A 45,266-nucleotide genomic window follows, 5' to 3' on the forward strand; every position below is an offset into this window, starting at 1 on the left:
GTTTCTACAACAGTGTGCGGCGGCACTCCGCTATCGGGATGCTCAGCCCCGACAACTTCGAGCAGGCACTCCGAACGGCTGCCTGAACCCCTCGTAAGCCCCTGTCCACCATTCGGGGTGAACCTCATCCCACCCCCGTACCCGATGCCGACCGAATCGTCGCCGCGATCACGCAGGTCCTGGAACGGGCGCGGGCCGCGGGCGCGCAGGTGGTGCACATCCGGAACAACGGCACCGGCGACGATCCCGACGTGCCTGGGACCTCCGGCTGGGAACTAGTGCACGAGGTCCGCCCCGGCGAGCACGTAGTCGACAAACAGACACCCGACTCCTTCGCTGACACACAGTTGGGCTCCCTGCTGCCGGAGTCGACCCCGCTGGTCGTGGTCGGAATGCAGAGCGACTTCTGCGTCCGAGCCACCGCCTTGGCCGCCCTCAACCGAGGTCATGAAGTCACGCTGGTCCAGGATGCCCACGCCAGTAAGACGACGAACTCTCCGCCGCCGAGGAGAGCGCCCGCGTGAACGAGGAACTGTCCACGGCAGGCGTGAAGCTGGTCGGAAGCGAGGAGGTGGTCTTTGCCTGACCCGGGTGCCGTCGAGCCGACGGCGACTGTCACGTCGATCAGCCTCCGAGCGGGCGATCGATTTCATCGCTGAATCGCAGCGAAAACAGGTGTTGGACTGGGAGGTCGACACACGCCAATACTCAGCGCATGACGTCTGTGCCTGACGATCCCGCCGAGAACTCCGGCCGAAACGACGACCGGCACCTCGACGGCGACGTGTCGACGGACCGGTCCGCCGACACCGAAACCGGCCTAACCGGTGGGGGAGACGTGGACGTCCGCGGGATCGCACCGGACGACGCTGCCCTCGGCGCGAGAGACGAGCGTAGGTGCGCACCTGAGGACGCCACCCTCGCGGCGGCGGGCGATTGCGTGGCGGCCAGCATCAATGAGGTGGCGCGCGACGAGTCTGCAGTCGGTGTCGGCCCGGTGACGAGCCCCGAGTCCAGGGCTCACCTCGAGTCGGTGGCTGGTGCCGGGCTCGCGGCCGAGGTTGGGTCGGTGGCTGGCGCCGGGTCTGCAGTCGAGATTGAGTCGGCGGCTAGAGCCGGGCTCAGGGCCGAGATCGAATCGGCGGCTGGCCTCGAGCCTGCGGCCGGTGCCGAATCGGTACCTAGCGGCGGGCTTGCAGCCGACGTCGACTTGGTGGCTAGTGCCGAGCCTGCGTCCGACGGCGACTTGGTGGCCAACGTCGACCCGTCGGCTTGCGGTGAGCCGGTGGCGAGCGACCGCCGGGTGCCCAGCGCCAATCCGATGGTCGGCGTCGAGGCGGCGGTTAGCGCCGGGTCTGCGACTGACGTCGGCTCGGCGGCCAGCATCAACCTGGCAGTCGAGGTCGAGCAGGTCGACGGAGCTACTCGGGATGTTGTCCGGTTGCTGCGGCGGTTTGGCGGGAGGGCGTTCGCGTTGGCGTTCGTTGCCGGGATTACCGGGTTGACGACCGTCGCTCTGGTGTTGGGGTTGGTTGGGTTCGCGTTGGTGCTCGCGCCGGTGCGCGGGGTCAGGCGAGGAGGTGGGCCAGCAGCGCCCGTGCCGCCGGGTTGGTGAGGTTTGCCGAGCGGCCGGTCAGGTAGATCGTGCGGGACAGCGTTGGCTGGGTGAGGTGGGCGAACGGCAGCCCGGACCGGGCGGCGACCTGCTCTGGGACCACGGTGACGCCTAGGCCGGCCGCGACCAGGTCGATCAGCAGGGGGACGTTTGTCGCCTCGCAGACCTGATCGCGGCGGACACCGGCCTCGGTGAAGGCTCGGTCGACCAAGACTTGCAGGCCGCTGCCGGTGAAATCTACGAAAGGTTCGCCGTCCAGTTCCGCGAGCCGGACTCGGCGGCGCGGCGACAGGCGGTGTCCGGGGTGGGTGAGCAGGACCAGGTTCTGCTGCCAGCTGGCGAATTCGGCCAGCTCCTCCGGCAGTGGACCGCCCACATAGGACAGATCCAGTTCGCCGTCGGACACCGCGGCGGTCAGCCCGGGGATGGTGCCTTCCCGGACGCGCAGCCGGATTCCCGGGTAGCGGGCGCGGAATTCGCCCAGCTTCGCGGGCAGGTCGATGACGGTCAGGGTCTGAATGGTCCCGATCGACACCCGGCCGCGCGCAAGGCCGGTCACGGCGGCTACCTCGCCTCGGGCGGAGTCGACGTCCGCGGCGATCTGGCGCGCCAGCGGCAGCAGCGCCTCGCCCGCGGGGGTGAGGGTGACCCGGCGCGTGGTGCGGTCGAACAATTCCGCGCCGAGGTCGGCTTCGAGCTTCCGGATGGACGCGCTGAGCGCGGACTGCACGACGTGCACGTCTTGGGCGGCGCGGGTGAAGTTGCCGTGCCGGACTACCGCCAGGAAGTGTTCGACCTGCCTCAGTTCCACCGGCTTCGCCTCCGTCTCGCCACCCCGGGGGTGGTCCGGTGAACGTACCGCGCGGGCCGGTCGGTGACGGTCGGTTGAGGCAGAGGCGGGGATCACGGCAGCGGATGTCGATGGCGGACAGGGGTGGTGTGAAGGGCTCGGCTGGAGGAACTGGCGCGAGGCGGAGGAAGGGCGGGAGGCGTTGCGGGAGGCGGAGGAGGTGACGCGAGGCGGAGGGGCGGTGGGACGAGTTGGCGTGAGGCCGGACCGGGGGGCGATCAGCCACTGGGATCGGCGCGAGGCGGAACGGCCGGAAGGCACCTGAGCACCGGTTGGGCGAGGAGCAAACGGTGGCTAATGGCGGATGAGGGAAGCCCACGCCGAATGAGGATCGGCGACGGTCGGTGGGCTGGGAGGCCCGAGCGCCGGAGGGGCAAGCGGTGGCCAATGGCGGATGAGGGAAGCCCAAGCCGAAACAGGAGTCGGTGCGAGACAGCAGCTAGGCGGCGGCACGAGGGCACCTTCACAGCGCTGGGACTCCCGCCGACTCCGCAGGAGCCCCAGCGTCCAAAAACCGCCTACTGGGCCGTGTAACCCCCGTCGGCCAGGATTTCCACTCCGGTTACATACGAGGATTCCGCCGAGGCCAGGAATAGGATCACGTCAGCGACCTCCTGTACCTCCCCAGTCCGTCCCATCGGCACGCCCTCGACCTGCTTCGCTCGCCACACCGGGTCGGTCGAGCCGCGGGACGTTCGCATTGGGGGCAGCAGACCGGGGGCTACCGCGTTGACTCGGATGCCCTCGGCCGCATAGTGGACGGCTGCGGTGGTGGTCATCGACTTGATCGCGCCTTTCGAGGCGGCGTATCCCAGATGCACGCCGACTTGTCCGATGGACGCCGAGATCGAGGTCAGGTTCACGATTGAACCTCCGCCTCGGCCGGACATCGCCGCGGCGCCGTGTTTGATGCCCAGGAACACTCCGCGGGCGTTGACTTGCAGCAGGCGGTCGTAGAACGCCGTGCTGGTCAGGTCGGGGTCGAAGGTGCCGCTGATGCCGGCGTTGTTGACCAGCACGTCGAGGCGTCCGTGCTGGGCCAGGACGGCGGCGATGGCGGTGGTCCAGGAAGTTTCGTCGGTGACGTCCAGGCGGCGGTATTCGGCCTGGCCGCCGTTGGCGCGGATCTCTTCGGCCACGGCGGTGCCGTCAGCGTCTTCGACGTCGGTGACGACGACCGTCGCGCCTTCGCGGGCGAAGGTCAGGGCTGCTGCCTTGCCCATGCCGCTCGAAGCGCCGGTGATCAGGGCGATCTTGTCCGCCAATCGCATGTGGGGTGCCTTTCGCTGGTGGGGACCCCAGTCTGCCGCCGGGTCGCGGGGCGGGCGGGATCAGGCCAGTTCGGCGGAGACGACCGACGAGAGGGCCCGCAGCGCGTCCAGCAGGGCGTCGAGTGCGTCGGGGCTGACCAGGACCGTGCTGACCATGCTGCTTTCCCGGACTCCCTCGCGGACGTCGACGGACAGCTCGTGGATCAGCTTCCCGTGCTGGGTCAGCGTCGCGACCAAGGCGGGGATCTGGTCGATGCCGCCGACGAAGTACGTCGCGATCCGGCGGCGGACCAACATCGCCGGGGCCGAGGTGTACGGGGCGGAGGAAAAGGTGCTCAAGGACATGGCGTACTCCGGGAGGAAGTTCTGGCGAGGGAAAGAAGGGCCAGGTCCCGAAGCAAAAACCGCATACCGGCATCGCGCGCAGGCAGCCTGGTTCAGCCGGCGCGCCGGGTTACGAGTCGCTCGGACGTCATGAGGCGCAGCACGGCGACAGGCTAACACGGCGCCGCGCGAAGGCAAAAGAATCCACAATGGACTGACGGCTCAGCCGGGCTCGTTCCACGGCAGCCGCTTGCGCAGCGAAGTGGCCGCACGCAGGGCGACTTCCACTTCCAGCCGATGCTCGGCGAGCGGTCGTCCGCACAGTTCCTCGGCCTTGCGGACGCGATAGTGAACGGTGTTCTTGTGCAGGTGCAGCCGGGCGGCGGCGTGCGTGTAGCTGCCGTCGGTGTCGAGGAAGACTCGCAGCGTCTCGCGCAGTTGCTCGGTGCCGGGATCGTCGGCGACGAGGTCTCCCAGGACGCGCGCGATCCAGCGGTAGACGTCGTCGGACTGTTCGGTGAGCAGGGCGGCGATCGCGACGTCGTCGAACAGCACCACGTTCTGGCTCTGGTCCTCGTCGGTCTCCGCGACCGCCCGTGCCCGGACCGCCTCGCGCAGGGAGCCGCGGAATCCGGCCAGTCCGTAGCCGGGCGCGCCCAGGGCCAGTCGCAGGCCGCCGCCGATGGTTGTCACGCCGGAGCGGAGGCGTTCGACCTCGACGTCGTCACGCTCCGTGCTGACCGTCCAGCTCCACAGTGTGCGGTCGTCGGCCAGCATGGTCAGGGCTGGACCTCGTCCGCATACCTCCTGGAGCAATCGCGCCGCAGCCTGCAGTTCGCCCGCGCCCTCGGCGGGCAGCCACGCGACGGCCGCGCAGTGCCACTGCCGCATCGGGAAGGCGAGCAGCTGCTGTGCGGCGTCTTCGGTCAGCGTGTCCGAATCGAGCACCAGGCGGATCTGCGCCGCCCGCGCGGCTCCGGTGCGGCTGCTCCAGCGCCGGCGTTCGGTTTCGAAGATGTCGATCAGGCCCTCGATGACCTGGTCGATGTAGCGGTTGGTGCGCCGCGACAGTTCGGCGAGGACCGCGAGCGCCAGCTGGGTGTCGATGTTCGGCTGCCGTTCCAGCGCCTCGATCGCCCATTGCTCGAACCGGTGCTCGCCGAGCCGGTACGCGCGCAGCAGCGCCTCCAGCGACAGCTCGTGCTGGGCGAACCGGCGCGCGTACTCGGCCGCGGCGGGCGGGACGGTGATCCGGTCGAGCGGGATGGAATGCGACAGCATGTCGAGGATCGCGACCAGATTCGCCGACGTGCTGGCGATCATGAGCTTGCGGACCGTCTCGTCGTGCCGGAATTCCGGGATCATCTCGACGAACCAGTCGGTGAGTTCGGTGGTGCGGGCGGCGAGGTCGGCGTCGATGGCGTGCGCGATCTCGGCCACGACGGCGTCGACGGCGTCGGACATGGCGGTCAGGGTAACCACCGGACCGCCTCAGCGACAGGCGAGCGGCGTCGTTCACCCCCTCGGTGCAGGCGGTTGTGACCCCGGCACAACGACCGGCGGACCCTTCGGTTCTGCGGCCTATGGCCTGGGTCACGGCCCGTCCTTACCGTCATTTCCCACCTGAGCCGCACTGGGAAAGGACTTCGACGATGCACCTCGCGGCGCTGCCTGAGGAACGGGCCCGGCGAAACCCGAACCGGCCGTGTCTCGCTGACGAACACGGCGAACTCGGCAACGCCGGTTTCGCGGTGCGGGTGCGCAGCGCGGCGGCCGCGTTGCGGGCCCGCGGGGTCGGCGCTGGCGACGTCGTCGCGGTGCTGCTGCCGAATCGCGTCGAGTTCGCGGTGGTGTTGTTCGCTGCCTGGCGGCTCGGTGCCGCGGTCACGCCGGTGAACCCGGAGCTGACCGACGGCGAAGCCTCGTTCCAGATCGCCGACGCGCGGGCGAAAGTCGTGGTGGGACACGGTGATTCGGACCTGGTGACGATGCGGGTCGAGGAACTGGCGACCGCCGCTCCCGACGACGGTCCGGTGGCCGACGACGACCACGCGGTCGCGCTGCTCATCTACACCAGCGGCACCACGGGACAGCCGAAAGGCGTGGTGCTCGACCACCGCAACGTGCGAGTGATGACCGAAATGATCGTCGACGCGCTCGAACTCGGCCCAGCAGACCACAGTTTGCTGATTCTGCCGCTGTTCCATGTCAACGGAATCGTGGTCAGCGTGCTCGCGCCGCTGCTCGCTGGTGGCCGCTCGACGATCACTGCGAGATTCCGCGCCGACGACTTCTTCGACACAATCGAACGCGTCCGTCCGACGTATTTCTCTGCCGTGCCAGCGATTTACGCCCGGTTGGCAGGTCTGCCGGACACCGTGCGGCCGGACACTTCGTCGCTGCGGCTGGCGGTTTGCGGTGCCGCGCCGATGCCCGCCGAGCTGATCCAGCGCGTCGAGGAACGGTTCGACGTGGTGGTCGTCGAGGGCTACGGACTGTCCGAGGGAAGTTGTGCTTCCACGCTGAATCCGCTGGCTGGGCCGCGTAAACCGGGCACCGTCGGGCTTCCGCTGCCCGGGCAGGAAGTCGCGCTGATGGACCCACGAGGACAGCTGGTGACCGATGGTCCCGGCGAGGTCGTGGTCCGCGGTCCGAACGTGATGCGCGGCTACCTCAACCGGCCCGATGCGACCGCCGCCACGATCGTCGACGGCTGGCTGCACACCGGCGACGTCGGGCGGTTCGACGAGGACGGCTACCTCGTCCTCGTCGACCGCATCAAGGACATGATCATCCGGGGCGGGGAGAACCTCTACCCCAAGGAGATCGAGAACGCATTGCACGCACACCCGGCGGTGCTGGAAGCCGCGGTGGTCGGCGCGCCGCATCCGGTGCTCGGCGAACTGCCGGTGGCGACCGTGACGCTGTACCCGTCCAGGACAGCGAGCGAGGCCGAACTGCTTGCACACTGCCGGGAACGGCTGACCAGGGTCAAGGTGCCGGTGCGGATCGACATCGTGCCCGCGCTGCCGCGGAACCCAGTCGGCAAAATCGACAAACCCGCGCTGCGCCGGGTACTCGCCGCGGCCAGCTGATCCGAATCTGAAAGAAAAATCCGTGCCCGCAGTGACGGGCCCGGTCGATGCTGCCCGGAGAAAGGCGGAGAACAATGGGGTTCAAGACAGGGGACTTTCCCCCGGTCGATCCGGAAACCTTCCTGCGGAAGCCACTGTTCGAACGAACCAAGGCACTCGCACTGCACTGGGTCCAGTTCGGATTCGGCTCGCCCAAGATGATTCCGGCCACGTACGTGGTGAAGCTGGTTTTCCTCTACGTGCTGGCCGGGGTCGCGTTGGCGACCGCGACGTCCGGTGTCGGCCCGTTCTGGGACGTCGCCGCGTGGTGGCACGAACCAGTGGTTTACCAAAAGCTCGTGCTGTGGACGGTATTCCTGGAAACGGTCGGCGTCGCCGGCTCCTGGGGTCCGATCGCGGGCAAGTTCAAGCCGATGACCGGCGGGATCCTGTTCTGGGCGCGGCCCGGAACGATCCGGTTGCGGCCGTGGAAGCGTGTGCCGTTCACCGCGGGCGACCGGCGGAACGGCTTCGATGTGCTGCTGTACCTGGCTTTCCTCGCCACACTGCTGACCGCGGTCGTGCTTCCCGGTGTCCCGGACGCCGCGTTGTCGGCCGCATTGCCCGGCAACACCTCCGGACTCGTGCGTCCGGCATTGCTGATCGCGCCGATCGTGCTGTACGTGCTGAATGGATTGCGGGACAAGACAATTTTCCTCGCCGCTCGCGGTGAACAGTATCTGCCCGCGTTGGTGTTCTTCGCCTTCCTGCCGTTCGTGAACATGATCATCGCCGCGAAACTGCTGATCTGCACTGTCTGGATCGGCGCGGGCGTCTCGAAGTTCGGCAAGCACTTCACGAATGTGGTGCCGCCGATGGTGTCCAACAGTCCGTGTGTTCCGTTCAAGTGGTTGAAGCGCGCGCATTACCGGAATTTCCCGAACGACATCCGTCCGTCGAAGCTCGCGTCGTTCATGGCGCACGTCGGCGGGACGACGGTGGAAATCATCACGCCGCTGGTTTTGCTGTTCTCCACCAATCACTGGGTCACGCTCGCCGGGGTCGCGCTGATGGTGGCGTTCCACCTCTTCATCACGTCCACGTTCCCGCTGGCGGTGCCGCTGGAGTGGAACATTCTCTTCGGCTACCTCGCGATCTTCCTGTTCCTCGGCTTCCCGGCGAGCGCCGGATACGGCGTCGGCGACATGACGCCGGGCTGGCTCGCCGTCGTGATCGCGGCCGCGCTGCTGTTCTTCCCGATCCTGGGCAATCTGCGGCCGGACCTGGTGTCGTTCCTGCCGTCGATGCGGCAGTACGCGGGCAACTGGGCGTCGGCGCTGTGGGCGTTCGCGCCGGGGGCCGAGGCGAAGCTGAACACGCTGCCGCACCGGCCGACGAAGAACCAGGTCGACCAGTTGCAGGCGATGGGTTATCCGGCGGAGATCGCCGAGATCACCATGCAGCAGACCATCGCCTGGCGGTCGATGCACAGCCAGGGCCGCGGCCTGTTCTCGGTGCTGGCGAAGAACCTGCCGGACCTCGAGACGCGGACCGTGCGCGAGGCCGAGTTCGGCTGCAACTCGATCATCGGGTTCAACTTCGGCGACGGGCACCTGCACGACCTCAGCTTCGTCAACGCGGTGCAGAAGCGGGTCGGCTTCGCGCCCGGCGAGTGGATCGTGGTGTGGGTCGAGTCGCAGGCCATCCACTCGAAGGTGCAGCATTACCAGGTGATTGACGCGGCGCTGGGCGTGATCGAACGCGGCCACTGGACGGTGGCCGACGCGGTCAACGAACAGCCGTGGCTGCCGAACGGCCCGATTCCGCTCACCGTCACCTGGACCGCGAGCCCGGCGACGACGAGCAGCGTGCCGGCATGACTACGGCAGTGGTGGTCGGCAGCGGACCCAACGGGCTCGCCGCGGCGGCGGTGCTGGCTCGCGCCGGGGTCGACGTGACGGTGCTGGAGGCCGCCGACGAGATTGGCGGCGGCACCCGCACCTACGAGGCGATCGTCCCCGGCCTGCGCCACGACCACTGCTCCGCGACGCATCCGATGGCGGTCGGCTCGCCGGTGCTGACCGACCTCGGGCTCGACCGGTACGGCCTGCGCTGGCGGCTGCCGGAAATCGACTGCGTGCATCCGCTCGACGACGGCACCGCCGGTGTCCTGCGACGCTCGGTCTCCGGCACCGCCGCCGGGCTCGGCGCGGACGAACGTCGCTGGTCAGCGCTGTTCTCCTCGCCCGCGCAGAACTACGACGCGCTGAGCGAGGACATTCTCGGCCCGCTGTTGCGAGTGCCGAAACATCCGTTGCTGCTGTGCCGGTTCGGTCTGCCGACGGTCGCGCCGGCGACCGTGCTGGCCCGGTACTTTCGCACTCCGCAGGCTCGTGCGCTGTGGCTCGGGGTGGCGGCGCACGCGTTCCGGCCGCTTGACCGTCCGCTGTCGTCGGCGATCGGGCTCGGCATCCTCACCGCTGGTCACCGGCACGGCTGGGCGGTCGCCGAGGGCGGGTCGCGGGCGATCAGCGACGCCTTGGCCGCATTGATCGCCGACTTCGGCGGGAAGATCGAGACTGGCGTGCGGGTGGAGTCGGTTTCGCAGCTGCCGCGGGCGGACGTGGTGGTGTGGGACGTCGGCCCGAGCACTCTCGCGCACGTGCTCGGTGACCGGTTGCCGCCGCGGATTCGACGGGCGTACGAGAAGTTTCGCTACGGTCCCGGCGCGTTCAAAGTGGACTTCGCGGTGCAGGGCGGGATTCCGTGGCGTTCGCCGGAAGCGCGGGCGGCCGGGACTGTCCACTTGGGAGGTTCAGCGGCGGAGGTTGTTGCTGGCGAACGGGACGTACACAATGGACGGATGCCGGAGCGACCGTTCGTGTTGCTGGGACAGCAGTATCTGGCTGATCCGACGCGTTCGGTCGGGGATGTGCATCCGGTGTGGGCGTACGCGCATGTGCCGCATGGATACACCGGTGACGCTACTGAGGCGATCACTGCGCAGATCGAACGGTTCGCGCCGGGTTTCCGGGAGCGGGTCATTGGTTCGGTGACGACGTCGTCGGCGGAATTCGCTGCGGAGAACCCGAATTTCGTCGGCGGCAACATCCTCACCGGCGCGAAAGACCTGCGGCAGCTGGTTTTCGGCCCGCGGACGACGTTGCAGCCGTATGACGTGGGTGTTCCCGGGCATTTCGTTTGTTCCGCGGCCACGCCGCCGGGGCCGGGTGCGCACGGGATGTGCGGCAGCCACGCGGCGGCGCGGGCGTTGCGGTATCTGCGGCGGTGACGGGTCAGCGGAGAAGGACGCCCGGGTTCAGGATCCCGGCTGGGTCCAGGGCGTCCTTCGCCGCGGAGAGGGCTGCGGCGAACGGGTCCGGGCGCTGCCGGTCGTACCACGGGCGGTGGTCGCGGCCGACCGAATGGTGGTGGGTAATCGTGCCGCCGTTGGCCAGGATCGCTTCGGACACCGCGGTTTTCAGCTCGTCCCACTGTGCGACGGTGCTGCCCCAGCGGCCGGTCGCGTAGATGCCGTAGTACGGCGCGGGGCCGTCCGGGTACACGTGGGTGAACCGGCAGGTCACCACGCCCGCGCCGCAGATCTCGGCGATCGCCGCGTTCGCGGCCGTCGTGACCGCTTCGTGCAGGGAGTCGAACGCGTCCCAGGTGCAGGCGGTCTCGAAGGTCTCCACCACCATCGACCGGCGGGCGAGGGCGTCGCGCTGGTACGGCATGCGCAGGAACGCCGAACGCCACGTCGAACCCGACTCGCCGCGGCGGGCGGTGACGGTGCCGCCGTGGTCGGCGGTGAGTTCGAGGGCACGGTCCAGCCAGGCGTCCACCGGATGGTCGGCGGACTCGAACGCGAGCAGAAGCAAACCGTCCGTCTGGACGCCGGTGTTGAGGAACGCTTCGGCGGCGTCGAGGAGACGGCAGTTCGCCGGGTACAGGCCGGACTGGGCGATCGCCCGGGTCGCTTGCACCGCGTCGGAGTACCGGCCGAAGCTGACTGACGCTTTCGCTTGCCAGCGAGGGCGTTCTTGCAGCCGCATCCAGGCTTCGGTGATCACGCCGAGGGTGCCTTCCGAGCCGAGGAACAACCGATCCGGCGACGGTCCGGCCCCCGATCCGGGCAGCCGCCGCGACTCGCTGACCCCGGCCGGGGTCACGACGCGCAGCGACTCGGCGAGGTCGTCGATGTGCGTGGCCAGCGTGGCGAAGTGGCCGCCGGCGCGGGTCGCGAGCCAGCCGCCGAGCGTGGAGTGCGTGAACGACTGGGGGTAGTGCCGCAGCGTCAGCCCGTGCGGGCGGAGCTGGTCCTCGAGCGCCGGTCCGTACACCCCGGCCTGGATCCGCGCGGCGCGGCTCGTCCGGTCGATCTCCACGACTTGGTCTAGGCGGCCGAGGTCCAGCGACACCGCGGGCGCGGGGAACCGCGGTTCGATGCCGCCGACGACGGAACTGCCGCCGCCGTACGGGATTAGCGGCGTGCCGTCGGTGGAGCACCAGTCCAAGAGATCGAGTACGTCCTGCTCGGATTCCGGACGCGCGACGACGTCCGGCACCGCTTCGACCCGCCCTTCCAGGTTCCGGACGACGTCGCGGAACGCCTTGCCGCGCGCGTGCGACAGCCGGTCGGTCTGGTCGGTCGAGCACAACCGGGCCAGTGCGGTGGGCGGGCGGAGCCAGGACGGCGGCACCGGCAGGTCGTCCGGCGGGGGCGGGGCGTGGTCGGTGAAGTCGTGGGCGGGCAGGAAGGCGGCCGTGCGCGCGACCAGCGCCTCCGCTTCTTCGGCGGTCAGTGCTTCCTCGACGTCGCCCCAACCCCACCAGGACCGTGTCATCCGTCTGCTCCCTTCCGAATTGACCCTTGAGTAACTTACTCTAGGGTAATAGGCATTGAGGAGGAAAGATGAGCGTGCTGACCGCTGCCGCGCCGTTCGTGGTGAACAAGGTGCTTCCTCGCTTCGACCAGCGGATCGAGGAGTCCGCGAAGCCGTTCGACCGGCCCGGTCTGCTGCGGCCGCATCCGGGCTCGCGGACCTGGGCGTGGACGCATTACGGCATTTTCGTGCCGGAGCTGCCGCGGCCGCACCGCTACCTCAACACCATGACTCTGATCGGCAGCACCGGCGCGGTTTGTTTCGACAACGACTACCTCGCGACCTCCGACGCCCGTCGCACCACGACCGTTCTCTCGTCCACCGCCGCGCCTGGGCATCACCACTACCGGGCTTACGACTCGCGCACCGAATGCCGGTTCGCCGAGGACGGTTCGCGGCTGGAGTGGGATTCGGAGCTGGCTATCGAAGCGGCGCATCCGTCGTATCAGGTGCACGCGCGGTACGACGGGTTCTCGGCGGACCTGGAGATCACCGCGACGCCGCAGGTCTCGTGGTTCGTGCGCAATCCGGCTTACGACCACTTGAGTCTGCTCGCCACCTTCACCGGGATGATCACTGACGACACCGGTGAGACGGAAATCGGCGGTCTCTGCACTGTGGAGTACGCACGATCTCTTTCACCGCAAGCACTTCGGCGTTCGCCGTTGCCGCAGCGGTTCAAGCTGCCGATTGACTTCTTCACCTATCAGATCATCAATCTCGATGACCGGACGCAGCTTCTGCTCACCGATGTCCGCGCGGCCGGGGCGACGGCTTGCCGGCTGGCGCATCTGCGCACGCTTGACGGTGGCGCGGCGGTGTTTCGGGATGTGCGGGTCGAGGTGGAGCATCGGGCTGAGCCGGAGGTTGATCCGCGGGGGCGGGAGATGCAGGTTCCGGAGCGGTTCCGGTGGACGGTGCGGGACGGCGCGGAGGAGGTCGTGGCGGTGGAGGCGGTGGTGGACAGTCCGCTGCGGTACGGCCATGGGCGCGGTTATGTCGGTGCGTACACGTATTCCGGTGCGTTTCGGGGGCGGCCGGTTTCGGGGAGCGGGTACTTCGAGTGGGTGGATTGCGAGGTCAGCCGCGCAGGGAGGTGAGGATGCGGGCGCAGCGCTGAGTGGTGGTTTCGGCGGGTTCCTCGGGGTGCTCGAGCCACCAGTTGACGGTGGCGGCGACCGCGCCGTACCAGATGCGGGCGAACAGCGAGGCGTCGGCGGGGTCAGCGAAACCGGCTGAGGCCAAGGCTTCCTGGGTGCCTTCCGCGCCGAGCGTGGAGAGTTTGCGGCGGTAAGAGCGGGCTGCTTCGTCCACTGCGGAGCCTGGGGGCAGCGTCGGGTCCCAGAGGACGGCCCAGTCCAGGCGGCGGGGTTCCAGGGTGCGGAAGATCGCTTCCAAGGTGCCTAGGGCGCGGGTGAGGCCGGTGCCGGTTTGGGCTTCGGTGACGGCGTCGACCAGCGGGGCTGCGCCTCGGTGGAGGCAGGCCAGGTAGAGGCCGTCTTTGGATTCGAAGTAGCCGTATACCAGGGGTTTGGAGATTTCCGCTCGGCGTGCGATGGCGGCTACTGAGGCGTGGGCGTAGCCCTGGGTGCCGAACTCGTGGACGGCGGCGTCGAGGATCAGCCGCTCCCGTTCGGGGCGCGGCATTCCTTTGCTGCCTGCTGGGGTTGGCACGTTGTTGAGCATAGCTGATGGAGGCTTGGTCTATTGTGGACGGTTGGTTCGCCGGGGGGTCGGCTCGTCGCCTGGCGGCGACATTGCGCTCGTTAGGGGGGCCGCCACCCCGAAGTTTTATTGTGCTGACGGTCGGTGGGTGCTTGTCAAGGCGGGAAAGATGCCTTGACAAGCACCCACCGACCGCAGTTGGGCTTCGGATCGGGGTTGGGGGCGGTGTGGGTGCCTCGACGTTGGGTGCATCGGTGCGGTTTCGTTGGTGGCGGGGCTTGCGCCCCAATGTGGCATTGGGTGCATGTGACGCACCCAATGTGGCGTTCGGTGCGTTGAGCGCACCCAATGCCGCATTGGGGCGCATCCCGGTGGGTGCGGGGCGGGCGAGTGGGTCGTGAAGGGGTCCTTGAGGGAATCTGGGTCCGTGAAGGGGTCCCTCACGTACCGGCCGCTGGTCGTGAGGGGGGCCCTGAGGGAATCAGCGGCTGTGAGGGTGGCCCCACGAACCTCCCCGGAGTGGGGGGTGCGCGGATTGGCAAGACCTCTGCCTGCGATGACAAGGCCCTCAGCCTCTAGCAAGCGACACTGGGTCGCTGCGGGGCAAATGGGCGCCTTGTAGCGGATCGGGAGGCCTGGATGGCACAGCAGTCGACACCGGAGGCTGTCGGAGGGCAGCTGCGCGCTAATGCGCTCGGCACTGGCGGGATTGCGTTTCTCGTGCTCGCTGCGGTCGCGCCGTTGACCGGGATGGTGGTGATCGCGGGGCTCGGGATCGCGCTCGGCAATGGCGGCGGGATGCCTGCATCATTCCTGATCGCGGGGATTGTGTTGCTGTTGTTCGGTGTTGGCTACGCGCGGATGAGCCGGTACGTGTCCAACGCTGGTGGGTTCTACGCGTATCTTACTGCGGCCTTAGGGCGTCCGGCGGGGTTGTCCGGGGCGTTTGTGGCGTTGGCTGGATACGACTGTTTCGTCGCGGGGGCGGTGGGGACCTCTGGTGCGTTGACGGGCGGGGTCGTCAACCGGGTCTTTCATTTGGACTTGCCGTGGGAGTTTTGGGCTGCGTTGTCCGTCGTCGCGGTGTTTTTGCTGAGTCGTCGTGGGGTGGACGTTTCGGCGAAGGTGCTTGCGGTGTCGCTGATTCTTGAGGTCAGCATTCTGGTTGTCTTCGACGTTGCGGTGCTCGTGAAGTCTGGGTATTCGCTCAGTGCGTTGTCGCCTGCGGTCGTCACGTCTGGGTCTATCGGGCTTGGGTTGTTGTTTGCTGCCACGTGTTTCATCGGGTTCGAGGCGACTGCGTTGTTCAGCGAGGAAGCGCGCGACCCGAACAAGTCAGTGCCGCGTGCTACTTATATCGCGGTGATCGCTATTGGGGTTTTCGCTGCGATTACCTCGCTTGCGCTGGTCAGCGCGATCGGCGTGGGGAACGCGAAAGCCGTGGCGCAGGATCATCTCGCGGCGGGGGACCTGCTCTTGGCTACCTCGCAGGATGTGCTCGGGACCGTGCTTACCGATGTCATGCAGTTGTTGCTTGTGGTGAGTCTGTTCGCCGCGTTGCTGGCGTTGCACAACTCCGCTAGTCGGTACATTTACGCGCTTGCCCGGGACGGCGTGTTGCCGAAGGTGTTGGGGCGTACGGTTTCTGGTACGCCGCGTAACGCCAGTGCGGCGCAGATCGGGTTCGCGACGGTTGTAGCGGCGATCTTCGCGGTGCTGGGGCTTGATCCGGTCGCGTTCTTGACGTCGTCGATGACTGGGTTCGGGACGTTGGCGATCCTCGTGTTGCAGGCGATGGCGTCGATCGCGGTGGTGGTGTTCTTCCGGCAACGGCGGGATCCGCATTGGTGGAGCACGTTTGTCGCGCCGGGGCTTGGCGGGGCTGGGCTGATCGGCGTGATCGTGCTGGCGGTGCTGAATTTTCCGACGATGGCCGGGTCCGACGCGGCGTGGATCGGGTTGTTGCCGTGGCTGCTGCCGATCCTGATCGTCGCAGGGCTGGCGATGGCGGAGTATCTGCGACGCAAGCGTCCGGAGACGTATGCGGCGCTCGGGCCGGAGGTGCATTGAGTCCGCAGTGGACTCAGCTTTTCTCCTTGGTGCGGTCGTGCGCCCAGCCGGCGAGGACTACCCCGGCGAGGGTAAGCACTACCAGTGCGGCTAATTGTCCGCCCCAGCCGCCGGGGACCCAATCAAGAACGCCCCACAATTGGCGCGCGTCGTGGTCGAAGAAACTGCGGATCGCGGCCTGTGCGGATACGACGGTGAGCACCATGCCGACGATCTGCACTGCTGAGTAGCCGCCCTTGCTCATGTGTTCTCCTTGAGTCGTGGTGCTCCCAGTGTGTCGGCGGCGGTTACGGTGCGCATCGGACCTGCGGAGCGAACCGGGGCCGACCAAAGTCGAGGGTTACTACTTTGGTCTAGGGCGCGGGGTGTGCCGAGGGCGGCTGCACGGCGCGGGCGGATCGGCGAAGATGGGCTGGTGATCGTTTCGCAGGTCAAGCTCAAGCCGTGGCAGCAGGGGTGGCGGCTGGCCGTGGCCGCGCTGCTCGGCGTGGTTGCCTGGGTGGCGGTCGCGTCTCATCTGCCCGCGGGGTCCGACGACCCGCGGATCGGGTGGCTGATTTTCGGCGACCCGATCGTCGGGCTCGGCTGTCTGGTCGCGTCGCTGTGGCGGCGGAAGTACCCGCTCTCGATCGCGACCGGGGTGATCATCGTCTCGGCGGTGTCGACGTCCGCCGGGGGAGCCGCGCTGCTGGTGCTCGGGTCGCTCGCCACTCGGCGCCGGCTGTTCGAGACCACCTTCATCGGGCTGGCGTGCGTCGCTACCGCGGCGGTCACCGAAGGGCTCTACCCTCGCGGTTCCGACCCGGATCCGTGGTGGTGGTCCATTTCGTTCATCGTGCTGGTCACCGGCATCGTCGTGGCGGTCGGAGCGGCGATCGGGGCGCGGCGCGAGGAGTTGCAGTCGCTGCGGGAACGCGCGGAGAGCGCCGAACGCGAGCAGGTCGCGCGGGCGGCCGAGGCGCGCATTGTCGAGCGGCACCGGATCGCGCGCGAGATGCACGACGTCCTCGCGCACCGGGTGTCGCTGGTCGCGATGCAGGCCGGCGTGCTGGGGCATCGCGCCGATCTGCCGCCTGACCAGGTGTCGCTGCTGGCCAGGGGGATCGCCGACGGTGCGCATCAGGCGCTGGAGGAGCTGCGGGAGGTGCTCGGGGTCCTGCGGGCCAGTCCGGGCGGGCTTGAGCCGCCGCAGCCCTCGCTCGCGAATCTGCCCGCGCTGGTCGCTGACGCGCGGGCGCTCGGGGTGCAGGTCAGCTATACCCCGGAGACGGTCGGGAATCCGCCGGATCTGCTGGCGCGCACGGTGTACCGGATCGTCCAAGAAGGACTGACCAATGCCGGGAAACACGCGCCTGGCGCCGACGTGTGTGTCACCGTGGAGGGCGGGGAGGGCGAGGGGCTGCGCGTGACGGTGCGGGATTCCGGAGCGACCGAGAACGTGGCGCCGCCGCCGTCCGCCGGGTTCGGGTTGCTGGGGCTTGCCGAGCGGGTCGAGCTCGCCGGTGGCGACCTTGACCATCACGCGGACCCGGACGGCGGGTTCGTGCTGACCGCGTGGCTGCCGTGGCCTGCCCGCGGCGAAGGGAGCGAGTGAGTGGACCGGGTGCGGGTCGTGATCGTCGACGACGATCAGCTGGTGCGGATGTCGTTGCGGCTCATGCTCGACGGCGAGGCCGACCTGGAGGTCGCCGGCGAGGCCGCGGACGGCGACGCCGCGATCGCCGAGGTCCGCCGGCTCCGGCCGGACGTCGTGCTGATGGACGTGCGGATGCCCGGCCGCGACGGGCTGAGCGCGACCGAAGCCATCCTCAGCTGGCCGGACCCACCGCGGATCCTCGTGCTGACCACCTTCGACTCCGACGAGATGGTGCTCGGCGCGCTGCGTGCCGGGGCGCTCGGGTTCGTGCTCAAGGACACCCCGCCGCCGGACATCCTGGCCGCGGTGCGCGCGGTCGCCGACGGGAACCCCGCGCTGTCCCCGGCCGCCACCAGCCGGTTGATCACCGCGGCGATGGGGCCGCAGTCGTCGGGGAGCCGGCGTGCCGCGCGCGAGGCGGCGCGGGCGCGGCTGGCCGCGTTGACCGAACGCGAACGGGACACCGCACGGGCGATCGCGGAAGGGCTGTCGAACGCCGAGGTGGGCGCACGGCTGCACATCAGCGTGGCGACGGTGAAGGCGCACACGAGCAGCCTGTTCGCGAAGCTCGGCGTGGTGAACCGGGTGCAGATCGCGCTCGTCGTGCGCGACAGCGAGGAATAACCGGAAATTCGCAGTGCCGGGCACGTATTCCGAAATGAATGCGCAGGATGCGAAGCTATTCTCGTAATGAGGAATATTCCTCCGGCAATTTACGCTGTTTGTCGCAGTGAATCACCTTCGCGCTTCGGTACCATCTTGGCGGCAAAGTCCTTTTTCGCGGAAGAATGCAACGAAAGAGGAGCGATGACTTTCGCTGACAACACCGACCCGTTGACCACCGCGGCGGGCGCGCCGGTCACCGACAACCAGAACAGCCTCACCGCGGGCGCCCGCGGTCCGGTTCTGCTCCAGGACCTCTGGCTGGTGGAAAAGCTCGCGCACTTCGACCGCGAGGTGATCCCGGAGCGGCGGATGCACGCCAAGGGGTCCGGTGCGTTCGGCAAGTTCACCGTCACCCACGACATCAGCCGCTACACCAGGGCCGCGCTGTTCGGCAAGGTCGGCAACGAGGTCGAGACGTTCGTGCGGTTCTCCACCGTCGCCGGGGAACGCGGCGCCGCCGACGCGGAACGCGACATCCGCGGGTTCGCCGTCCGGTTTTACACCTCGCAAGGAAACTGGGACCTGGTCGGCAACAACACGCCGGTCTTCTTCCACCGCGACCCGCTGAAGTTCCCCGACCTGAACCACGCGGTGAAGCGCGATCCGCGGACGAACCTGCGCAACGCGGAGAACAAGTGGGGCTTCTGGACGAATCTTCCCGAGGCGCTGCACCAGATCACCATCGTGATGAGCGACCGCGGCATCCCGAAGACCTACCGGCACATGCACGGGTTCGGCTCGCACACGTTCAGCCTGATCAACGACGCGGGCGAGCGGCACTGGGTGAAGTTCCACTTGCGCACCCAGCAGGGCATCGAAAACCTGACCGACGCGGCGGCGGACGCGCTCATCGGCGAGGACCGCGAATCGCACCAGCGCGACCTGTACGACGCGATCGAACGCGGCGGCTATCCTAAGTGGACGCTGTATGTGCAGCTCATGCCGGAGGCGGACGCGGCGACCTACCGGTTCCACCCGTTCGACCTCACGAAGGTCTGGAGCAAGAAGGACTATCCGCTCGTCGAGGTCGGCGAGCTGGAGCTGAACCGCAATCCGGAGAACTACTTCGCCGACGTCGAGCAGGCCGCGTTCACCCCGGCCAACCTGGTGCCGGGGATCTCGGTCAGCCCGGACAAGATGTTGCAGGGCAGGCTGTTCTCCTACGGCGACGCCACCCGCTACCGGCTCGGCGTGAACCACCACCAGATCCCGGTCAACTGCCCGCGCGCGGCGGCGCTGGTCAACACCTACCACCGCGACGGCGCGATGCGCGTAGACGGCAACCAGGGCGGAGTGCCGGGCGTGCAGCCGAATTCCTTCGGGCGGTGGGCGGAGCAGCCGCAGTACGCCGAGCCCGCGGGACCGGGCGGCGAGGTCGCGGACCGGTTCGACTATCGCGAGGACGACGACAACTACTACGAGCAGCCTGGAAACCTGTTCCGGCTGCTGGACGAGGGTGCGCGGCAGCGGCTGTTCGAGAACACGGCGCGAGGGATCAAGGGCGCGCGCAGGGAGACGGTGGAGCGGCATATCGACAATTGCGCCAAGGCGGATCCGGCTTACGGCGCTGGGGTGCGGAAGGCGTGCGAGGAGATCGGGGCGTTGTGACCGGTTGGCACGGCTGAGGCGGCGCAGTTGTCAGGCCGTTGCCTGCTCGCGTCGGCCAAGCGCCGGTCGAGGCCGGGTTCATGCGCGGGCATGCTCGCCGCCTCGCGGTGAGGGCTCCTTGTCACCAGGATAAGAGACAGCACGGAAGGAGGCCGGGACCAGACGGTCCCGGCCTCCTCCCTCGCCAGTTGGCTCAGACGAGTTTCTGCGCTTCGAGCAGCGTGTCTCGCAGGATCTGTTCGATCTCGTCGAACTCCGCCTGCCCGGCGATCAGCGGCGGAGCGAACTGGACGACGACGTCGCCCCGGTCGTCCGGGCGGCAGTAGAGGCCGCGGTCGAACAGCGCGCCCGGCAGGAAACCGCGGACGAGGCGTTCCCGTTCGTCGGCGTTGAACGTCTCGCGGGTCGCCTTGTCCTTGACCAGTTCGACGGCCCAGAAGTACCCGTCGCCGCGGACGTCGCCGACGATCGGCAGGTCCAGGAGCTTGTCGAGCGTCGAACGGAACGCGTCCTGGTTGTCCAGTACGCGCTGGTTGAGGCCCTCGCGTTCCATCAGGTCGAGGTTCGCGAGCGCGACCGCGGCCGACACCGGGTGCCCGCCGAAGGTGTACCCGTGCGGGAAGGCGACCTTCGAGGCGAGGAACGGCTCCATCACCCGGTCCGACGCGATCAGCGCGGCGATCGGGCTGTACCCGGAGCTGAGGCCCTTGGCGCAGGTCAGCAGGTCCGGCTGGAGGCCGAACTTCTCGCTGGCGAACGTCGCGCCGTGCCTGCCGAACGCGCAGATCACCTCGTCTGCGACCAGCAGGACGTCGTGCCGGTCGCAGATTTCCCGCACGCGCTCGAAGTACCCGGGCGGCGGCGTGAGGCAGCCGCCGGAGTTCTGCACCGGTTCGAGCACGACCGCGGCGACCGTGTCCGCGCCCTCGAACAGGATCGCTTCCTCGATCCGGTCCGCGGCCCAGCGGCCGAACGCTTCGAGGTCGTCGGCGAACTCCGGATGCCGGTACAGGTTGGTGTTCGGCACGCGGAAACCGCCCGGCGCGAGCGGTTCGAAGTCCTTCTTCATCGCGGGCAGCCCGGTGATCGCGAGCGCGCCGTGCGGGGTGCCGTGGTAGGCCACCGCGCGGCTGATCACCTTGTGCTTGCCGGGTTTTCCGGTCAGCTTGAAGTACTGCTTCGCGACCTTCCACGCGGACTCGACCGCTTCGCCGCCGCCGGTGGTGAAGAAGACGCGGTTGAGGTCGCCCGGCGCGAGGTGCGCGAGCCGTTCGGCCAGTTCCGCCGCGGGTTTCGTGGCATAGCCCCAAATCGGGAAGTACGCCAGCTCGTTCGCCTGCTGCGCGGCGACCTCGACGAGTTCGCGACGGCCGTGTCCGGCCTGCACGACGAAGAGTCCGGCCAGGCCGTCGAGGATCTTGCGGCCGCGGTCGTCCCACACGTGCACGCCCTCGCCGCGGGTGATCACCGGGACCGGCGAGTCCGGGTAATTTCCCATGCGGGAGAAGTGCATCCACAGGTGCCGGGCTGCTGCCGACTGAGTGTCCATTGCAGATCCCTCTCAGACGTTCTGCGGGAAACCGAGGTTGAGCCCGCCCTGCTCCGGGCCGGGCCAGCGGGTGGTGACGACCTTGGCGCGGGTGAAGAAGTGCACGCCCTCGCCGCCGTGCGCGTGGGTGTCGCCGAACAGCGAGTTTTTGCGGCCGCCGAACGAGTGGTAGGCCACTGGGACCGGCACCGGCACGTTCACGCCGACCATGCCCGCCTCGACGTCGGCGGAGAACCGGCGGGCCGCGCCGCCGTCGTTGGTGAAGATCGCCGCGCCGTTGCCGTACGGGCCGGCGTTGATGAGCTCGATCGCGTCGGCGAACGTTTCCACCCGGACGACCGAAAGCACCGGGCCGAAGATTTCGTCGGTGTAGATCGGCATGTCCGGGCGGACGTGGTCGAACACCGTGGGGCCGACGAAGAATCCCTCGCCGTCCGCGTCGAATTCACCTTCGCGGCCGTCCAGGACCAGCGTCGCGCCGGCTTCCGCACCGGCGGCGATGTAGCCGGAGACCCGGTCCTTCGCGGCGGCGGTGACCAGCGGGCCCATGTCGCAGGAGCGGGTGCCGTCGCCGGTCACCAGCGTCTTCGCGCGGTCGGCGATCCGCGGCACCAGCGCGTCGGCGACGTCGCCCACCGCGACCACGACCGAGACCGCCATGCAGCGTTCGCCCGCGGACCCGAAACCGGCGCTGACCGCCTGGTCGGCGACCAGGTCGAGGTCGGCGTCGGGCAGCACCACCATGTGGTTCTTCGCGCCGCCGAGCGCCTGGACGCGCTTGCCGTTCGCGGTGCCGGTCTCGTAGACGTACTGCGCGATCGGCGTCGATCCGACGAACGAAACCGCCTCGATGTCCGGGCTGTGCAGCAGCGCGTCGACGGCGGCTTTGTTGCCGTGCAACACGTTGAACACGCCTTCGGGCAGACCGGCTTCGCGCCACAGTTCGGCGATCCAGTTCGCGGCGGTCGGCACCTTCTCCGACGGCTTCAGCACCACGGTGTTCCCGGCCGCGATCGCGATCGGGAAGAACCACATCGGGACCATGGCGGGGAAGTTGAACGGCGAGATGATCGCGACCGGGCCGAGCGGTTCGCGCAGCGACGTGACGTCGATGTCGGTCGACGCGTTGGCCGTCGCCGCGCCCTTGAGCAGTTGCGGGATCCCGCAGGCGAACTCGACGACCTCCAGGCCGCGCGCGACCTCGCCCGCCGCGTCGGACAGCACCTTGCCGTGCTCGGCGGTGATGATCTCGGCGAGTTCTCCCGACCGCGCGTCGAGCAGTTCGCGGAACCGGAACAGCACCCGGCTGCGCTTGGCCAGCGACGTCTTGCGCCAGGCGGGGAACGCGGCCTTCGCGGCGGCGATCGCGGCCTCGGCGTCCGCGGCCGAGCCGAGCGGCACGCGCGCGGTGACCTTCCCGGTCGCCGGGTTCGTGACGTCCCCGTAGCCGTCCGGCGAGCCTGCTGCCTCGCCGCCGGCGATCCACTGGGACAGCGTCGGCACGGAATCGCTCATCGAGCCACCTTTCTTCCTGGTATTCGCCCTCTGAGGGTCCCTCCCGGACGGGTCTGGGGTAACCGACGGATCGTCACGTTGTTGACCCATGGCTTTACATTTCGTCGGGTTATGCTGCGCGGGTGGACCTGACCCTGCGAGACGTTCTCGAGCTGCCCGTGATGGCCGCCGGGGCGCCGGTCGTGCGCTCGGCCGCGGACGCGGTCGACGTGCCGGTGCGGTCGGTGCACGTGAGCGAGCTGAGCGACGTCGCCGGGACGCTGACCAGCGACGTTCTGGTGCTCTCGATCGGGCGCGCGTTCGCCGAGCCGGGCTTCGACCCGGTGGCGTACGTGCGTTCGCTGCGCGACGCCGGCGCGATCGGGCTGGTCGTGGACCCGTGGGAGCGGCCGAAGGCGCTGCCGAGCGGATTGGTGCAGGCCGCGCGGGCGGCCCGGTTCCCGCTGGTGGAACTGCGGAGCACGATCCGCTTCATCGAGGTGACCGAGATCGTGCACGCGAGGATCGTCAACGCGCACTATGAGAGGTTGCGGCTGGCCGAGCGTGCGCACGAGGCGTTCAGCACGGTCGGTTCGGCGTCGCAGGCGCCGGACGCGGTCCTCGCGCACGCGGCGGACCTGATCGGGCTGCCAGTGGTGCTGGAGGACCGGACGCATCGGGCGCTCGCGTTCGCCGGGGCCGGTTCGGCGGAATCGCTGCTGCGCGACTGGCCAGCCCGGTCGCGCAGGGTGCCGTTTTCCGCGGCGACCGCGGTCGGCGGTCCGGAGGGCTGGATGTGCACGCCGGTGGGGCCGCCGCGCGAACGCTGGGGCCGGCTGGTCGTGCCCGCGCACTCGGCGGAGCAGCCGTCGGCGTGGATGGTGCTCGAACGCGCGGCGGAGGCGCTGACCGTCGGGAAGCTGCTGGAACACTCGCCGCTGTCGGTGGAAATCGAGGCGCAGGGCGATTTGCTGCGGGACCTGCTGCACGGTGCGGACGAGGGTTCGGTCCGCGCGCGGGCCAGGGCGTTGGGGCTGGCCGCGGCGGCGTACTACACGGTGCTGGTGTGCCGTCCGGCTCGGGCCGGGCAGGAGCGGGCGCTGCTGGACGCGGTGCTGACCAGCGACGGGATCGGCGGGGTACTGGCGGAAGGCCGGGTGGCGGCGGTGTTCCCGTGTTCCTCGGTGGCTGCGGAGAAAGCGTTGCTGGAGCGCGTGGTCGCCGGGGTTCCGGCTGGCTTGGCGGCGGCGTTCGGGGCGGCCGGACCGGTGCGCCGACTCGGCGAGCTACCGGCGGCGCTGCAGGAAGCGGTGCACGTCGCGGATGTCGAATCGCCTGGTACGCCTGGACTTCGGCGGGCTGGCGACCTGGGTGTGCGCGGGTTGTTGTGGTGGCTGCGGGAGCATCCGCGGTTGCACGAGTTCACCGAGGCGCAGCTGCGGCCGTTGCTGACGTTGCCGGAACCGCGGGCCAGCCGGGCGTTTGCGACGTTGCGGGCGTTTGTCGAGTCGGGGTATTCGATGACGGAGTTCGCGAAGGCGTTGAATCTGAGTCGTCCGGCGGCGTATTCGCGGTTGGCGACGATTGAGCGGTTGCTGGGTGTGGATCTGTCTGATTCGGATACTCGGCTTTCGTTGCATCTGGCGGTTTTGGCGCATGGGCGCCGGGGTTCAGCTTCCGGCGCCCCAGCGCAGTGAGAGGCGGTCGGCGGCGCGTTCGGTGCTGATGTGCATCATGCTGCCGAGGATGGTCGCGCGGTCGATGACGACGATCGTGCCGTCCGGGGTGCTTGTGGTGCGCTCGCTGACCAGGACCGGGGTGGTGACCGGTTCGTCGAGAAGGCGGGCGAGCTTGTCGTCGAGCGCGTCCGGGCGGATGGTTTCGGCGGCCCGGTCCACCACGACGTCCAGTTCGGACAGTGCGGTGTAGAGCGACACAGCGGTGAAATCGGTGTCCCGCAAGCGTTCCCCGTGCGGGGGAGCGATCCACGACACCTGGTGGATCGCTCTCCGGCCGCCGAACTCGCGTACTCGTTCCAGCCGCAGGCCGGAATCGGTCGCTCGGGCCTGCAGCCGCGCGGCGATGCGAGTGGGCAACCGGCGTACTGCCTGGCTGACGACCTCGGTGCGCACGACGTAACCCTGATCGCGCAAGTCCTCGGTGAAGCTGCGCAAGGAGCCCAGCTGGTACGAGGCCGGCGTCGGCGCCACGAAGGTGCCTCGGCCGGGTTGTTGCACGATCAGGGCTTCGTCGCTGAGTTCGCGCAGCGCCTGCCGCAGCGTCATGAGCGTGACGCCGTAGGACGCGCTGAGCTCCCGCTGCGGCGGCAGGGCCTCGCCGGGCGCGTACTCCCCGGCGCGGATCTTCGCGGCGAGATCCGCGGCGATCGCTCGGTATCGGGCCATGCGCGTCCGTTCTGGTCCGGTTCTGCGGGGACCAGCGGATTCTAGTCCAGCGCGGCCCGCATGGTCGCGACGTACTCGCCGACCTCCGCCGGACCGGCGCCGTCGAGCACCCGTCGCATGATCGCCGCGCCCACGATCACGCCGTCGGCCACGCGGGCGGCCTCGGCGGCGTGCGCTGGCTGGGAGATGCCGAAGCCGACCAGGATCGGCAGGTCGGTGGCGTTCTTCAGCCGGGTCGCCAGGTCGATCGCGGAAGCGGGGAGGTGGTCTCGTTCGCCGGTGGTGCTCATCGACGAGACGGCGTAGACGAAACCTCGGCTGCGCGCGGCGATCTCGTGTGCGCGGTCGGCTGGCGTCGCGGGGGAGACCAGGAGCGCCAGGTCGATTTCCTCCTCGATCGCGGGTACTTCCTCCAGCGGAAGATCCGGCACGATCAAACCGTCGACTCCGGCTTCTTTCAGTTCGGCGCAGAAACCCTTGCGGACGGCCAAGTTGGCGTAGGTGCTCACGATGACCGGAACGTCCACTGTGGTCTCGGACAGTGCATTGAGGACGCTGCGCGGAGTCGTTCCGTTGGCGAGAGCGACGTTGGACGCCTCCTGAATGGTCACGCCGTCCAAAGTCGGATCGGAGAAGGGGATGCCGACCTCGATCGCGTCCGCACCGGCTTCGACCAGCGCCGGAAGGTATTCTGTCCACTGTGGAGCAACGCCGCCGGTGATGTACGGCATCAGAATCTTGCGGTCGGTTTTCATGCGCGGGACTCCTCGGCGCGGGCAATGAGCGTGGTGATGTCCTTGTCGCCACGACCGGACAGGGTGAGCAGCACTGTGGAACCCGCCGGAAGATCCGGCGTGCCAGCGGCTTCGGCCACCCAGGCGAGCGCGTGCGCGGATTCCAAGGCCGGGATGATTCCCTCGGTGCGAGCCAATTGCGCGGCCGCGGCAACAGCTGCTTCGTCGTTGACCGCGAAGTACTGCGCCCGGCCGAGGTCGCGCAGGTGCGCGTGTTCGGGTCCGACACCGGGATAGTCCAGCCCGGCCGCGATCGAATGGGCTTCGAGAATCTGCCCGTGCTCGTCCTGGAGGAACAGCGACCGTGAACCGTGCAGCACCCCGGCCTGGCCGGACGTTGCGCCCGATCCGCCGATCGCTTCCACTCCGACCAGCCGTGCGCTGGTGTCTGCGAATCCGGCGAACGTGCCCGCCGCGTTGGATCCGCCGCCGACGCACGCGACGACGAAATCCGGCACGGTCCCGTGCTGTTCGCGGGCTTCGTCGCCGATCACGCGCTGGAATTCCCGCACCATCCACGGATACGGATGCGGTCCGACGACCGAGCCGAGGCAGTAGTGCGCCTCCTCGGTCGAGCTGACCCAGTGCCGCATCGCCTCGCTGGTCGCGTCCTTGAGCGTGCGGCTGCCCGAGCGGACCGGGACGACCTCCGCGCCGAGGTAGCGCATGCGGAACACGTTGTGCGACTGGCGTTCGACGTCCTGTTCGCCCATGAACACCGTGACCGGCAGGTCGAGCAGCGCACCCGCGGTGGCCGTCGCGACGCCGTGCATCCCGGCGCCGGTCTCGGCGATCAGCCGCTGTTTGCCCATCCGCTTGGCGAGCAGCGCCTGGCCGACCGCGTTGTTGATCTTGTGCGACCCGGTGTGCGTGAGGTCTTCCCGCTTGAGTGCGACGGTCACGCCGAGTTCCGCGGACAACCGTTCGGCGGGCGTCACCGGCGTGGGCCTGCCGACGTGCCGGGCGAGCATCGTCTGGAGCTGCTCGCGGAAACCGGGGTCGACCCAGGCCTTCTCGAACGCGTCGGCGACTTCGAGGCAGGCGGGCACCAGTGATTCCGGCACCCAGCGCCCGCCGTACTCCCCGAAGCGTCCTTCCTGGGGTGGGGTGCGCATGAGCGGCTCCTTAGAGTTCTATAACTGTCTCCACTGTTATAGAACGCTTGACGATGGAGCGCAAGCCCGTCAGCGCTGCCGCAGCACCTCGACCCCGTCGCCGTCCAGGTCGTCGAGGAACCGGGAACGGCCGGTCATGGCCATGATCAGGGCGAGTGTCGGGCCCGACACGAGGGGTCCCGAGCCGCCGGAAAAGTCACTGTCGGTTGCTTCGAGGCGGAGGCCGCGGACGCGTCCTTTGGCGAGCACGACGAGGTCGGAGCCGAGGTAGTAGCGGGCCACCGCGGTGAGCGTGTCGATCGGATACTCGTGGCGGATGCCGAGCGGACGGCGGATGTCCTCGCCGTGCACGACTGTCTCGCCGAGCATCGCCACGACCGGCAGCGGCGGTTTCGTCGTGCTGGTGACGACCCGGCGGAAGCGGGCCAACGTGTCGGCCGGGCTGTCGCCGAGGTGCTCGGCCAATCGCATCGCGACCTGCCGATCGAAGTCGAACCGGCAGCGGAGCACGCCCGCCATCCAGCGCAGCGGCGTGAGCGACGCGCCGGCAGTGAGGTGGGCCAGCACCTCGCGGACGGAGAGCCCCTCGCACAGCGAAGGCGTGCTCCATGCGGCGTCGGACAGATCGTCGGCCAGTGCGGCGCGTTCGGCGTGGATCTGCGGCCAAGTGGCGGTCATTCCAGGTCTCCTCGGTAGTCGTTGCCAGGTGAGACCGGCCGGATGCGGCAGAATCGTCGGTCGTGGGGGAATTTTCTTCGGAAGCCGCGTTCACCCGGGCGGTGGCCCCGTTGCGGGTGGAATTGCGTTCGCACTGTTACCGCATGCTCGGCTTGATCCACGATGCCGACGACGCCGTGCAGGAGGCGTTGCTGCGAGCGTGGCGCGGCCTGCTCGGGTTCGAGGGCCGCAGTGCGCTGCGCACCTGGCTGTACACAGTCGCCACGCGCACCTGCTTGGATCTCATCGAGCAGCGCGGCCGCCGCGCACTGCCGGTCGACCTGGGCCCGGCGAGTGACCAGGTCATCTTCGACTCCGCCCCGCGTACCGACGTGGCTTGGCTGGGCCCCTGCCCCGATTTCCCCGCGGCCAGCTACGAACAACGCGAGGCGGTCGAGCTGGCTTTCGTCGCCGCGTGCCACCATCTGCCGGGCAACCAGCGGGCGGCGCTGCTGCTGTTCGACGTCCTCGGCTTCTCCGCCGCCGAGATCGCCACGATGATGCAAACGTCCGTGACCTCGGTGAACTCCGCCCTGGTCCGCGCCCGCCGGACCATCGCGGCGCACGTTCCGGCCCGGACTCAGCAGCAGATCCTCGGCGACTCCCGCCTTCAAGAGCTGGCGACCGGGTTCGCGACCGCTCTTGCCGAAGGCGACGTCGACGGTCTGGTGAGCCTGCTGACCGAGGACGTCACCTGGTCGATGCCGCCGCTGCCGCACTGGTACCGCGGCCGCGCCGCCGTAACGGAGTTCGCCTTCCAGGTCCCGATGACGCGCTGCCCGAGCTGGCGCTTCCGGCTGACCAGCGCGAACGCCCAACCGGCCGTCGCGTTCTATCTCGGCGGTTCGGCGACTGTTCCGCACGAGGCGTGGTCGATCACCGTGCTGACCCTGCGGGACGATCGGATCTGCGACCTCACGTCCTTCCTCGGCGCGGAGCATTTCCCGGCCTTCGGACTGCCCGCCACGGTCACGCCTTAGGTGCGGCCCGCACGTGAGCGCGCTGCCCCTGTCGTCCGATCAGGCACAAGTACTCCACCGGTTCCGCCGACGCCGCGCCGAACCAATGCGGTACCCGGGTGTCGAATTCCGCTGCCTCGCCCGGAGAAAGCGTCATGTCGTGCTCGCCGAGCACCAGTCGTAACTGTCCATTGAGGACATAGGTCCACTCGTAGCCCTCATGCGTCCTGGGATCGGGTTCCTGCTTTTTCCGTCGTCCGGGCAGGATGAATTTGTACGCCTGGATCCCGCCCGGACGGCGCGTGAGCGGCAGGATTGTCACGCCGTCGGCACAGCTGATCGGGCGAAGATGGATGCGCGGGTCGCCGGTTTGCGGGGCGTCGACCAGTTCGTCGAGGGTCACCCCGTGTGCGCGGGCCAGCGGCAGCAGTTGTTCCAGGGTGGGCCGCCGGTTGCCGGATTCCAGTCGCGACAGCGTGCTGGCCGCGATGCCGGTCTGCGCGGCCAGTTCGGCCAGCGTGACGTCCCGCTTCCGGCGCAGCTCGCGCAACCGGGGGCCGACTGCGTCCAGGGCTCGGTCGTCGTCCATTTCCCGAGTTTGACAGATTGGCAAGCTTCCTTGCCAGACGTGCCGGAGGGTTTGCAAGGTGGAACCGGGAACCTCAGGAAAGGAACCGTTGTGCCGCACGCATTCGATCAGTCCTATTGGGACGAGCACTGGCATGGTGCCGCCGGACACGCGCAGCTCGAACCGCATCCGCAGCTGGTCGAGGAAGCGGGGAAGCTGCCGCCGGGACGCGCGCTGGACGCTGGCTGTGGCGAAGGGAACGAGGCGCTCTGGCTCGCCGGGCACGGATGGCAGGTGACGGCGGTCGACCTGTCCGAGGAGGTGCTGCGGCACGCGCGCGAACGGTCGAGCGAGGTCGAGTGGGTGTGCGCTGACCTGCTGAAATGGACTCCGGACGGGCAGTTCGACCTGGTCGCCACGCACTACGTGCACGCGGCGGGCCCGCTGTTCGAGCGGCTCGAGGAGTGGGTCGCGCCGGGCGGGACGTTGCTGGTGGTCGGGCATCACCACGGGGAGATGCATCCGCCGGAGTCGACGATCACCGTCCAGGACGTCGGTCTGGATCCTGGGCAGTGGGAGATCACGGTCGCGGAGAACCGGACGCGGAAGGTGCATGGCGGGGAATTGCACGACACGATTCTCTGTGCCCGCAAGGTTTCTTCGCCGAACGCGTAATCGGTGGCGGACGGGGGCGATTCGGTAGTGCACTGGAGTGGTGGCGGCCTATGACGAGATCGCGGACTGGTACGAGGAGGAGTTTCTCCGCGCCCAGCCGGTGAACCCCGGGGCGAGCGCGCTGCGGGATCTTCTCGGCGAAGGCAGCGGGGTGTGCCTGGAAATCGGCTGCGGCACCGGCGTGCACGCGGACCTGGTGCGGGAGCTGGGCTGGACACCGCTCGGGGTCGACCTGTCCAGCGGGATGCTGCGACACGCGCGCGCCCGGCAGCCGACCGCCCAGGCCGATGCCGCACGGTTGCCGATCCGGGACCGCAGCGTCGACGCGGTCGTTTCGGTGCTGGTGCACCGATCGTGCTGGCGCTCTGTGCGTTCGTCGGCGCTGCAGGAACCGAGAACGAGTACGGCGCCAACGGTGTGCTCCAGAATCCCAGCACGACGCACTGGCCGCTGGCCGAGCTGTTGAACGGGTTGCTAGACGCCGGTCTGTCGTTCGACCGGTTCGTCGAGTCCGGGTCGCCGGTGCCGATCGTGCTGGCGGTGCGTGCCTTCATCGGCGCGGCAGCATCCGGAGAACGAGTATCGCCCCGACAGTGAGCACCAGAATCCCTCCGCACGCCAGCGCGAGTGCGTGCAGTGGCGAGCCGGGCAGAGCGGAGTAGTAAACAGCGCCAATCACCGCGACTCCCAGCGCTCCGCCGATCTGCTGGCCAGTCGCGAGCACGCCGGAGGCCATCCCGGCGTCGGCGCGGGGAACAGCGGCCAGCACGTGGTTCAACAGCGGCGGGACCAGCAAACCCTGCCCTGCGCCGATCAAGGCGAGCGCGGGAGCGAAGGACCAGGGAGTGGTCGACAGCGTGATCAGCACGACGTAGCCGAGCCCGGCAGTCGCAGCCCCGAGGATCGGCGCGAAGGGCACCCGGCTGCCGAGCAGGCTCAACGCGAGGAAGGCGGCGGCGAACGGCAGGTACGTGAGCGCGGCGTCGAGCGGGCTGAGGCCCAGACCGTCTTGCAGGGCAAGGGAAAGCACGAGAAAGAACGAATTGATCCCGGCGTAGGTCAGCAGCACGAGACCCATTCCGAGACTGAATTCGCGCTGCCGCAGCAGCCCGGGGCGAACCAGCGGAGCGGGGACTCGACGTTCGACGGCCGTGAAGACTCCGAGTGCGACGGCACCGCCGGCGAGGCTGCACCAGGACCACAGCGGCCAGCCTGCTTCCCGGCCGGTGATGAGTGGCAGGACGAGCAGGGTGAGCGCGACGGTCAGCACGGCGGTGCCGCGGAGGTCCAGTCGTGCGGTGCCGTTCGGCCGGGTTCGCGGCAGGAAGCGGGCGGCGAGAGCGAGGGTCAACAGTCCGATCGGGACGTTGACCCAGAAGATCGCCCGCCACGGGCTGCCGAAGAGGTTCGCGGTCACGAGGATCCCGCCCAGCAGCTGGCCGGTGACGCCGGACAGTCCGATGACCGCGCCGAGCACGGCGAACGCTTTCGGGCGCTGCGGGCCGGGCACGACGACGTGGATCATCGCGAGGACCTGCGGGAACATCGCCGCGGCACCGAGTCCCTGGACGAACCGCGCGGCGACCAGCCATCCCGCGCCGGGAGCCGCGGCGCACGCGGCCGACGCCCCGGTGAACAGCAGCAGCCCGGCCAGGAACACCGGTTTGCGGCCGCGGAGGTCGCCGAGCCGGGCGAACGTGATGAGTGCCACGGCGTACGCGAGCTGGTAACCGGTGAGCAGCAGCTGGAGCTCGGCGGGCGAGGCACCGAGGTCGGACCGGATGGCGGGGGCGGCGACAAACACGATGAAGGTGTCCAGCACCGCCATGAAAACGCCGGCCAGCAGGATCGCGAGCGCGCGCCAGTGCGGGGAAACGGAGTGCATGGCTTGATCGTCGGCAGCGGGCCGGACGCGGGGGTAGCGGGCGAATATGCTGGTATCGCCACTACCAGGACCGGAAAGGAACGCATGTCGTCTGCATCGCGCCGGCGCGCTCTCGCGGACTTCCTGCGTTCGCGGCGCGATCGGCTCACTCCGGCGGAGGTCGGTCTTCCGGCGGGGCCGCGGCGGCGCGCGCCGGGGTTGCGCCGGGAGGAACTTGCGCAGCTGGCCGGGGTCAGCGTCACCTGGTACACGTGGCTTGAACAGGCTCGGGACATCACTGTCAGCAGGCAGGTGCTGGCAAGTCTCGCCAGGGAACTGCGGCTTTCGGACACGGAACGGCAGCATCTGTTCGCTCTCGCCGAGGAGCCGCCAGACCATCCCGCGGAGTCCTCGCCGCTGATGCTGCAGGGCATGGTCGACGCACTGGACCCGAACCCGGCGTACGTGCTCGACCCGCATTGGGACTTCGTGGCGTGGAACCGTGCCGAGGCCGCGCTGATCGGCGATCCGGCGCTGTTGCCCGACGGCGAGCGGAACCTGCTGTGGCTGGTGTTCACCGTGCCGCGGATCCGCACGCTGCTGGTCGACTGGCCCGGTCAGGCCCGGAATCTCCTCGCGCAGTACCGCGCCGACGCCGCGACCCGGGCCGAGGACGCGCGTTCGGCTGAGCTGGTGCGGGCGCTGCGCGAGGCGAGCCCGGAGTTCGCCGAATGGTGGGCCGCTCACGACGTCGCGCCGTTCACCGGCAACCGGCGCGTTTTCGACCATCCGCGGGCCGGGGTGCTCGCCTTCGATTACGTGAAACTGTCCACTATGGACGAAACCGGCCGGAAGCTGTTCACCTGCTTGCCCGCGGATCCGGAGACCGCCGCGAAGCTCCCGTCGCTCGTGGCGTGAAATTCGGATGCGCGCCTTCTCTCGGACGCCTACCCTGGTGATCGTGATACAGCACCAGCTCTACCTCTGAGGGATCACCGCCTCCACCGGTACCGCGCGCGTTCGCGGCACCGGCCCTCGTCCTTGTTGCTGATCACGTTTCATCGGAGGCATTTCCCTCATGACATCTCCGCTTTCGCCTGCGCTCGTGCGCACGGCGCATGTCCGGCTGTCCGACGTCCACGTCTCCTTCGGCGGCCGCCCGGTGCTCGCCGGGGTCGATCTGGTCGCGGCGGCCGGCGACCGGGTCGCCATTGTCGGCGAGAACGGGCGTGGCAAGACCACCTTGTTGCGCGTGCTCGCCGGGACGCAGCCGGTCGACCGCGGCGAGGTTCGCCGCGCGGGCCCGATCGGTGTTGCCGACCAGCAGATTCCCTTGGGAGACCGGGAAACCGTCGGCGATCTGATCGATCTCGAACTGGCGGCCGTGCGCAATGCGCTGGCCTGTTTGGAAGCCGCGACGACCGCGCTCGCCGAAGGGCAACCCGGCGCGGACGACGCGTTCGCCGCCGCGCTCTCGACCGCCGAAACGCTCGACGCGTGGGACGCGGACCGGCGGGTCGAGGTCTCGCTGGCCGCGCTGAACGCGGTCGACGACCGGAGCCGCCCGCTCGGCACGTTGTCGGTCGGGCAGCGGCATCGGGTCCGGCTGGCGTGCCTGCTCGGCGCGGGACATTCCGTGCTGTTGCTGGACGAGCCGACCAACCACCTCGACGCGTCCGGTCTCGCGCACCTCACCGAACGGCTGCGCGCGTACCCGGGCGTGGTCGTGCTGGTGAGCCACGATCGTGCGTTGCTTGCCGACGTCGCCACGTCCGTGCTGGACCTCGACCCGTCGAGCGACGGTCGGCCGCGCGGCTACGGCGGCGGCTATTCGGCGTACGTCGAGGCCCGGCAAGCCGAACGGGCTCGCTGGGAAGCGCTGCACGCCGAGCAACTCGCCGAACGGCAGCGGCTCGCGGACGACCTTTCCGCCGCACAGAAACGATTGCGCGACAACTGGCGTCCGGAAAAGGGCCACGGCAAGCACACCCGCGCGACCCGGGCACCCGGTCTGGTTCGCGCCGTGCACCGGCGGCAGGAGGAGTTGAACGCGCACGTGGTGGCTGTTCCGCCGCCGCCCGCGCGGTTCGCCATGCCGGAACTGCCGCAGCACCAAGGAACCGTCGCGTTGCGAGCGGCCGGGGTGACCGTCGCCGGACGGCTGGACCATCCGGTCGACCTGACCCTCGGCGGCGCGGACCGGCTCGTCGTCACCGGCCGGAACGGGGCCGGAAAGTCGACGCTGCTGGCGGTGCTCGCCGGAACGCTGGAGCCGACCTCGGGCACGGTCACGCGCGCCCGATCGGTGCGGATCGGCTGGCTGGGCCAGGAATCCGCCCTGCCGGCCCGGCGGACTGCGGCCGAGCTCCTGGGCTCGGCCGACCTTGGCTTGCTCAGTGGATACGACCGCCACCGCCCGATCGCCGAACTGTCGACCGGAGCCCGGCGGCGGCTGGATCTGGCGCTGGTGCTGGCCGCGCGGCCGCAGGTACTGCTGCTGGACGAGCCGACGAACCACCTGCCGGCAACGCTGGTCGACGAACTGACCGACGCCCTGCACTCGACGTCGGCGGCAGTGGTGGTGGCCACGCACGACCGGCAGTTGTTGCGCGACACGGCTTCCTGGCCGCGGTTGGCGCTCTGACGCGGTGGGCGCGAGGTAACAGCGGTGAAACATCCGCAGGGCAGTCTGGGGCAATGCCTCTGCTGATCGAGCGTGCTGACTTCGCGGACCCGCAGCTTCGGCGGTTCCTGCAGGCACACTTGGACGACCTCGCGCCCACCTCCCCGGCCGAGAGCAGGCATGCCCTCGACCTGGCCGCGCTCCAGCGTCCCCACGTCCGGCTCTGGACTGTCCGGGACGACCGGCAGCTCGTCGGCACCGCCGCACTGGCGACGCTGGAGCCGCGGCACGAGGAACTGAAAAGCATGCGCACCGACCCCGCCCGGCGCGGGCAAGGCATCGCTCGCACGCTCCTGGACCACCTGCTCCAGGACGCCAAAGACCGCGGCATCGAGCGCGTCTCCCTGGAAACCGGCAGCATGGACTTCTTCGCCCCGGCCCGCGCCTTGTACGCGCGAGCGGGCTTCACCCCGTGCGCGCCGTTCGGCAGCTACCGGGACGACCCGAACAGCACCTACCTGTCTCGCCGCGTCTGAAGCTGTCACAGATTTTCCGCGACCGGTGTCCATCCGCTGAAAACCCCGAAAGCGGAGGAGGACAGCATGACGACGACAGTGCTCGGCGCGGGATACGCCGGGGTCATGGCCGCGAACCGGCTCGCTGGGCGCGGCGAGGAAGTGGTGCTGGTCACGCCGAACGCGTGGTTCGTCGAGCGAATCCGGCTTCATCGCGTGGCCACCGGTCTCCGGGAGAACGCCCGGCTCGACCTGGAGACCGTGCTGAACCCGGCCGTGGAGGTCGTCCAGGACACCGTGACGAAGATCGGTGAAGACAAGATCCAGCTCGCCTCCGGCGAGAACCTGCCCTACGACACCCTCGTCTACGCGGTCGGATCCGGGACCAGCGTCCACAACGGCACCTACCGGATCGTCTCCGAGGAGGAGACCGAACGGCTCCGCGCCGCACTCGCCGAGGCACCGGACGCGCCGGTCACCATCGTCGGCGCAGGCCTGACCGGCGTCGAGCTGGCCGGGGCGCTGCGCGAAGCCGGACGCGCGGTGAAGCTGGTCTCCACCGCCCCGGACCGCCGCGCGATCCGGGCGCACCTGCGGTTTCTCGCCAAACAAGGCGTCGAGATCGAACTCGGCCGACGCGTCGATCCGGCCGAGATCGAGGGGCTCGTCGTGGACACCACCGGGTTCACCGTGCCGAGTCTCGCCGCCGATTCGGGTCTGCCGGTCGACGAATTCGGCCGGTTGCTGGTGGACGAGCAGCTCACCGTCCCCGGGCACCCGAACATCCTCGGCGCGGGCGACGCCGTGCACACCTCCTTCCGCGCCGCGTGCGCGACGGCGCTGCCGATGGGCGCGCACGTCGCCGACGTCATCACCGCGCGCCGCGAAGGACAGCCCGGCAAACCGTTCCGGATGGGCTATGTGCTCCAGTGCACCGACCTCGGCGGCGGACGCGGACGCGTCCAGTTCCTGCACCCGGACGACACCGAGCGCGCGATCGCGATCGACGGGCGGGCAGGCGGGCTCGTCAAGGAGACGATCTGTCGGATGACCGTGCGGTGGCTGAGCCAGGAACGGGATCGCGCGGGCCGGTACTCGTGGCCGGCCGGCGCCTAGACTTGGCCGGCATGGACCACGGCGACGTCTTCACCGCGCATCGGCCGACGATGCTCGCTGCCGCCTTCCACATCACCGGATCGCGGTACGACGCGGAGGACGTCGTGCAGGACGCGTGGGAAACCTGGTCCCGGGTGGACCTCGAGACGGTCCGCACCCCGCACGCGTTTCTGTCGGTGATGGTCTCGCGGCTGGCGCTCAACGCGGTCCGCGCGCAGCGGCGCCGGCGCGAGAACTATCCCGGTCCTTGGCTGCCGGATCCGGTGGTCGAGGGGGATTCGCCGGAATGGGAGGTGCTGCATCGCGACGGTCTGGGCCAGGCGCTCGACTTCGTGCTCAGCACGTTGACCCCGGAGCAGGCCGCGGCGTTTGTCTTGCGGAAGGTGCTCGACGTCGACTATCCGTCGGTCGCCGAGGTGCTGGAGACGACCCCGGCGGCGGCCCGTCAGCTCGTCTCGCGCGCGCAACGGGCGGTGACGTCGGCGATCGGGGATTCCTTGCCAGACCAGGGGAATCGCGACGCCGAGGCGCTGGCGACGCTCGCCGAGGCGGTGCTGTCCGGCGAGATCGACAAGGTGGCAGCGTTGATCGCGCCGGACGCGGTGCTGTACTCGGACGGCGGCGGCAAGGTGCTTGCCGCGCGCAAGCCGTTGTTCGGCCGGGACCGGATCGCGCAGTTCCTCATCGGAATCTCCACGATGGAGGAGGTGACGATCGTGCCCGCGATCATCAACGGCGGCCCCGGTGCGGTCTTCCTGCAGGACGGCAAGGCGACGACCACAGTCACCGTCCGCGCGGGCGATGCCGGTGTGTCGACGCTGTGTTTCGTGCGCAACCCCGACAAGCTGACCGAGATCACTCTCGCCTAGCCGCGATCCCGTCGTACATCATCCGCCGCACGGCCTCGCTCACCCGGCGCTGCTCTTCGGGGTCCGGGTTGCGCAGCGAAGCGATCGCCGACGCCAGGATCATGCCGTTGATCGCCCGCGCGCTGTTCTCGATGTCGAGATCCGCGCGCAGGTAGCCGAGCTCCACGCCGTGCGACAGATACGCCGCGGTCAGTTCCGTGGCCAGCTCGAAGAAGTCGAGTACGCGCGCCGCCATCGCTTTGTCGATACCGGCGGCCTCGAACAGCAGCAGCCGCGGCACGCGCGGGTCCTCGCCGAAGATCTGCGCCAGCGCGTCGCCGATCCGGGCGGTCTGCTCGCGGTAGGCGTCCAAAGTAGACACCGCGTCCGGTGCGTTTTCCGCGGTGAGCGCGGTGACGATGCGGGCGACCAGGTCGTCGATGACGTGGTCGACGATGTCGCGCTTGTTCTGGAAGTAGCGGTAGAAGGTGCCGTGCCCGATGCCGAGCTTCGTGGCGATGTCGGAGATCCCGGTGGCGTGGTAGCCGAGGTCGGCGAAGCAATCGAACGCCGCGTCGATGATCTCGCGGCGCAGTTCCTGCTTCTTGCGCTCGGCTCGGGTGGTGCGGGGGCTCTCCTGGGCTGTCACGCACTGCAGTGTATTGCCAAGTCCGGCGAAGTGACATACCGTTCCGTTACTGACAAGTAGTTCCGGACGAGAGGTCGGACATGGACGCGCAGTACGACGCAGTCATCGTCGGCGCGGGCTTCGGCGGCATGGGGGCGGCCATCCAGCTCCGCCGCCTCGGCTACCGCGACCTGCTGATTCTCGATCGCGAGGACGACCTCGGCGGGACCTGGCACGTGAACCGGTACCCGGGGCTGGCCGTCGACATCCCGTCGTCCACCTACTCCTACTCGTTCGAACCCAATCCGTACTGGTCACGGCTGTTCGCGCCGGGCGCGGAGCTGAAGAAGTACGCCGAGCACGTCGCCGACAAGTACGGTCTGCGTGCCTCGATGCGCTTCGGCACAGTCGTGACCGGCGCGACCTGGGACGGCTCCAACTGGCGGGTCAGCATCGAAGGCGGCGAGACGGTCACCGCGAAGTACCTGCTCACCGCCACCGGCTTCCTGTCGCAGCCGAAGATGCCGGACATCGAGGGCATCGACCGGTTCGCGGGCAAGGTCATCCACACCACGAAGTGGGACGACAGCTACGACCTGGCGGGCAAACGCGCCGCGGTGATCGGCACCGGCGCGACGGCCGTCCAGCTCATCCCGGAGATCGCCAAGGTCGCCGCGGAACTGACGGTGTACCAGCGCACGCCGATCTGGGTCAGCCCGAAGCCGGACTACGCCGTGCCGAAACCGCTGCAGCAGGCGTTCGCGAAGCTGCCGCTGGTACAGCGCGCGGTGCGGCTGGCGGGCAGTTCGGTGCTGGAACTGATGATGATCTCCGGCGTGGTGCAGTACCGGCAGTTCCGCGGCGCCAACCGGATCGCCGAACGCTGGTGCCGCGCGCATCTGTACCGCCAGGTCCGCGACCCCGAACTGCGCCGCAAGCTGACGCCGGACTACTCCTTCGGCTGCAAACGGCCGACGTTCTCCAACGACTACTTCCCGGCCTTCACCCGCCCGCACGTGCACCTCGAAACGACGAGCATCGAGCGGATCGACGAAACCGGGATCGTCACCGCGGACGGCAAGCGCACCGAGATCGACACGCTCGTGCTGGCCACCGGCTTCAACCTGTGGGACGTGAACTTCCCGGCGATCGAGATCATCGGCCGCGACGGCAAGAACCTCGGGAAGTGGTGGCGTGACAACCGGTTCCAGGCGTACGAGGGCGTGACCGTGCCCGGGTTCCCGAACCTGGTTTCGCTCAACAGCCCGTATTCCTACAGCGGGCTCTCGTACTTCACGACCATCGAATGCCAGATGAAGCACATCGACCGGCTGTTCAAGGGGATGCGCGCCCGGGGCTCGGACGTGTTCGAGGTGACCCAGCGGGCGAACGACGAGTTCCTCGGCCGGATGAAGCACAAGGTCGGGCACTCGGTGTTCGCCCTCGGCCAGTGCGCGACGGCCAACAGCTACTACTTCAACCAGCACGGCGAGGCGACCCTGCTCCGGCCGACATCGACGATCAGCGCCCACCGCGAGGCGGCGCGGTTCCCGCTGGAGGACTACAGCTTCGCCTGAGCCAAGGGTGATTTACGTTCGCCAGGGGAACCCGCGGCTCGCGCGCGGCGTCAGTGTGGCGTGAAGACTGAGCAAGACGTCATGGCCCGCCTCCGCGCGCAGGCCGAACCCGTCCTCGGCAAGGGCGCGGCGGCGCGGATTCGTGCGTTCGAGAACGGCGACCTGTACGTCGAGGCGCGCACCGCTTCCACGCTCTGGGCGTGGCTGGTCGACTTCCTCCTGGTCACCGGTCTGTCGGCGGGCGCGGCGGTGGCGTACTACTTCAAGTCGAACGCCTTCGACGCCGCCGTCGGGGCGAGCGTGATCGGCTTGGCGGGGCTGATCGTGGTACCGCTGCTGTACGGCTGGTTCTACGGCAACGGCCGCGGCCTCGGCGCGCTGTTCAACGGCATCCGCTTGGTCCGGCTCCGCGACGGCGGCCGAATCGGGCTCTGGAAGGCGGGCTGGGCGATGCTGATCCGCACGCTCGGGTTCGTGATCATCGCGCTCGGGGTGCTGAACGGGGACACCACGGTGGGGAGCGGGGTGCGCGCGCACCTCGACATCCGCGAGACCGAGAGGCTCCGCGCGGCCGGTTTCGTCCGGAAGCCGTGAGCGGGTATCAGGTTCGCGCGGTCGCGGACACTCCCGAGCAACGGCTGCGCGACTACACGACGCGGCTGCAGGCGATCGTCACCACCCGGCGGGTCTACCGGGTGATGACGGCCAGCCTCGCCGGGCTTTTCGGTGTCAGCGGGATTCTGGTCGGGGTGCTGGCTCATTCCGCGGCCGGAGGATTCAGCCTGGCGGGCGGCGGCGTTTTCTTCGCGGTGCTGTGGCTCGGCGGAGTTTTGATCTGGCGGGGCAGGCCCGCGACCGAACGTGCGTTGAACCCGGATTCGCGTCCGCCTGCTGGTCGTACGCCGGGGAATGTGTGGGGCGCTTTCTTTGCCGCAGCGGGGATGGGCTGTTTAGCCGCTGTCGTATGTGGACTGTCCTTTATGTCCAGAAACCCGCCGGACGCCTTGCTGAAACTGGTGATTATCGGGCTCGGCACCTTCGTGGTCTTCGCCGTTTTGTTCGTGCCGCCGGGATATGTCTACGCGCAGTCCGATCAGTACTTCGAGAAATGGCTCAACCGCAACCGCGCGGCTTACGAGGCGGCTCTAAGGCGTACGACGGCGCAGCGTCGCCGCTCCGAGACCTAGTGCCAGTACCGCGCAGCCGAGCACGACGAGGATGTTGCGGGTCAGCGTCATCGTCCAGTCCGCGCTGTGCGTCACCTGCGTAAGCGCTTCGACGGCGTAGGACAGCGGCATCACGTCGGACAGCCAGTGCAGCACCCAGCCCATCTGGTCGCGCGGCTGGAAAAGCCCGCACAGCAACGTTTGCGGCAGCACGAACAGCGGCATGAACTGCACGGCCTGGAACTCGCTCGTCGCGAACGCGCTCACGAACAGGCCCAGCGCCATGCCGAGCAACGCGTCGAGCACGGTGATCAGCAGCAGCGACCACACCGAACCGGCCACCGACAGCCCCAGCCACCACAGGCTGACCGCCGTCGCGACCGCCACCTGCAGCACCGCGACCAGCCCGAACGCCAGCGCGTACCCGGCGAGCAGGTCGAATTTCCCCAGCGGGAGCGTCATCAGCCGCTCCAGGGTGCCCGCGGTGCGTTCGCGCAGGGTCGTGATCGACGCGATCAGGAACATGATCACGAACGGGAACACGCCGAGCAGCGCGGGCGCGATCCGGCTGAACGTCTCGGCCGAGTTGAACACGAAGCGCAGCAACACCATCAGCAGCGTCGGCACGAGAACGAGCATCACGACGGTGCGCGGATCGTGCCGCAGCTGGGCGAGGATGCGGCGCGTGGTGGCGAGAGTGATCGAGACGGTCATCGCTGGGCCTTCACCAGGTGCAGGAACGCGCGTTCGAGGTCTTGTTCGCCGGTGGCCGCGCGCAGGGCGTCCGGCGAATCGTCGGCGAGCAGCGCGCCGTCGCGCATCAGCAGCAACCGGGTGCAGCGGGCGGCTTCGTCCATGACGTGACTGGACACCAGAAGCGTGGTGCCCTCGGCGGCGAGCCGATGGAAAACGTTCCACAAATGCTCGCGCAGCAACGGATCCAGTCCGACGGTCGGTTCGTCGAGCACGAGCAGTTCAGGCGTGCCGAGCAGCGCGACGGCGAGGCTCGCCCGGCTGCGCTGGCCGCCGGAAAGCCGCCCGACCAGCGCGTCGGCGTGCGAACCGAGGCCGACCTGTTCGATCGCCTCGGGCACCGACCGGGACGGCGCGCCCAGCACGGAGGCGAAGTAACGCAGGGATTCGGTGACCGTGAGGTCGGCGTAGACCGCTGGCGCCTGCGTGGCGTACCCGATCCGCTTGCGCAACCGACGGCTGCCTGCCGGTTCGCCGAGCACCGTGACGGTGCCGCCGTGGGTCACCTGCACGCCGACGACCGCGCGCATCAACGTGGTCTTCCCGCAGCCGCTCGGCCCGAGCAACCCGGTCACCGAACCGGGCTCGACGCGGAAGCTCACGTCGCGCAGTACCTCCCGGCCACTGCGGACGACCCGCAGGCCGTCGATGACCACCGCGGAATTAATCATGCGGTTAATTCTGCGCGCGCGGAATTTCGGTGTCAAGGCCGGGGAGGGCGGAAGGGGAGCGCGGATCAGGCCTGGTCGACGTACTGCTGCACAGCAGGAGCGATCAACCCGACCACGTCCTCGTGCGCGGCCCGCGCGAGCGGCTCGACCTGCACGACGTACCGGACCATCGCGAGCCCGACGAGCTGCGCGGCGATGCCGGTGACCCGCAGCGGCGGGATGTCGAGCGCGTCGGCGATCTTGTCCAGCAGCGCGCCCTGGATGAAGCCGCGCAGCATGTCCGCGGCCTGTTCGGTGGTGGAGACCGAACGCAGCACGCCGAAGAACGCGTCGCGCGAAGCGGGGGTTTCCCAGAGGGTGAGGAACAGCCGGACGAGCCGTTCGCCCACCTCGGAGCGAGGGCCGTCGAGGATCGCGGCCACGACGACGCCGGGGTCGGCCGGAAGGTGCAGCGCGGTCGCGAAAACCTGGTCCTTGCTGCCGAAGAAATGGTGCACGAGCGCGGGATTCACGCCCGCCTCCGCGGCGATCGCGCGGATCGTCGCGCCCTCATACCCGTTCTGCCCGAACAGGTCCCGCGCGGCGGCCAGAATGGCCTCCCGCGTTTCGGTCTGCCCGGGGCGGCGTCCCGTCCGTGCCATCGGCGTCCTTTCGTCCGCTCCAGTATCGCGGGACCATGGGCGGTACAGCTGGCTGTACCTGATCTGTACCCCGCGCGGGATCGCCGGTCGTCCCGCCGGGGCCTTAGGTTCGGGCGACCGGGAGGGCAGGGGGAGCGGGGATGAACGGGACGGCGGTGCACGAGACAGCGGTCCGGGTGCTCATTCGAGCCTCGGATCCCCTTACCGACAACGGGATCCGGAGCTGGCTGCAGGCGCGGCCGGAGTTTTCCGTCGTGACTGACGAGGTGGACGTGATCATCGTCGCGGCCGAGCTGCTGTCGGTGGAGGTGACGTCGGCGTTGCGCGGGCTCAAGGCCACTGTGGACGCTCCGGTGGTGCTGCTAGTCGACGAGCAGGCGGCTGGTTCGGCGGTGCTGACCGCGGTGGAGTGCAACGTGGTCGCCCTGCTGAATCGCGAGCGCACGTCGAGCGAGCAGCTGGCCGCCGCGGTGCTGACCGCTTCGCGCGGCGGCGGGATCCTGCCCCCGGCGGCGCTGGGCACGCTGCTCAGCCATTTCCGCCGGCCGATCGAACCGCGGCCGAAGCACAGTTCCGGCCTGACGCAACGGGAAATCGACGTGTTGCAGCTGCTGGCCGAAGGCCTCGACACGGCGGAAACCGCGGAGAAAATCAACTTCTCCGAACGCGCGGTGAAGAAGGTGATCCACGATCTGTCGCAGCGTCTCGAGTTGCGCAACCGGACGCACGCGGTCGCCTACGCGCTCCGGAACGGCGCGATCTGAGGGGCGTTCAGATGATGCCCGTCCGCAGGGCGTACGCGACCGCGTGCGAGCGGTTCCGCAGATCGAACCGCACCAGCAGCGTGCTGATGATGTTCTTGATCGTCCGCTCCGAATACGCCATCCGGTCGGCGATTTCGACCGTGCCGAAACCGTCCGCGAGCAGGCCGAGGATCTCCACCTCGCGGCTCTGCAGCCGGTGCCGGTCGAGGAAGCCGCGCGGGTACCTGGCCTCGCCCTCGCTGGTGTGGAACTCGTTCGTCAACCGGGTCGCGCGGACGTCTTCCGGCTCGGCCGCCGGCACGCGGGCGGCCAGCGCTTCGAGGATCTTCTCGCGCGTCGCGGAACCGCGGTACAGCACCGCGGACAGGCCGAATCCGCCGAGCCTGCCCAGTTCGGCCTTCTCGATCCGGTCCGCGACCAGCACCGCGCGCACGTCCGCGACGAGCGCGGTCCGGCGGATCCGCGCCAGGTCGGCCAGGGTTTTCTCGCGGACCTCCGGCACGATCACGAGCAGGACGTCCGCGCGCGGGACCTCGCTGGGAGCCATCACGGCGTACCGGGGCGTGCCGCGCAGGTAGGCGGCGGCTCCTTCGCCGCTGATCGGGTCGTTGGCGATGATCGCCACTCGTTCGGGCAATGCGCTCATGTCAGCTCACAGACCAGTCGTTCCGCGCTGCATCCTCCGCTGAGCCGAGGATCCGCGATCCAGTGCGCGAGGTCGATCCCCCGCGCTGCCCGGGCGCGGTAGTGCCTGCGGTACCTCAGCAACAGTTAAGGACTTAATCGAACGTTAGTGCTTGTAACCTTAGTTGCACGATAGCACTAGACGGGAGTCCAGCGTTGGTAATTGCCCGCACGACCGGGTGGCGTTCACGCGATCCGGTCCCGCGGGCCGACCCGGGCTCAGGCGAGCGCCTGAGCAGGGGGAAGCCGCGCGGCCCGCATCGCCGGATACGCCCCGGCGATCGCGCCGACCGCGGCCGAAACCGCCACCCCGCCGGCGAGCGCGACCGGCGGCAGCACCGCGGGCCAGCCCTGGCTGAGCGCGTACCCGGCGGTCGCGCCGACCCCGAGCACCACCCCGACGAGCCCGCCCAACCCGGACAGCAGCACCGATTCGGCGAGGAACTGTCCGCGGACCTGACCTCTGGTCGCCCCGAGCGCGCGGCGCAACCCGATCTCGCGCCGGCGCTCCAGCACCGAGATCACCATTGTGTTCGCCACGCCGACGCCGCCGACCAGCAGCGCCACCCCACCGAGGCCGAGGAAGAGCGCGCCGTAGGTGTTTTTCGTCAGCTGCTGCGCGGCGAGCGCGTCGGACGGCCGCTCGACCGCCACCTCGTTCGGCGCGGCCGGGTTGATCGTCGCGGCGAGCACCGAGCGGACCGCGTTGACCTGCGATTCCCGCGCGCGCAGGTACACCGTGCTCGGATGGCCGTCGAAGCCGAAGACCTGCTTGGCGACGTCCCAGCCGATCAGCACCGACCGTTCGACCTCCGGCGCGAGCGGCATCGGCGCGAGAATCCCGACGACGCTGAACCACGCCGAACCGATCAGGACCTGCGGCGGCCGCGCCGGATCGAGGTGGTCGATGCCGAGCCTGGACGCCGCTTCCGAGCCGAGCACGACCGCCGGGAAGCGCTGGTTCGCCGAGTCGAGGAAGGTCCCGGTCCGGACCTTCCCGCCGAGCACCGGCAGCAGATCCGGCCGCGCGGCGAACACCGAAACGCCCGCCGAATCGTCCTTGCCGACCCGGTCGTTGCGGTACACCTTGGCGTTGACCTTGCCGACCTCCACCGCCCCCTCGACCGGCGCGATCCGCCGCACCATCGGGACCGCCGAGTCGGGCAGCTTCGCCGAACCGCCCATGAGCGTCTGCCCGGCCTCGGCGCGGAGCAGATTGGTGCCCATCGCGGCGAGTTTGTCCTGGAGTGCCTGGTCCGCCGACGCCGGAATGGCCAGCACGGCGACCATCGCCGCGACCCCGATGGCGATGCCGAGCGCGGACAGCATCGCGCGCAGTGGGCGGGTGCGCATTCCGTGCGCGCCAAGGGAAAGCAGATCGGCAGGACCGAGCCGGGTCGGGCTGGGTGGGGCTGGTGCGGTCATTGGGGTGCTCCTGCCGGGTGGGTCGTGCTGTTGGCAGGGGTGTGTGGGGC

General features: G+C 69.0%; 43 protein-coding genes. 22 read left to right on the plus strand and 21 right to left on the minus strand.

The features are described from left to right. The first annotated feature begins 715 nt into the window (after positions 1-715). A complete protein-coding gene (locus PUT80_RS39885; protein WP_275295226.1) occupies positions 716-1,615 on the plus strand; it encodes a hypothetical protein in 900 nt (299 codons plus the stop codon). Here PUT80_RS39885 and PUT80_RS39890 read toward each other — a convergent pair. From PUT80_RS39890 to PUT80_RS39905, 4 genes are all read right to left on the minus strand, one after another. Beyond that, positions 1,569-2,426: a LysR substrate-binding domain-containing protein gene (locus PUT80_RS39890; RefSeq protein WP_275295227.1), complete on the minus strand. Its 858-nt coding sequence runs from the start codon at positions 2,424-2,426 to the stop codon at positions 1,569-1,571. The genes PUT80_RS39885 and PUT80_RS39890 overlap by 47 nt on opposite strands. 557 nt (positions 2,427-2,983) lie before the next feature. Continuing rightward, positions 2,984-3,736, minus strand: coding sequence for an SDR family oxidoreductase (locus PUT80_RS39895; RefSeq protein WP_134728164.1), 753 nt, complete (start codon positions 3,734-3,736; stop codon positions 2,984-2,986). 60 nt (positions 3,737-3,796) lie between these two features. Then, positions 3,797-4,081, minus strand: a complete 285-nt coding sequence (locus PUT80_RS39900; protein WP_037817040.1) for a hypothetical protein — start codon at positions 4,079-4,081, stop codon at positions 3,797-3,799. Positions 4,082-4,282: 201 nt separating this feature from the next. After that, positions 4,283-5,524: a helix-turn-helix domain-containing protein gene (locus PUT80_RS39905; protein ID WP_275295228.1), complete on the minus strand. Its 1,242-nt coding sequence runs from the start codon at positions 5,522-5,524 to the stop codon at positions 4,283-4,285. 188 nt (positions 5,525-5,712) lie between these two features. Here PUT80_RS39905 and PUT80_RS39910 point away from each other — a divergent pair, with 188 nt between their 5' ends. From PUT80_RS39910 to PUT80_RS39920, 3 genes are all read left to right on the plus strand, one after another. Beyond that, on the plus strand, positions 5,713-7,155 hold the full coding sequence (locus PUT80_RS39910) for an AMP-binding protein (protein WP_037817039.1): 1,443 nt from the start codon (positions 5,713-5,715) through the stop codon (positions 7,153-7,155). A 74-nt stretch (positions 7,156-7,229) separates the two neighbouring features. Beyond that, positions 7,230-9,014, plus strand: a complete 1,785-nt coding sequence (locus tag PUT80_RS39915; RefSeq protein ID WP_275295229.1) for a DUF3556 domain-containing protein — start codon at positions 7,230-7,232, stop codon at positions 9,012-9,014. Continuing rightward, positions 9,011-10,426, plus strand: a complete 1,416-nt coding sequence (locus tag PUT80_RS39920) for an NAD(P)/FAD-dependent oxidoreductase (protein ID WP_275295230.1) — start codon at positions 9,011-9,013, stop codon at positions 10,424-10,426. Before PUT80_RS39915 ends, PUT80_RS39920 begins: the two co-directional genes overlap by 4 nt. A gap of 4 nt (positions 10,427-10,430) precedes the next feature. On the opposite strand, the gene PUT80_RS39925 is transcribed toward PUT80_RS39920, so the two are convergent. Next, positions 10,431-11,981 carry an FAD-binding oxidoreductase gene (locus PUT80_RS39925; protein ID WP_275295231.1) on the minus strand — a complete coding sequence of 517 codons (1,551 nt, stop codon included), beginning with the start codon at positions 11,979-11,981 and terminating at the stop codon, positions 10,431-10,433. A gap of 68 nt (positions 11,982-12,049) precedes the next feature. Between PUT80_RS39925 and PUT80_RS39930 the strand changes: the two genes are divergently transcribed. Beyond that, on the plus strand, positions 12,050-13,120 hold the full coding sequence (locus PUT80_RS39930; RefSeq protein WP_275295232.1) for a DUF6670 family protein: 1,071 nt from the start codon (positions 12,050-12,052) through the stop codon (positions 13,118-13,120). Here the strand turns inward: PUT80_RS39930 and PUT80_RS39935 are convergent. After that, complete coding sequence (locus PUT80_RS39935; protein WP_275295233.1) at positions 13,101-13,694, minus strand: TetR/AcrR family transcriptional regulator; 594 nt, start codon at positions 13,692-13,694, stop codon at positions 13,101-13,103. The genes PUT80_RS39930 and PUT80_RS39935 overlap by 20 nt on opposite strands. 630 nt (positions 13,695-14,324) lie before the next feature. Here PUT80_RS39935 and PUT80_RS39940 point away from each other — a divergent pair. After that, entirely contained in the window at positions 14,325-15,755 is a 1,431-nt protein-coding gene (locus PUT80_RS39940; RefSeq protein ID WP_275295234.1) for an APC family permease, read from the plus strand. Between the two features lie 13 nt (positions 15,756-15,768). On the opposite strand, the gene PUT80_RS39945 is transcribed toward PUT80_RS39940, so the two are convergent. Beyond that, a complete protein-coding gene (locus PUT80_RS39945) occupies positions 15,769-15,999 on the minus strand; it encodes a hypothetical protein (RefSeq protein ID WP_275295235.1) in 231 nt (76 codons plus the stop codon). 171 nt (positions 16,000-16,170) lie between these two features. Between PUT80_RS39945 and PUT80_RS39950 the strand changes: the two genes are divergently transcribed. The 3 genes from PUT80_RS39950 to PUT80_RS39960 all read left to right on the plus strand — a co-directional run bounded on the left by PUT80_RS39950 (position 16,171) and on the right by PUT80_RS39960 (position 19,665). Then, positions 16,171-17,349, plus strand: coding sequence for a histidine kinase (locus PUT80_RS39950; protein ID WP_275295236.1), 1,179 nt, complete (start codon positions 16,171-16,173; stop codon positions 17,347-17,349). Then, positions 17,350-18,015, plus strand: coding sequence for a response regulator transcription factor (locus PUT80_RS39955; protein WP_037817028.1), 666 nt, complete (start codon positions 17,350-17,352; stop codon positions 18,013-18,015). 183 nt (positions 18,016-18,198) lie between these two features. Further along, positions 18,199-19,665, plus strand: a complete 1,467-nt coding sequence (locus PUT80_RS39960) for a catalase (protein ID WP_275295237.1) — start codon at positions 18,199-18,201, stop codon at positions 19,663-19,665. 193 nt (positions 19,666-19,858) lie between these two features. On the opposite strand, the gene PUT80_RS39965 is transcribed toward PUT80_RS39960, so the two are convergent. Both PUT80_RS39965 and PUT80_RS39970 read right to left on the minus strand, forming a co-directional pair. Next, positions 19,859-21,214, minus strand: a complete 1,356-nt coding sequence (locus PUT80_RS39965) for an aspartate aminotransferase family protein (protein ID WP_037817024.1) — start codon at positions 21,212-21,214, stop codon at positions 19,859-19,861. Between the two features lie 12 nt (positions 21,215-21,226). Beyond that, positions 21,227-22,729 (minus strand): CoA-acylating methylmalonate-semialdehyde dehydrogenase, encoded by a 1,503-nt coding sequence (locus PUT80_RS39970; RefSeq protein ID WP_238604405.1) that lies wholly within the window; start codon positions 22,727-22,729, stop codon positions 21,227-21,229. A 122-nt stretch (positions 22,730-22,851) separates the two neighbouring features. Here PUT80_RS39970 and PUT80_RS39975 point away from each other — a divergent pair, with 122 nt between their 5' ends. Then, positions 22,852-24,405 (plus strand): PucR family transcriptional regulator, encoded by a 1,554-nt coding sequence (locus PUT80_RS39975; protein WP_275295238.1) that lies wholly within the window; start codon positions 22,852-22,854, stop codon positions 24,403-24,405. Here the strand turns inward: PUT80_RS39975 and PUT80_RS39980 are convergent. From PUT80_RS39980 to PUT80_RS39995, 4 genes are all read right to left on the minus strand, one after another. Continuing rightward, positions 24,379-25,113, minus strand: coding sequence for a GntR family transcriptional regulator (locus PUT80_RS39980; RefSeq protein ID WP_037817016.1), 735 nt, complete (start codon positions 25,111-25,113; stop codon positions 24,379-24,381). The genes PUT80_RS39975 and PUT80_RS39980 overlap by 27 nt on opposite strands. A gap of 41 nt (positions 25,114-25,154) precedes the next feature. After that, positions 25,155-25,868: a tryptophan synthase subunit alpha gene (gene trpA, locus PUT80_RS39985; RefSeq protein ID WP_275295239.1), complete on the minus strand. Its 714-nt coding sequence runs from the start codon at positions 25,866-25,868 to the stop codon at positions 25,155-25,157. Beyond that, positions 25,865-27,022 carry a tryptophan synthase subunit beta gene (trpB, locus tag PUT80_RS39990; protein ID WP_275295240.1) on the minus strand — a complete coding sequence of 386 codons (1,158 nt, stop codon included), beginning with the start codon at positions 27,020-27,022 and terminating at the stop codon, positions 25,865-25,867. Before trpB ends, trpA begins: the two co-directional genes overlap by 4 nt. A 69-nt stretch (positions 27,023-27,091) precedes the next feature. Next, positions 27,092-27,700: a maleylpyruvate isomerase family mycothiol-dependent enzyme gene (locus tag PUT80_RS39995; protein ID WP_275295241.1), complete on the minus strand. Its 609-nt coding sequence runs from the start codon at positions 27,698-27,700 to the stop codon at positions 27,092-27,094. A gap of 62 nt (positions 27,701-27,762) precedes the next feature. Here PUT80_RS39995 and PUT80_RS40000 point away from each other — a divergent pair, with 62 nt between their 5' ends. Continuing rightward, complete coding sequence (locus PUT80_RS40000) at positions 27,763-28,719, plus strand: sigma-70 family RNA polymerase sigma factor (protein WP_275295242.1); 957 nt, start codon at positions 27,763-27,765, stop codon at positions 28,717-28,719. Here PUT80_RS40000 and PUT80_RS40005 read toward each other — a convergent pair. Beyond that, positions 28,709-29,287, minus strand: a complete 579-nt coding sequence (locus PUT80_RS40005) for an XRE family transcriptional regulator (RefSeq protein WP_275295243.1) — start codon at positions 29,285-29,287, stop codon at positions 28,709-28,711. The two genes, PUT80_RS40000 and PUT80_RS40005, sit on opposite strands and share 11 nt — an antisense overlap. Positions 29,288-29,377: 90 nt before the next feature. Here PUT80_RS40005 and PUT80_RS40010 point away from each other — a divergent pair, with 90 nt between their 5' ends. Both PUT80_RS40010 and PUT80_RS40015 read left to right on the plus strand, forming a co-directional pair. Then, a complete protein-coding gene (locus PUT80_RS40010) occupies positions 29,378-29,941 on the plus strand; it encodes a class I SAM-dependent methyltransferase (RefSeq protein ID WP_275295244.1) in 564 nt (187 codons plus the stop codon). A gap of 40 nt (positions 29,942-29,981) precedes the next feature. Next, the gene (locus tag PUT80_RS40015) at positions 29,982-30,407 is read left to right on the plus strand and encodes a class I SAM-dependent methyltransferase (RefSeq protein ID WP_275295245.1); all 426 of its coding nucleotides are present in this window, start codon (positions 29,982-29,984) and stop codon (positions 30,405-30,407) included. Positions 30,408-30,491: 84 nt separating this feature from the next. Here the strand turns inward: PUT80_RS40015 and PUT80_RS40020 are convergent, their stop codons facing one another. After that, a complete protein-coding gene (locus PUT80_RS40020; RefSeq protein WP_238604413.1) occupies positions 30,492-31,826 on the minus strand; it encodes an MFS transporter in 1,335 nt (444 codons plus the stop codon). An 84-nt stretch (positions 31,827-31,910) separates the two neighbouring features. Here PUT80_RS40020 and PUT80_RS40025 point away from each other — a divergent pair, with 84 nt between their 5' ends. The 5 genes from PUT80_RS40025 to PUT80_RS40045 all read left to right on the plus strand — a co-directional run bounded on the left by PUT80_RS40025 (position 31,911) and on the right by PUT80_RS40045 (position 36,928). Beyond that, entirely contained in the window at positions 31,911-32,723 is an 813-nt protein-coding gene (locus tag PUT80_RS40025) for a helix-turn-helix transcriptional regulator (RefSeq protein ID WP_275295246.1), read from the plus strand. 160 nt (positions 32,724-32,883) lie between these two features. After that, positions 32,884-34,449: an ABC-F family ATP-binding cassette domain-containing protein gene (locus tag PUT80_RS40030; protein WP_275295247.1), complete on the plus strand. Its 1,566-nt coding sequence runs from the start codon at positions 32,884-32,886 to the stop codon at positions 34,447-34,449. A 53-nt stretch (positions 34,450-34,502) separates the two neighbouring features. Beyond that, positions 34,503-34,964 (plus strand): GNAT family N-acetyltransferase, encoded by a 462-nt coding sequence (locus tag PUT80_RS40035; protein WP_275295248.1) that lies wholly within the window; start codon positions 34,503-34,505, stop codon positions 34,962-34,964. Positions 34,965-35,030: 66 nt separating this feature from the next. After that, positions 35,031-36,059: an FAD-dependent oxidoreductase gene (locus PUT80_RS40040; protein WP_275295249.1), complete on the plus strand. Its 1,029-nt coding sequence runs from the start codon at positions 35,031-35,033 to the stop codon at positions 36,057-36,059. A gap of 11 nt (positions 36,060-36,070) precedes the next feature. After that, on the plus strand, positions 36,071-36,928 hold the full coding sequence (locus PUT80_RS40045; RefSeq protein ID WP_275295250.1) for a sigma factor: 858 nt from the start codon (positions 36,071-36,073) through the stop codon (positions 36,926-36,928). Here the strand turns inward: PUT80_RS40045 and PUT80_RS40050 are convergent. Next, positions 36,915-37,556, minus strand: coding sequence for a TetR/AcrR family transcriptional regulator (locus PUT80_RS40050; protein ID WP_037817003.1), 642 nt, complete (start codon positions 37,554-37,556; stop codon positions 36,915-36,917). The genes PUT80_RS40045 and PUT80_RS40050 overlap by 14 nt on opposite strands. An 80-nt stretch (positions 37,557-37,636) precedes the next feature. On the opposite strand from PUT80_RS40050, the gene PUT80_RS40055 reads away from it, so the two are divergent. The 3 genes from PUT80_RS40055 to PUT80_RS40065 are packed head-to-tail and all read left to right on the plus strand — an operon-like array spanning position 37,637 to position 40,299. After that, complete coding sequence (locus tag PUT80_RS40055; RefSeq protein WP_238604418.1) at positions 37,637-39,112, plus strand: NAD(P)/FAD-dependent oxidoreductase; 1,476 nt, start codon at positions 37,637-37,639, stop codon at positions 39,110-39,112. Between the two features lie 60 nt (positions 39,113-39,172). Next, entirely contained in the window at positions 39,173-39,706 is a 534-nt protein-coding gene (locus PUT80_RS40060) for an RDD family protein (RefSeq protein WP_275295251.1), read from the plus strand. Continuing rightward, positions 39,703-40,299, plus strand: a complete 597-nt coding sequence (locus PUT80_RS40065) for a hypothetical protein (protein WP_275295252.1) — start codon at positions 39,703-39,705, stop codon at positions 40,297-40,299. Before PUT80_RS40060 ends, PUT80_RS40065 begins: the two co-directional genes overlap by 4 nt. Here the strand turns inward: PUT80_RS40065 and PUT80_RS40070 are convergent. The 3 genes from PUT80_RS40070 to PUT80_RS40080 all read right to left on the minus strand — a co-directional run bounded on the left by PUT80_RS40070 (position 40,258) and on the right by PUT80_RS40080 (position 42,343). Next, positions 40,258-40,992 (minus strand): ABC transporter permease, encoded by a 735-nt coding sequence (locus PUT80_RS40070; RefSeq protein WP_275295253.1) that lies wholly within the window; start codon positions 40,990-40,992, stop codon positions 40,258-40,260. The two genes, PUT80_RS40065 and PUT80_RS40070, sit on opposite strands and share 42 nt — an antisense overlap. Then, positions 40,989-41,702, minus strand: a complete 714-nt coding sequence (locus tag PUT80_RS40075; RefSeq protein ID WP_275295254.1) for an ABC transporter ATP-binding protein — start codon at positions 41,700-41,702, stop codon at positions 40,989-40,991. Before PUT80_RS40075 ends, PUT80_RS40070 begins: the two co-directional genes overlap by 4 nt. A 65-nt stretch (positions 41,703-41,767) precedes the next feature. Then, positions 41,768-42,343, minus strand: a complete 576-nt coding sequence (locus PUT80_RS40080; RefSeq protein ID WP_275295255.1) for a TetR family transcriptional regulator — start codon at positions 42,341-42,343, stop codon at positions 41,768-41,770. Positions 42,344-42,483: 140 nt separating this feature from the next. Between PUT80_RS40080 and PUT80_RS40085 the strand changes: the two genes are divergently transcribed. Then, positions 42,484-43,107 (plus strand): response regulator transcription factor, encoded by a 624-nt coding sequence (locus tag PUT80_RS40085; RefSeq protein ID WP_275295256.1) that lies wholly within the window; start codon positions 42,484-42,486, stop codon positions 43,105-43,107. Between the two features lie 7 nt (positions 43,108-43,114). On the opposite strand, the gene PUT80_RS40090 is transcribed toward PUT80_RS40085, so the two are convergent. Together PUT80_RS40090 and PUT80_RS40095 are read right to left on the minus strand one after the other, a co-directional pair. After that, positions 43,115-43,753 (minus strand): LuxR C-terminal-related transcriptional regulator, encoded by a 639-nt coding sequence (locus PUT80_RS40090; protein ID WP_037816981.1) that lies wholly within the window; start codon positions 43,751-43,753, stop codon positions 43,115-43,117. Positions 43,754-44,010: 257 nt separating this feature from the next. Continuing rightward, positions 44,011-45,216, minus strand: coding sequence for an ABC transporter permease (locus tag PUT80_RS40095; RefSeq protein WP_275295257.1), 1,206 nt, complete (start codon positions 45,214-45,216; stop codon positions 44,011-44,013). Between the last annotated feature and the right edge of the window lie 50 nt (positions 45,217-45,266).

Origin of the sequence: Amycolatopsis sp. La24, assembly GCF_029087445.1 — a bacterium.
In the GTDB taxonomy this organism is placed as follows: Bacteria; Actinomycetota; Actinomycetes; order Mycobacteriales; family Pseudonocardiaceae; genus Amycolatopsis; species Amycolatopsis nivea.

Bases quoted from the DNA above. Each gene is read 5' to 3' on its own strand.
- PUT80_RS39885 (WP_275295226.1), top strand. From the start codon at position 716: ATGACGTCTGTGCCTGACGATCCCGCCGAGAACTCCGGCCGAAACGAC.
- PUT80_RS39895 (WP_134728164.1), bottom strand. From the start codon at position 3,736: ATGCGATTGGCGGACAAGATCGCCCTGATCACCGGCGCTTCGAGCGGC.
- PUT80_RS39900 (WP_037817040.1), bottom strand. From the start codon at position 4,081: ATGTCCTTGAGCACCTTTTCCTCCGCCCCGTACACCTCGGCCCCGGCG.
- PUT80_RS39905 (WP_275295228.1), bottom strand. From the start codon at position 5,524: ATGTCCGACGCCGTCGACGCCGTCGTGGCCGAGATCGCGCACGCCATC.
- PUT80_RS39910 (WP_037817039.1), top strand. From the start codon at position 5,713: ATGCACCTCGCGGCGCTGCCTGAGGAACGGGCCCGGCGAAACCCGAAC.
- PUT80_RS39915 (WP_275295229.1), top strand. From the start codon at position 7,230: ATGGGGTTCAAGACAGGGGACTTTCCCCCGGTCGATCCGGAAACCTTC.
- PUT80_RS39920 (WP_275295230.1), top strand. From the start codon at position 9,011: ATGACTACGGCAGTGGTGGTCGGCAGCGGACCCAACGGGCTCGCCGCG.
- PUT80_RS39925 (WP_275295231.1), bottom strand. From the start codon at position 11,981: ATGACACGGTCCTGGTGGGGTTGGGGCGACGTCGAGGAAGCACTGACC.
- PUT80_RS39930 (WP_275295232.1), top strand. From the start codon at position 12,050: ATGAGCGTGCTGACCGCTGCCGCGCCGTTCGTGGTGAACAAGGTGCTT.
- PUT80_RS39940 (WP_275295234.1), top strand. From the start codon at position 14,325: ATGGCACAGCAGTCGACACCGGAGGCTGTCGGAGGGCAGCTGCGCGCT.
- PUT80_RS39945 (WP_275295235.1), bottom strand. From the start codon at position 15,999: ATGAGCAAGGGCGGCTACTCAGCAGTGCAGATCGTCGGCATGGTGCTC.
- PUT80_RS39960 (WP_275295237.1), top strand. From the start codon at position 18,199: ATGACTTTCGCTGACAACACCGACCCGTTGACCACCGCGGCGGGCGCG.
- PUT80_RS39965 (WP_037817024.1), bottom strand. From the start codon at position 21,214: ATGGACACTCAGTCGGCAGCAGCCCGGCACCTGTGGATGCACTTCTCC.
- PUT80_RS39970 (WP_238604405.1), bottom strand. From the start codon at position 22,729: ATGAGCGATTCCGTGCCGACGCTGTCCCAGTGGATCGCCGGCGGCGAG.
- PUT80_RS39980 (WP_037817016.1), bottom strand. From the start codon at position 25,113: ATGGCCCGATACCGAGCGATCGCCGCGGATCTCGCCGCGAAGATCCGC.
- trpA (WP_275295239.1), bottom strand. From the start codon at position 25,868: ATGAAAACCGACCGCAAGATTCTGATGCCGTACATCACCGGCGGCGTT.
- trpB (WP_275295240.1), bottom strand. From the start codon at position 27,022: ATGCGCACCCCACCCCAGGAAGGACGCTTCGGGGAGTACGGCGGGCGC.
- PUT80_RS39995 (WP_275295241.1), bottom strand. From the start codon at position 27,700: ATGACCGCCACTTGGCCGCAGATCCACGCCGAACGCGCCGCACTGGCC.
- PUT80_RS40005 (WP_275295243.1), bottom strand. From the start codon at position 29,287: ATGGACGACGACCGAGCCCTGGACGCAGTCGGCCCCCGGTTGCGCGAG.
- PUT80_RS40020 (WP_238604413.1), bottom strand. From the start codon at position 31,826: ATGCACTCCGTTTCCCCGCACTGGCGCGCGCTCGCGATCCTGCTGGCC.
- PUT80_RS40025 (WP_275295246.1), top strand. From the start codon at position 31,911: ATGTCGTCTGCATCGCGCCGGCGCGCTCTCGCGGACTTCCTGCGTTCG.
- PUT80_RS40030 (WP_275295247.1), top strand. From the start codon at position 32,884: ATGACATCTCCGCTTTCGCCTGCGCTCGTGCGCACGGCGCATGTCCGG.
- PUT80_RS40035 (WP_275295248.1), top strand. From the start codon at position 34,503: ATGCCTCTGCTGATCGAGCGTGCTGACTTCGCGGACCCGCAGCTTCGG.
- PUT80_RS40040 (WP_275295249.1), top strand. From the start codon at position 35,031: ATGACGACGACAGTGCTCGGCGCGGGATACGCCGGGGTCATGGCCGCG.
- PUT80_RS40045 (WP_275295250.1), top strand. From the start codon at position 36,071: ATGGACCACGGCGACGTCTTCACCGCGCATCGGCCGACGATGCTCGCT.
- PUT80_RS40055 (WP_238604418.1), top strand. From the start codon at position 37,637: ATGGACGCGCAGTACGACGCAGTCATCGTCGGCGCGGGCTTCGGCGGC.
- PUT80_RS40070 (WP_275295253.1), bottom strand. From the start codon at position 40,992: ATGACCGTCTCGATCACTCTCGCCACCACGCGCCGCATCCTCGCCCAG.
- PUT80_RS40075 (WP_275295254.1), bottom strand. From the start codon at position 41,702: ATGATTAATTCCGCGGTGGTCATCGACGGCCTGCGGGTCGTCCGCAGT.
- PUT80_RS40080 (WP_275295255.1), bottom strand. From the start codon at position 42,343: ATGGCACGGACGGGACGCCGCCCCGGGCAGACCGAAACGCGGGAGGCC.
- PUT80_RS40085 (WP_275295256.1), top strand. From the start codon at position 42,484: ATGAACGGGACGGCGGTGCACGAGACAGCGGTCCGGGTGCTCATTCGA.
- PUT80_RS40090 (WP_037816981.1), bottom strand. From the start codon at position 43,753: ATGAGCGCATTGCCCGAACGAGTGGCGATCATCGCCAACGACCCGATC.
- PUT80_RS40095 (WP_275295257.1), bottom strand. From the start codon at position 45,216: ATGACCGCACCAGCCCCACCCAGCCCGACCCGGCTCGGTCCTGCCGAT.